48 protein-coding genes and 1 pseudogene (1 of these 49 running past the window's edge) are annotated in these 57671 nt (G+C 71.2%); 32 read left to right on the top strand and 17 right to left on the bottom strand.

The features are described from left to right. The 3 genes from ACFWV8_RS25035 to ACFWV8_RS25025 form a co-directional block, all read right to left on the bottom strand. On the bottom strand, positions 1-1715 hold the 5' portion of the coding sequence (locus ACFWV8_RS25035; protein WP_384207317.1) for an NHLP family bacteriocin export ABC transporter peptidase/permease/ATPase subunit. 610 nt of this gene lie to the left of the window's left edge; the window shows 1715 of its 2325 coding nt (coding positions 1-1715); it begins with the start codon at positions 1713-1715; its stop codon lies beyond the left edge, outside the window. Continuing rightward, complete coding sequence (locus tag ACFWV8_RS25030) at positions 1712-2518, bottom strand: hypothetical protein (protein ID WP_384207314.1); 807 nt, start codon at positions 2516-2518, stop codon at positions 1712-1714. The genes ACFWV8_RS25035 and ACFWV8_RS25030 overlap by 4 nt, the downstream gene beginning before the upstream one ends. A 144-nt stretch (positions 2519-2662) precedes the next feature. Continuing rightward, entirely contained in the window at positions 2663-2890 is a 228-nt protein-coding gene (locus ACFWV8_RS25025; protein WP_329379137.1) for a type A2 lantipeptide, read from the bottom strand. 1150 nt (positions 2891-4040) lie between these two features. On the opposite strand from ACFWV8_RS25025, the gene ACFWV8_RS25020 reads away from it, so the two are divergent. The 3 genes from ACFWV8_RS25020 to ACFWV8_RS25010 all read left to right on the top strand — a co-directional run bounded on the left by ACFWV8_RS25020 (position 4041) and on the right by ACFWV8_RS25010 (position 8702). Then, a complete protein-coding gene (locus tag ACFWV8_RS25020) occupies positions 4041-5348 on the top strand; it encodes a hypothetical protein (RefSeq protein WP_384207311.1) in 1308 nt (435 codons plus the stop codon). Continuing rightward, positions 5345-5869, top strand: a complete 525-nt coding sequence (locus ACFWV8_RS25015; RefSeq protein WP_384207308.1) for a DUF3592 domain-containing protein — start codon at positions 5345-5347, stop codon at positions 5867-5869. The genes ACFWV8_RS25020 and ACFWV8_RS25015 overlap by 4 nt, the downstream gene beginning before the upstream one ends. 166 nt (positions 5870-6035) lie before the next feature. After that, positions 6036-8702, top strand: a complete 2667-nt coding sequence (locus ACFWV8_RS25010) for an ATP-binding protein (RefSeq protein WP_384207306.1) — start codon at positions 6036-6038, stop codon at positions 8700-8702. On the opposite strand, the gene ACFWV8_RS25005 is transcribed toward ACFWV8_RS25010, so the two are convergent. The 3 genes from ACFWV8_RS25005 to ACFWV8_RS24995 form a co-directional block, all read right to left on the bottom strand. Next, positions 8687-8893, bottom strand: a complete 207-nt coding sequence (locus ACFWV8_RS25005) for a hypothetical protein (RefSeq protein ID WP_329379129.1) — start codon at positions 8891-8893, stop codon at positions 8687-8689. The two genes, ACFWV8_RS25010 and ACFWV8_RS25005, sit on opposite strands and share 16 nt — an antisense overlap. 122 nt (positions 8894-9015) lie before the next feature. Further along, positions 9016-10365, bottom strand: a complete 1350-nt coding sequence (locus tag ACFWV8_RS25000) for a D-alanyl-D-alanine carboxypeptidase family protein (RefSeq protein WP_384207302.1) — start codon at positions 10363-10365, stop codon at positions 9016-9018. A gap of 126 nt (positions 10366-10491) precedes the next feature. Next, on the bottom strand, positions 10492-11415 hold the full coding sequence (locus ACFWV8_RS24995) for a hypothetical protein (RefSeq protein WP_384207300.1): 924 nt from the start codon (positions 11413-11415) through the stop codon (positions 10492-10494). 285 nt (positions 11416-11700) lie between these two features. On the opposite strand from ACFWV8_RS24995, the gene ACFWV8_RS24990 reads away from it, so the two are divergent. The 5 genes from ACFWV8_RS24990 to ACFWV8_RS24970 all read left to right on the top strand — a co-directional run bounded on the left by ACFWV8_RS24990 (position 11701) and on the right by ACFWV8_RS24970 (position 16487). Next, positions 11701-13470: a sensor histidine kinase gene (locus ACFWV8_RS24990; protein ID WP_384207297.1), complete on the top strand. Its 1770-nt coding sequence runs from the start codon at positions 11701-11703 to the stop codon at positions 13468-13470. Further along, positions 13467-13874: a roadblock/LC7 domain-containing protein gene (locus ACFWV8_RS24985; RefSeq protein ID WP_329379120.1), complete on the top strand. Its 408-nt coding sequence runs from the start codon at positions 13467-13469 to the stop codon at positions 13872-13874. Before ACFWV8_RS24990 ends, ACFWV8_RS24985 begins: the two co-directional genes overlap by 4 nt. Continuing rightward, a complete protein-coding gene (locus tag ACFWV8_RS24980) occupies positions 13871-14242 on the top strand; it encodes a DUF742 domain-containing protein (RefSeq protein WP_189109718.1) in 372 nt (123 codons plus the stop codon). Before ACFWV8_RS24985 ends, ACFWV8_RS24980 begins: the two co-directional genes overlap by 4 nt. Next, complete coding sequence (locus ACFWV8_RS24975) at positions 14223-14834, top strand: ATP/GTP-binding protein (RefSeq protein ID WP_384207288.1); 612 nt, start codon at positions 14223-14225, stop codon at positions 14832-14834. The genes ACFWV8_RS24980 and ACFWV8_RS24975 overlap by 20 nt, the downstream gene beginning before the upstream one ends. Positions 14835-14918: 84 nt before the next feature. Next, positions 14919-16487 carry a cytochrome P450 gene (locus ACFWV8_RS24970; RefSeq protein ID WP_384207285.1) on the top strand — a complete coding sequence of 523 codons (1569 nt, stop codon included), beginning with the start codon at positions 14919-14921 and terminating at the stop codon, positions 16485-16487. A 31-nt stretch (positions 16488-16518) separates the two neighbouring features. Here ACFWV8_RS24970 and ACFWV8_RS24965 read toward each other — a convergent pair whose 3' ends face one another. Both ACFWV8_RS24965 and ACFWV8_RS24960 read right to left on the bottom strand, forming a co-directional pair. Then, complete coding sequence (locus ACFWV8_RS24965; RefSeq protein ID WP_384207281.1) at positions 16519-17601, bottom strand: hypothetical protein; 1083 nt, start codon at positions 17599-17601, stop codon at positions 16519-16521. A 223-nt stretch (positions 17602-17824) separates the two neighbouring features. Beyond that, positions 17825-19432 carry a CAP domain-containing protein gene (locus ACFWV8_RS24960; RefSeq protein WP_384207278.1) on the bottom strand — a complete coding sequence of 536 codons (1608 nt, stop codon included), beginning with the start codon at positions 19430-19432 and terminating at the stop codon, positions 17825-17827. 359 nt (positions 19433-19791) lie between these two features. Here ACFWV8_RS24960 and tdh point away from each other — a divergent pair, with 359 nt between their 5' ends. The 3 genes from tdh (at position 19792) to ACFWV8_RS24945 (ending at position 23050) form a co-directional block, all read left to right on the top strand. After that, positions 19792-20817: an L-threonine 3-dehydrogenase gene (tdh, locus tag ACFWV8_RS24955; protein ID WP_329379107.1), complete on the top strand. Its 1026-nt coding sequence runs from the start codon at positions 19792-19794 to the stop codon at positions 20815-20817. Positions 20818-20911: 94 nt separating this feature from the next. Further along, positions 20912-22093: a glycine C-acetyltransferase gene (locus ACFWV8_RS24950; protein ID WP_384207272.1), complete on the top strand. Its 1182-nt coding sequence runs from the start codon at positions 20912-20914 to the stop codon at positions 22091-22093. 42 nt (positions 22094-22135) lie between these two features. Next, complete coding sequence (locus tag ACFWV8_RS24945) at positions 22136-23050, top strand: LysR substrate-binding domain-containing protein (RefSeq protein WP_384207266.1); 915 nt, start codon at positions 22136-22138, stop codon at positions 23048-23050. 18 nt (positions 23051-23068) lie between these two features. On the opposite strand, the gene ACFWV8_RS24940 is transcribed toward ACFWV8_RS24945, so the two are convergent. Beyond that, positions 23069-24184, bottom strand: coding sequence for a hypothetical protein (locus ACFWV8_RS24940; protein WP_384207259.1), 1116 nt, complete (start codon positions 24182-24184; stop codon positions 23069-23071). Positions 24185-24359: 175 nt separating this feature from the next. After that, positions 24360-25835 (bottom strand): xylulokinase, encoded by a 1476-nt coding sequence (xylB, locus tag ACFWV8_RS24935; protein WP_384207254.1) that lies wholly within the window; start codon positions 25833-25835, stop codon positions 24360-24362. A 252-nt stretch (positions 25836-26087) separates the two neighbouring features. Here xylB and xylA point away from each other — a divergent pair, with 252 nt between their 5' ends. Then, positions 26088-27257, top strand: coding sequence for a xylose isomerase (gene xylA / locus ACFWV8_RS24930; RefSeq protein ID WP_384207247.1), 1170 nt, complete (start codon positions 26088-26090; stop codon positions 27255-27257). 329 nt (positions 27258-27586) lie between these two features. Here the strand turns inward: xylA and ACFWV8_RS24925 are convergent, their stop codons facing one another. After that, a complete protein-coding gene (locus ACFWV8_RS24925; protein WP_384207240.1) occupies positions 27587-28825 on the bottom strand; it encodes an ROK family protein in 1239 nt (412 codons plus the stop codon). A gap of 330 nt (positions 28826-29155) precedes the next feature. On the opposite strand from ACFWV8_RS24925, the gene ACFWV8_RS24920 reads away from it, so the two are divergent. From ACFWV8_RS24920 to ACFWV8_RS24870, 11 genes are all read left to right on the top strand, one after another. Further along, entirely contained in the window at positions 29156-31213 is a 2058-nt protein-coding gene (locus tag ACFWV8_RS24920; RefSeq protein WP_384207367.1) for a glycoside hydrolase family 27 protein, read from the top strand. 113 nt (positions 31214-31326) lie between these two features. Then, positions 31327-32613 (top strand): ABC transporter substrate-binding protein, encoded by a 1287-nt coding sequence (locus tag ACFWV8_RS24915; protein WP_384207234.1) that lies wholly within the window; start codon positions 31327-31329, stop codon positions 32611-32613. Position 32614: 1 nt separating this feature from the next. Beyond that, positions 32615-33568: a carbohydrate ABC transporter permease gene (locus tag ACFWV8_RS24910; RefSeq protein WP_384207227.1), complete on the top strand. Its 954-nt coding sequence runs from the start codon at positions 32615-32617 to the stop codon at positions 33566-33568. Continuing rightward, on the top strand, positions 33568-34422 hold the full coding sequence (locus tag ACFWV8_RS24905) for a carbohydrate ABC transporter permease (protein WP_329379089.1): 855 nt from the start codon (positions 33568-33570) through the stop codon (positions 34420-34422). The genes ACFWV8_RS24910 and ACFWV8_RS24905 overlap by 1 nt, the downstream gene beginning before the upstream one ends. Then, a complete protein-coding gene (locus ACFWV8_RS24900) occupies positions 34419-36551 on the top strand; it encodes an alpha-galactosidase (RefSeq protein ID WP_384207215.1) in 2133 nt (710 codons plus the stop codon). Before ACFWV8_RS24905 ends, ACFWV8_RS24900 begins: the two co-directional genes overlap by 4 nt. A gap of 70 nt (positions 36552-36621) precedes the next feature. Then, positions 36622-37383 carry an SDR family oxidoreductase gene (locus tag ACFWV8_RS24895; protein WP_329379087.1) on the top strand — a complete coding sequence of 254 codons (762 nt, stop codon included), beginning with the start codon at positions 36622-36624 and terminating at the stop codon, positions 37381-37383. A 56-nt stretch (positions 37384-37439) separates the two neighbouring features. Then, positions 37440-38213: a FadR/GntR family transcriptional regulator gene (locus ACFWV8_RS24890; RefSeq protein WP_384207206.1), complete on the top strand. Its 774-nt coding sequence runs from the start codon at positions 37440-37442 to the stop codon at positions 38211-38213. After that, a complete protein-coding gene (gene dgoD / locus ACFWV8_RS24885) occupies positions 38210-39355 on the top strand; it encodes a galactonate dehydratase (RefSeq protein ID WP_384207199.1) in 1146 nt (381 codons plus the stop codon). Before ACFWV8_RS24890 ends, dgoD begins: the two co-directional genes overlap by 4 nt. Further along, on the top strand, positions 39349-40209 hold the full coding sequence (locus tag ACFWV8_RS24880; RefSeq protein WP_384207194.1) for a hypothetical protein: 861 nt from the start codon (positions 39349-39351) through the stop codon (positions 40207-40209). The genes dgoD and ACFWV8_RS24880 overlap by 7 nt, the downstream gene beginning before the upstream one ends. A gap of 205 nt (positions 40210-40414) precedes the next feature. Continuing rightward, positions 40415-41062 (top strand): bifunctional 4-hydroxy-2-oxoglutarate aldolase/2-dehydro-3-deoxy-phosphogluconate aldolase, encoded by a 648-nt coding sequence (locus ACFWV8_RS24875; protein ID WP_384207189.1) that lies wholly within the window; start codon positions 40415-40417, stop codon positions 41060-41062. Further along, positions 41059-42042 (top strand): sugar kinase, encoded by a 984-nt coding sequence (locus tag ACFWV8_RS24870; protein WP_384207182.1) that lies wholly within the window; start codon positions 41059-41061, stop codon positions 42040-42042. Before ACFWV8_RS24875 ends, ACFWV8_RS24870 begins: the two co-directional genes overlap by 4 nt. A 52-nt stretch (positions 42043-42094) precedes the next feature. On the opposite strand, the gene ACFWV8_RS24865 is transcribed toward ACFWV8_RS24870, so the two are convergent. Together ACFWV8_RS24865 and ACFWV8_RS24860 are read right to left on the bottom strand one after the other, a co-directional pair. Beyond that, positions 42095-42517: a hypothetical protein gene (locus tag ACFWV8_RS24865; protein WP_384207360.1), complete on the bottom strand. Its 423-nt coding sequence runs from the start codon at positions 42515-42517 to the stop codon at positions 42095-42097. Continuing rightward, positions 42517-42978 carry an ATP-binding protein gene (locus ACFWV8_RS24860; RefSeq protein WP_384207177.1) on the bottom strand — a complete coding sequence of 154 codons (462 nt, stop codon included), beginning with the start codon at positions 42976-42978 and terminating at the stop codon, positions 42517-42519. Before ACFWV8_RS24860 ends, ACFWV8_RS24865 begins: the two co-directional genes overlap by 1 nt. A gap of 200 nt (positions 42979-43178) precedes the next feature. Between ACFWV8_RS24860 and ACFWV8_RS24855 the strand changes: the two are divergent. From ACFWV8_RS24855 to ACFWV8_RS24840, 4 genes and pseudogenes are all read left to right on the top strand, one after another. After that, positions 43179-44039: pseudogene (locus ACFWV8_RS24855) on the top strand (helix-turn-helix domain-containing protein). Further along, a complete protein-coding gene (locus tag ACFWV8_RS24850) occupies positions 44040-44276 on the top strand; it encodes a DUF397 domain-containing protein (protein WP_329379071.1) in 237 nt (78 codons plus the stop codon). 179 nt (positions 44277-44455) lie between these two features. Beyond that, positions 44456-45256 carry an SAM-dependent methyltransferase gene (locus ACFWV8_RS24845; protein WP_384207171.1) on the top strand — a complete coding sequence of 267 codons (801 nt, stop codon included), beginning with the start codon at positions 44456-44458 and terminating at the stop codon, positions 45254-45256. Positions 45257-45479: 223 nt separating this feature from the next. Next, entirely contained in the window at positions 45480-45905 is a 426-nt protein-coding gene (locus tag ACFWV8_RS24840) for a YchJ family protein (RefSeq protein ID WP_384207167.1), read from the top strand. Positions 45906-45928: 23 nt separating this feature from the next. On the opposite strand, the gene ACFWV8_RS24835 is transcribed toward ACFWV8_RS24840, so the two are convergent. Continuing rightward, a complete protein-coding gene (locus ACFWV8_RS24835; protein ID WP_384207165.1) occupies positions 45929-46429 on the bottom strand; it encodes a MarR family winged helix-turn-helix transcriptional regulator in 501 nt (166 codons plus the stop codon). 171 nt (positions 46430-46600) lie between these two features. Here ACFWV8_RS24835 and ACFWV8_RS24830 point away from each other — a divergent pair, with 171 nt between their 5' ends. After that, complete coding sequence (locus tag ACFWV8_RS24830; RefSeq protein ID WP_384207161.1) at positions 46601-47824, top strand: FAD-dependent monooxygenase; 1224 nt, start codon at positions 46601-46603, stop codon at positions 47822-47824. A 40-nt stretch (positions 47825-47864) separates the two neighbouring features. Here the strand turns inward: ACFWV8_RS24830 and ACFWV8_RS24825 are convergent, their stop codons facing one another. Continuing rightward, positions 47865-48929 (bottom strand): ATP-dependent DNA ligase, encoded by a 1065-nt coding sequence (locus ACFWV8_RS24825; RefSeq protein ID WP_384207157.1) that lies wholly within the window; start codon positions 48927-48929, stop codon positions 47865-47867. 75 nt (positions 48930-49004) lie between these two features. Between ACFWV8_RS24825 and ligD the strand changes: the two genes are divergently transcribed. After that, entirely contained in the window at positions 49005-50036 is a 1032-nt protein-coding gene (ligD, locus tag ACFWV8_RS24820; RefSeq protein ID WP_384207152.1) for a non-homologous end-joining DNA ligase, read from the top strand. A gap of 123 nt (positions 50037-50159) precedes the next feature. Here the strand turns inward: ligD and ACFWV8_RS24815 are convergent, their stop codons facing one another. Then, positions 50160-52313, bottom strand: coding sequence for an OmpL47-type beta-barrel domain-containing protein (locus ACFWV8_RS24815; protein ID WP_384207354.1), 2154 nt, complete (start codon positions 52311-52313; stop codon positions 50160-50162). Between the two features lie 44 nt (positions 52314-52357). Next, entirely contained in the window at positions 52358-54793 is a 2436-nt protein-coding gene (locus ACFWV8_RS24810; protein WP_384207146.1) for a ThuA domain-containing protein, read from the bottom strand. Positions 54794-55038: 245 nt separating this feature from the next. Here ACFWV8_RS24810 and ACFWV8_RS24805 point away from each other — a divergent pair, with 245 nt between their 5' ends. The 3 genes from ACFWV8_RS24805 to ACFWV8_RS24795 all read left to right on the top strand — a co-directional run bounded on the left by ACFWV8_RS24805 (position 55039) and on the right by ACFWV8_RS24795 (position 57411). Then, complete coding sequence (locus ACFWV8_RS24805) at positions 55039-56079, top strand: multicopper oxidase domain-containing protein (RefSeq protein ID WP_384207349.1); 1041 nt, start codon at positions 55039-55041, stop codon at positions 56077-56079. A 137-nt stretch (positions 56080-56216) separates the two neighbouring features. Beyond that, positions 56217-57014 carry a VOC family protein gene (locus ACFWV8_RS24800; protein WP_384207142.1) on the top strand — a complete coding sequence of 266 codons (798 nt, stop codon included), beginning with the start codon at positions 56217-56219 and terminating at the stop codon, positions 57012-57014. Between the two features lie 85 nt (positions 57015-57099). Then, positions 57100-57411, top strand: a complete 312-nt coding sequence (locus ACFWV8_RS24795; protein ID WP_384207139.1) for a WhiB family transcriptional regulator — start codon at positions 57100-57102, stop codon at positions 57409-57411. The last annotated feature ends 260 nt before the right edge of the window (positions 57412-57671 follow it).

Below are 57671 nucleotides of genomic sequence, written 5' to 3'. Positions count from 1 at the left end.
ACCAGCGCGACCTGCTGCCCCGGACCCACCGTCAGCGAGAAGCCGTCGAGCAGCGGCGCGTCCAGCGGGCTGTAGCCGAACACCACGCTCTCCAGCTCCACATGGCCCAGCAGCCGTCGCGTACTGGCGTCCGGCTGCTGCCGCGAGTACAGCGGGTCGACGGGGAAGCTCTCCACATCCTTGAGCCGGGCCACGTCCGCGGCGAAGTCCTGGATCCGGCCCGCCACCCCGTTCAGCCGGGTGATCGGCGCGGTGAAGCGCACCACCAGCGCCTGGAACGCGACGAGCAGCCCGATCGAGATGGCACCCTCCACCGCCCTCGTTCCGCCGACCAGCAGGATCAGCGCGCTGTTGAGCGTGGCGAGCGTGGGAGCGACCACCGTCAGCGCCGCGCTGGGCACGCCCAGCTTCTGCTGCTCCTCCAGCGTCGTCGCGTGCTGTCCGGCCCAGCGCCGGAAGTAGCCGTTCTCGCCGCCGGTCGCCTTCATCGTCTCGATCAGCTGAAGGCCGGTGTACGAGGTGTTGGTGAGCCGCGCGCTGTCCGCCCGCAGTTTGCGCGTACCGGTGGAGCGCAGCCGGATCACGATCCGCATCGCGACCACGTTGAGCAGCGCCATCAGTACGCCGAACAGGGTCAGTTGGGGGTCGTACGACCACAGCAGTGCGGCGTACAGGATCACCACGACCCCGTCCACACCCGCAGCGGCCAGGTCCCGTGCCAGTGTCTCGGCCACCGCGTCGTTGGACTGGAGCCGCTGTACGAGATCGGCCGGGCTGCGCTGCGCGAAGAACGTGACCGGGAGCTTCAGCAGATGCCGCAGGAAGCGGGCGCCGCTCAGCGTGGAGGAGATGACGCGCCCGCGCAGCAGGTTCGCCTGTTGCAGCCCGGTGAGGACGGCGGTGAGCACCACCATCGTGGCCATGGATGCGAACAGCGGTCCCAGGAGCGAGGTCTGACCGCCTATCAGGAACGTGTCGATGTACGTACGGCTCAGTGCGGGCACCGCCGCGCCTACCGCCACCAGCAGCAGACTGGCGAGCAGCGCGGCCAGCAGGGTGGCGGCCGTACCACGCATCCGCGCGGGCATGGCGCTCATGATTCCGGGCTTGCGGCCGCCCTTGCGGAAGGCGTCGGCGGGCTCGAAGACAAGGACCACGCCGGTGAAACTGGTGTCGAAGTCCTCCGCCGGGACGAACCGGCGGCCCTTGTCGGGGTCGTTGATGTGCACGCCCCGGCGGCCAGGACCCCGGCGCATCCCGTCGTACACGACGTAGTGGTTGAACTCCCAGAACAGGATCGCGGGCGCCCGCACCTCGGCGAGGGCTTCCGCCTCCATCTGCATGCCCTTGGCCTGGAGGCCGTAACTGCGGGCCGCTTTGAGGACGTTGGAGGCGCGCGAGCCGTCGCGCGAGACACCGCACGCGATGCGCAGCTCCTCCAGGGGGACATGGCGGCCGTAGTGGGCGAGCACCATGGCGAGGGAGGCCGCGCCGCACTCCAGGGCCTCCATCTGGAGGACGGTGGGGGTGCGGACGGCCTTGGGCCTGGGGCTCTCAGGGGCGGGGCGGCCACGCTTGGCCGCCCGGCGCCGGCCGCCGGTGGAGACGGCGGCGGTGCCCTGCGTCTCGTCGGGCCGGTGCTTGCGGCGTCCGGCGGGCGGCAGTTGCTGGTGCTTCCGCGGGGCGGGGGGAAGCTGGTGGCGCCGCGGGCTCACGGGAGCAGCCAATCGATCGGGTGCTGTTCGGCCAGCCGGATGGAGCCGGTGGCCAGGGTCATGGACTCGACGGCGTACGGCGGCCCGTCCGGCGACGACCAGGTGTAACCGGACTTGGTGGCTGACGACTCGTCAAGTCGCACCAGCACGGCGACGGGTGGGCCCTCGCGCGAGAACTGCTCGCCCAACTGCGTACTGCCGAGGAACCCCGTGATGCGCCTGCTGGTCTCGGCGACGCGGCCGACGGCCTCGACCCGGCCGCGCAGTACGCCGTACCGCTGCTTGGGCACCGACTGGACGGTCACGTCCACGGACGCGCCCACGGGTACGGTCCCTCCGCTCTCGGCGGGGGCGTACAGCATCACGCTCAGCGGATCGTCCTCCTTCGCGACCCGCTCCACCGCCGCGACGTCGGCGCCGGTGGTGATCACGGAGCCGACGGCCGCGACCAGGGTCGTCAGCCGGCCGGCGCCGATGGTGCGGACGACGGTGCTGCCATCGGCGGTACGGACCTTGACGAGAGGGGCGTCGGCGGACACCCGCTGGCCCTCGTCGGCGAGCACGTCCGTGACCTGGCCGGCGACGGGGCTCTGGAGGACGTAACTGCCCTGCGCGTGGGTGAGGATGCCGGGGGCGCCGAGGGTGGACGAGACGCTGCCGGTCACCGCCCAGACGGCCGCGGCGATCATCACGACGACCGTGACGCCCAGGAGAAGACAGCCCTGGGGCCGGGCGAAGCGCACCGGCAGGTCGATCTCCTCGGGCGACTGCAGTTTGGAGAGGGCCTGTTGGCGGAACTGCACGGCGCTATTCCCTCGTTGCTCAGTGTTCTCGCTCAGTGTTCTCGCTCGGTGTCCCGACACCGTGGTTCACGACGACCGCCGCGTCGGCCGTGTGTGCCCGGGAACCGGGACACACGGCCGACGCGGCGGTACTGGGGTCTCAACTCAGAGGCTGGAGACCAGGCCCGTGGCGAGGCCCGTCACACCGGCGGTGCTGATGCCGGTGGCACCCTCGACGGTGCCGACGACGCCGCCGACCGTGCTGGAGACCGGGACGATGGAGTCCACGGTGCCCGTGACGGTGCCTACGAGGCCGCCGACGAGACCACCCGACACGTTGTCGAGGTCGCTGTCGGAGATTTCCTGGGTCTCAACCTGGGGAGAGCGGTTCATGATATGAGATTCCCTTCGAATGGCTATTCGCATTGGCCACGACCGGCCTCGCCGTACTGGCGCACCGGCCGTCGCAACGGTCGTCGGAGCGACTCCTTCGGATTTCCGAGTATCAGGATTCGGAAATCCGCCGAATGGCGCCGGGGTGACTCCCGCAGTGCGAAGGATCAAAGCACGGGGGCTGGTCGGGTAGCCACTCGAACGCCCAACGATCAGGCCCTGTCGTGGCGTTGGGGCACCTCGAAGTGCCTGGTCGTCCACGGCTTGGTGGCAGCTTCTTCACGCGATTTCACATCCTGAAGTGGACATTCCCGCCCCAAGGCCGTACGTGTAGACCGCCATAAGTACAGACCAGGCGGCCGACTGTGTCCGCCTGCGTATTCGGTGTGCAGATTCGTCGAAGGAGGCATACGAAGGAGGGGGTGCCGGGAAATGCGCCGCCGGCCGCGTGGATTGCTTGGTCACGGTATTTCCGGGGAAACGGCGCGGCTTCCAGGAGAGGGCAACATAAGGGCATAACGGCGTTGCGCCGGACGCGGGGGAAATGGCCGCCTTCCGGCCGGTCACCACACGGTTCGACGCCATCGGTACCGTTTGTCGCACGGTGCGCTCGGTGCTCGGGATCGCCGCTTATGTCGGCCTGCGGGTGCCGGATCGTCAACTGGTCGGCCGCGGCCCGCTCCTGACCCCAGTCCCACATTGCCTGGAGCGCCGGCGTCCATTTGCCGCCGATCACCTCCGCGGTGACCTCGATCGACGCTGCCGGAGGCGGGGCACATGATTCTCGATTACATTCGCCACCGAATTCCCGAGAACGGCGCGACCGAATTCGAAGCGCCCCACCCCCCGCGCCGCCAGACCCCTGACCCGGTCGTCCGTCTGCCACGACTATGAGCTCTCCGGCCGCGTCGAGGAGCCCGGCCACTACATCCCGCGGGCGGCAGCCATTCCTTCGAGCGTCCTTTCCACCGCTTCTGCGAAAAGGTCGGCAAGGGCGAATTGCTGTCACCGCTCTTCGCCGGCCTGAGCGAGAATCATCCCCACCCATCGGCTCCGGCGTGCCAACTGCCCCGCGATAGCCTGCCGATGAGCCGATCGGGCCCAGGGACACGAGGAGGATTGTGGAGCGGTGCCACGAGAGGGGGCGGCGATGACCGCCCCCGATCTCGCCCTCGAAACCCTCACCGGCGCGCGCCGGACGCTCACCGTCCTCGTCCCGGTCCGGCTGCGCCGCACGCCCGCCGCCGACTCGGGCTGGGCCCCGGGCCCGTACCCGTTCGAACTCGGCAGCCGCCGCACCGACACCGCCACCCGCTCCCGCTACTTCGCCCCGGCCGCCGCCCGTGTCCTCTACGGGACACCGGACCGCCCCTGCCGCTGGCACCGGCCCTTCTCCGTCACCCACGACGGACTGCACCTCGTGGGAATGGAGATCCTGCGCACCGCCACCGCACGCAACTCCCAACACGCCCTCGCCGTACTGCACTTCGCCCTCGACGGGCCACTGCTCCCGGTCCTGCGGGCCATCGGCCACCGCCCCACCGCCGGACCCGAACCGCTCACCGGCCCCCTGGACCCCGCGGTGCTCCTCGACGGGATCGCCGACATACGCGACGGGACAGGCACCTTCGCCATCGCCCGCCCGTACACCGTGGCGTTCATGACCCCCGAGGCCCACCACACACCGGCGCTGCGCCCGGACCCCGAAGCGCTGCTGCCGCCGACGGCGGACCGCTGGCTCTGGCAGCTCGCCTCCCGCTCGAACCCGGGCGACCTTCCGCTCGCCCCCGAGAGCGCCCCGCACCACGATGCCTCCACCGTGCGGATATCCGCCGACTGGAGTGCGCTTGTGCTGCGGCACGGGGCCGCGTTCCTCGGGCATCGGGGCGATACCGGGGACGGTGACTTCTACGACTTCGCCGCCCTGCACGCCCGGACCGTCTATCTCGACGCGCTGCTTCTCGGGTCGCTTCAGCGCGATCACATCGACGAGCTCACCGAGGAGCTGTCCGAGGTCTTCGACTCCGAGCGGCTCACCCGGCGGGTGACCGCGCTGGAGAAGAACATCGCCCGCTTCCGCAGTACTTACTGGCGCCAGCACCTCACCGCGCACGGCCCCGCCAACGGCCTGCTGCTCGCCTTCCAGCATCAGCACCGTCTCCCCGAGCGGTTCGCCGGGATCCTCGCGGAGGCCGCCGACTACAACCGGCTCGTGCAGACCCTGGAGAGTCAGCAGATCAGCGGGGCCCTGGGGGTGCTCACCGTTCTCGGGCTGCCGCTCGGGACCGCGCTCGGGGTGCTTCAGGTGCTCGGCGACGAATCGGTGTCCCATCTCCTCGTCGCCCTGGGGTTGTCGGTCGCCGCGACCGCCGCGGCGCTCACCACCCGCTACGGCCGTCTGGTCCTCTCCTCCCTCCGCGGCGGCGGGAGGACCCGCGACATCGGTGGGAGACGGTGAGCGCGCGGCGGTGGCCGCGCGTCGCCGGGAAGGCCGTGGCCGGGGTGGCCGTGACGGGTCTGGCGGCGTTGCTCACCGTTCTCGGGTACGGGTTCGTCCGTGGCGGACTCGACGGGCTGAACGAGGTCTCCGCGGTCGCCGCGCGTGGCACGTCGGTCGACGGGGTCGTCCTGGCGAAGGACGAGGTGACCGAGCCTCAGGGGAGCCGCAGCAAGAGGATCGAGGTCCGCTTCACCACTCCCGAAGGGACCTCCTACCAGTTCTGGGAGGGCGGTGACGCGGACGTCGGTGACGCGATCCGGGTCCACTACCTGCCGGAGCGTCCCGAGACGGCGAGCACCCACTCCGTGACAGGCAACAGGGTGGGGTACGGGATGCTCGCCCTGGTCGGGCTCGCACTCATGATCCTCATGCCGCTGGTGGTCCTCGGATTCGGCTGGGCAGGTCTCCGTGACCTTCGTCGGGCGCGCCGTGCACGCCCTGAGACGGACCTGCCGCCACCGAGCCCTCCAGGGCGGTGAGGAGGAGCCGCCGCTCGAACAGTCCTGAAGAACACGGACGCGGAGCCGGAAAAGTTCGACACCGAACCAAATCGTCCGGATCCGCGCCCAACCCTGCCCACCGGCGGGACCGGCGGGCTAGGGTCTTCACCTGACCTGCACACCCGTTCACCTGAGGAGGGTGAAGATGCCCCTGCCGGAGGAGTCGGCAGGCCTCCCGCTTCTCGAACGCGAGCCGGAGATCGCCGCTGCCGCGCACGCCGTCGAGGGGCTCTTCGGAGACACACCGTCAGGCGGACTGCTCGTCTACCGGGGCGCCGCGGGACTCGGCAAGACCGCGCTGCTCGCCGAGGTCCGGCGGATGGCGGCCGGGCGCTGCACGGTGTGGTCGGCGCGTGGTGGCGAGACCGTGACCACCGTACCGTTCCATGTCGTACGGCAGTTGCTGCAGCCCGCCCTCACCGAGCGTGGGCCGGACAGCTTACGCGACCTGCTCGGTGCCGGGTACGACATCGTCGGCCCCGCCCTCGGAATCGCGCCGCCCGGTGCTCGGCCCGCCGATCCGCAGGGTGTCAGGGACGGTCTGGAGACCCTCTTCCGCAGGCTCGCCGAGACAGTGCCCCCGCTCGTCCTGGTCGTCGACGACGCGCACTGGTCCGACCTGGAATCCCTCGCCTGGCTGGCGTCCTTCGCCCGGCGTACGGGCGGCCCGCCGATCCTGGTCGTCGTCGCGTACCGCAGCGAGGACGCGATCGGCGAATGCGCACACCTCCTGCGGGCACTCGGCGAGAGCGCCAGACTGCTCGTCACCCTGAAGGCGCTGACCTCCGAGGCCACCGCCAAGCTCGCCCGCGCCACCCTCGGCGAGCACGCGGACGACCAGTTCTGCCGCGAGGTGTGGGAAGTCACCGGCGGCAACGCCTACGAAACCGTCGAACTGCTCGCCAAGGCACGGGACGAGGCCCTCGACCCCGTCGGCAGATCCGCCGACGCCCTCAGCGCGCTCGGCGCCGCGACCCGCGGCACCGGCCTCATCGCCAGGCTGGAGGGGCTCGGCCCCACCACGACCCGCTTCGCCTGGGCAGCGGCGATTCTCGGCACCGACATCTCCCTCGAACTCGTCGTGTCCCTCGCCGGGATGGGGCCGGCGGAGGCCGCCGACTGCGCCGAACGGCTCCGGCTCGCCCGAATCCTCGTCGGCAACGACCAGTTGGAGTTCGTCCACCCCCTCATCGCCACGGGCGTCTACCGGGCCATCCCCTCGGCCGTCCGCACCGCCTTCCACGGCCGCGCCGCCTGGCTCGTCACCCGCAAGGGCCTGGGCGCGGCCCTCGCCGACCGGCACCTCCTCGAAGTCCACCCCGACAACGACGCGGAACTGGTGGGGCAGTTGCGCGAGGCCGCCGCCGAACATCTCGCGGTCGGCGCCCCCGACGCCGCCCGCCGCTGCCTCGAACGCGCCCTCGTCGAACCGCCGTTGCCCCGGGTACGGGCCGAAGTCCTGTACGAGCTGGGCCGCGCGACCCTCCTGGCGTCACCGGCCACCACCGTCACGCACCTCCGCGACGCGATCGACACCGAACTCCTCGACGACACCAAGCGCGTCGACGCCGTCTTCCGGCTCTCCCAGGCCCTCACACACAACGACCAGACCCGGGAAGCGGCCCAGGTCGTCGCCGCCGAGGCCGCCCGCACCCCGTCCGGCCCCGCCCAGATGCGCCTCAGGGCCGCGCACTTCCTCTGGGAGGGCGTCCAGGAGAGCGAGGACGACGGCCCCGCACGTGCCCGCCGTCTCGCCGAGACCGCCGCCGCGCTCTCCGGACGCGACAACACCGAACGCGTCCTGCTCATGCTGCGCGCCTTCGACGCCACCGCACGCGGCGAGAGCGCCGAGGAGATCGTCCAGATCGCCGAACGCGCGCTGGTCAACGGCCGGCTCGCCCCCGGCACCGGCTGGACCGGCATGGCCTGGGGCTTCGAACCACCCGCCCTGCTCGCGCTCTCCCTCGCCTTCGCCGACCGGCTCGACCGCGCGGAGACCCTGTTCGACGAGGGGATGCGCGCCTTCGAGATCTCCGGCTGGAGCGGCGGCCATCTCGCCTTCGCCCATACGCTCGTCGGCTACGCCCACCGAAGACGTGGGCGCCTCGCCGACGCCGAGACGTATCTGCGCGAGAGCCTGCGCCTCGCTGACCGCGTCGGCGACCGCCTGCCGATGCACTGGAACGCCATCTGCATGCTCGTCGACACCCTGCTCGCCCGGGGCCATGTCGACGAGGCACGTGAAGCGGCCGAGCGCTACTCCTTCGGACCGCCGTACGCCTCGTCCATCGCCATCCCCGACGCACGGTCCGTACGAGGCCGGCTGCTGCTGGCCCTCGGCCGCACGGAGGAGGCGATCACCGAACTCGAAAGCACAGGGAGGGCGTTGACGGCCCGGGGCCGCCACAACGGCGTGATGGCCACCTGGGCGATCGACCTCGCGCGGGCACTCGCCGACGTGAACCCGGACCGCGCGGCCGAACTCGCCGCGTACTCCCGTGACCGGGCCGAGCGTTTCGGTACACACACCGCGATAGGAGTGGCCCTCTGCTGCTCCGCGGCAGTGACCGAAGGACCGGCGGCGGTCGACCTGCTCGGCGAGGCGGTGACGCATCTCGAAGCGTCACCGTGCAAGTACGAGCTGGCGGTCGCGCGCGTCGAGTACGGCATCGCCGCGAAATCCGCACCCGACCTGGGACGGGGCCGCGTACTCGCCGAGTGGTGCGGCGCCGACGGCCTGGCGGAACGGGCCGGCCTGGCACTGGAAGGACTGCGTACGGCCGGCGGCGGCGCCGGTCAGCGCCAGGACTGAGGACCGCCACCGCGCCATTCGACCGTGCCGGCGTCGGTCATCCGGGCGGGGTCGATCCCGGCCCTGCGCAGCAGCTCGGCCACGTCGGCGGGCCGCCGTGCGCGGCCGGCGTCGTGGCCGCCCACCCAGACCCGCCGGCCACCGCCGCACGGGGGATGGACAACGACGAAGGCCACCACAGGTCGTTCCATCCATCCACTGTGCGTGCTCTCGCCACCGACCGCATCCGGACCGTGCCGCATCCGGACCGTGCCGCATCCGGACCGTGCCGCATCCGGACCGTGCCGCGCCCGGTGTGCGCGGGCGACGCCCCCTACAGCAGCGGGCCCACCGGATCCCGGTGTCGTCGCGCGGCGCGCCGTACGACGAACAGCGTCAGGGCGGCGAGACACGCGGCGCCGATGAACACGAGGGGCCAGACGTACCCGGACGGTGCGGACTCCCGGGCCGACGGCTCGGCCCGCGTGGCCGCGGCGAGCCGGCCCGCCTCCGCCGGGCGAGTACTTTCAGCCGATTCCGCGCTCGCGCCCGCCCCCGCGCGCGCTTCCGCCTCCGGCCCGGCCCGCCTGGCGCGTGCCACCGGGCCCCGCTTCGCCTCCTCGGCCGCCTGACGCGGCGGGCTCGGCGGCCGGGGCGGCACCAGCGACCCGACGGGGGTGACGGCGGGCGCCGCCGCGAAGCCCCAGTCCAGCAGGGTCCTGGCCTCCTCGTACACCGCCCGCGCTGCCCCGGACTGCGGATTCATCACGACGGCCAGCAGCGTACGGTCCCCGCGCCGGGCCGCGGCGACGAGCGTGTTCCCCGCGTGCGTGGTGTAGCCGTTCTTGACGCCGATCAGCCCGGGGTAGCGCGCCACTCCACCGCTGCCCGTCAGCAGTTTGTTCGTGTTCCGGATGCCGAAGGTCGAAGAGCCGTTGCCGGGGAACTGCGCGTCGACGGTCGAGGCGTACTCGGCGAAGGCCGGCAGCTTCAGCCCGGCGCGGCCGAAAACCGCCAGGTCGTACGCGGAGGAGACCTGGCCCGGTGCGTCGTAGCCGTCCGGCGAGACCACGTGGGTGTCGTTCGCGCCCAACGCCCGTGCCTTGGCCTGCATTTGGGTGACCGTCGAGTCCCAGCCGCCGTTCATCCCGGCCAGGACCCGCACCGCGTCGTTGCCCGAACTGAGGAAGACGCCACGCCACAGATCGGCCACGTCGTACGTCCGGCCGGGGGCGACGCCCACCAGGCTGCTGCCATCGCCGAGCCCCGCCAGGTCGGTCCGGGTGACGCTGTGCCGGGCATCCGCGGGAATCCGGGGCAGCGCCGTGACGGCGAACAGCGTCTTCAGCGTGCTGGCGGGCGGCAGCGCGCGGTGCGCGTTGTGGGCCGCCAGCACGGCGCCCGACGCCGCGTCGGCGACCACCCAGGAGAGGGCGGAGACACCCTTGGGCGGCGCGGGCGCCCCGGAGGCCGCGCGCACATGGGTGCCGGGCCGGTACAGCAGCGAGGGGTCCGCCGGCCGCGAGACCCCGTCGCCGGGGTCGGCCCGTGAGCCCGCCGGGGTGGCGGCGGACGCCGTCGGGGGCGACGCCGACGCCGGGAGGAGAGTCAGCAGTCCGGTCAGTCCGGTGGTCAGAGCCACCGTGCCGGCGAACGCGGGGCGCAGGATCGATCTGATGATCATTCAGCCACCGTAGAAACGGACCACGTGGTCCGCACGGCTGCGTGAGCCGACCGGAGGTATGCCCGTCCGGCCGCCGCGCCTCGCCCGTCCCTGCCCCGTAGGGGGAAGCTGTCACCTCGTGCGTTCTCAGCGTTCGTGTGCCAGCGGGACGCCGTGGGCGCGCAGGATCGTGAGGGCGCGGACCGTGGCGTACCCCCGCCATTCCAGGGCGGCGGCGGGGGAGTGGGCCGTCCAGTCGACGCCCCAGCCGCCGTCCTCGCGCTGGTCGGCGGCGAGCTGGTCGAGCTCGTCGGCGACCACCGCCGGGTCGAGGAGCGCCCGCAGCGGGCGGCCGGGGCGGGGTGAGAAGTCGAGCAGCCGCAACGTTTCGCCTTCGCCGCCGCCCTCGACCGGCAGGGGGCTGCCGTCCCTCGGCAGGAAGCCGGCGAGTCTCTCCAGCTCGGCCGGGGCCCATGGCCGGCCGGGATGGAGGGTGTCGAGGAGGTCCAGGACAAAGCGGAACTCGACGGCGGGTGGCGGGCGGTCGAGGCCGGCGATCCGCTCCTGGCAGAAGCCGGTGGCCCGCGCGAGCCAGGGATGGTCACGTACGGCGGGGTCGTGGAGGCCCACGCGGTGCGCGGCGGCGGCGAGTTCCGACGTCATGTGGAGCGAGGAGACGTCCGGATCGGCCCCGGCCCAGAACGGGGCCGAGCCGGCCGCGTCCGCGCCGGTCATCGGCAGGGCGAACGGCAGGCCGCCGTCGGGAAGGCTGATCGAATCAAGCCAATCGCACAGCTGGGTCGTCCGGGAGAAGACGGCCGGGCCGCACTCCTCGAACACCTCGAAGGCGAACAGCGCGCCGACCGGCTGGCTGAGGGCTGACCGGAGGTCGGGCTCCAGCGCATAGCCGTAGCCGCCGTCGCCGTTGCGGTAGGCGTCCAGCGCGGTGACGACGGCCGCGGGAGTGCCGGTCCCGCGCAGAAGCTCGAAGCGGCGCCTGTCCAGCAGCCGCGCGTGGGTGGTCATGAAAGCGGTGGCGCCCGTGAGGTCGGGGGCGTGGGTGAAGTGCATGGGGCGAGTCTGCGCGGTCGGGCCACCACGGGTGCTGAACGAAACGGACACCCGGACCAATGTCGTCACTATACGCGCAGGTTTCGAGGCGCTCCGTGGGGAATCCGAGATTCTATGCCCGTCGGGGGTGCCCGCGCACGCGGTTGGTGAATATGCCGTTCCGGTGTTTGGGTGGCACTAAGCTCTCGCGGAGCGCGCCGAGTTGAGATGAAATCAGGCGTTTGTTCCCATGTGCCGCAATAGTTTCGAATACCCGACCCCTGAATCGACCGCCAGAGGGCTTAGATGGTTCGTGTTGAAGCACCCATGAAAGATCCAGCATCATCCGCGGTTCGCCCGCTTCTGCTCACCGCGGCCCTGATGGCGTCAGTGACAGCCGTCGTCGTGTACTTCGTCGCGGACGCCGCCCGCTTACCCGTCGCGGCCTACGGGGCCGTCGCCACCGTTCTCGTCAGCTGGGGCGCGGTGGAGATCCGCCGGCGCGGAGAGGCGACGCGCACCCTGCACACGCGGTACGCGGAGCATGTCGCGTCCCTGGAGCGGCGGATCGCCGAGCACGACAGCCAGAGCGTGCGCCTCGGCAAGGAACTGATGCCGCTCGCGATCTACCAGCTCCGCCGGGGGAACTCACCCCAGGAAGTCATGAACGTCATCGTGGACGGTGACGAGCGGTACCGCGAACTCCCCCAATCCCAGCGCGTGTTGCTCCGCGCGATCCTCGACATCGTCGACGACGAGGAGGCCATGCGCGAATCCGCGCAGCGCTCCTTCGTCAACATCGCCCGCCGTGTCCAGTCCCTCGTGCACCAACAGGCCAGTGAGCTGCGCGAGATGGAGGAGCACCACGGCCGGAACCCCGACGTCTTCGACGACCTGCTGCGCATCGACCACGGCACCGCCCTCATCGGCCGGCTCGCCGACAGTGTCGCCGTACTCGGCAAGGCCCGTCCCGGACGCCAATGGCCCAGGCCCGTACCGCTGTTCAGCGTGCTGCGCGGTGCCATGTCCCGGATCCTGGAGTACCAGCGCGTCGATCTGCACTCGATCGCCAAGGTCGCCATCGTCGGTACGGCCGTCGAACCGCTGATCCACGCGTGCGCCGAACTCCTCGACAACGCCACCCGCTACTCGCCCCCGCAGACGCGCGTCCATGTGACCGCCGTCGAGGTGCAGACCGGCATCGCCATCGAGATCGAGGACGGCGGCGTCAGCCTCAGCGAGGAGGCACGCACCCGGGCCGAGCGGATGCTCGCGCAGGCGCAGGCCGGTATCGACCTCAACGACCTCGGCGAGAGCCCGCGCCTCGGCATGGCGGTCGTCGGCCGCCTCTGCCAGATGTACAACCTCCAGGTCTCGCTGCGGCAGTCCGCGTACGGCGGCGTCCGCGCCGTCCTCGTCGTACCGCGCGACGTGGTCACCACCGGCCCCGCGCCCGGCATCGCCCACGGCATCGGCGCGACCGCGCTGGGCGTCGGCGGCACCGAACTGCCCGAGATGCGCCCGTCGCGCAAGGCCGCCGCGAGCGCCGCACCGGATCGGACCGCACCGGCCGTGGACGGCCCGGCCGACCCGGCGCCCGCACCGGCCGCCGTTCCCGCGCCCCGCCCGGCCACCGGCCCGGTACGCCCGGCGCCCGTCAAGGCGGGCCTGGAGGACGACGTACCCGTCGTCACCGAGTGGACGGCCAACGGCCTCCCGCAGCGCCGCAGCCGGGGCAGGGCCCCGCTGGGCTCGCACAACATCGCGCGGACACCGGCGCCGGGCAGCGCGAACGGCACGCCCGCCGGTACGGCGGGCACCGCCAACGGCAGCGCGAACGGCACCGCGGAAGCCCGGAAACCCGGACCCGGCGTCTGGCTCGAAGCCTTCACCAAGGCGGTCAACGGCGAAGCGCAGGCACCGCCGACCGGTTCCACCGGGACAGACATGGGCGCGGGCACCGGCACGAGCGGTACGGGCACGGGCGCCGCGACAGACACAGGGGAAGCGCCGCCGGACCGGCCCGGCGAGCGTGGCGAATCAGACGATGTGTGGGGCAAAGGGGACCTGAAGTGATCCAGCAGCGCGCAAACCTGGACTGGATGCTCAAGGAGCTGGCGGACGGCGTTCCGCAGGTCCAGCAGATCGTGGTCCTCTCCGCCGACGGTCTGCGGATCGCCAGGCACGGCGGTGACCCCGACGTCGCCGACCGGCTCGCCGCCGCCTGCGCGGGACTTCAGAGTCTCGCCGCCGCCGTCGCCGCCGAAATCCCGCAGAGTGACGGCCGGATGAGGCTCGTCGTCATCGAAGTGACCGGCGGATTCTTCTACTTGATGGAAGCGGGCACCGGCGCCTATCTCGCCGTACTCGCCGACGAGACGGTGGACGCCGGACTCGTCGGCGCCCGGATGAGAGACATGGTCGTGCGGATCGGCGCCCACCTGACGAGCCCGCCGCGACACGACGGGCAGGCCGGATGACTCCTCCCCGACGAGAACGCAGGTTACCGGGGGCCGATGTAGGAGACCCGGAACGGCTGTACGTGATCACCGGCGGCCCGGACGGCGCCAAGCGGGCCTCGCTCGACCTCGTCACCATGATCGTGGCGCGCGAGGCCCCCTCCCCGACGGTGCCGCCCGAACAGGCCGCGATCCTGCGGCTGTGCGGCGCGCCGCTGTCCGTGGCCGAGCTCTCGGCCTACCTCAGCCTGCCGTTCAGCGTGGTGACGGCCCTGCTGACCGACCTCCTCACACTGGATCTGGTCGAGTCCCGCGCGCCCGTCGCCCGTGCCTCACTCCCCGACAGGTCCCTTCTCGAAGCGGTGATGCATGGACTCCAGAAGCTCTGACACGATCACGGGCCCCAGGAGCGAGGACGTACTTCCCACCACGGCCACATCCGCGGTAAAGGTCGTGATCGTGGGCGGATTCGGGGTCGGCAAGACAACGATGGTCGGGTCGGTGAGCGAGATCCGCCCGCTCACCACCGAAGAGACCATGACCCAGGCCGGAGTCGGCGTGGACGACAACTCCGGGGTGGAGACCAAGACCGCCACCACCGTCGCCATGGACTTCGGCCGGATCAGCATCAGTGAGGAACTGGTGCTCTATCTCTTCGGCACCCCCGGCCAGGAACGGTTCTGGTTCCTCTGGAACGGCCTCTTCGAGGGCGCCCTCGGCGCCGTCGTCCTCGTCGACACCAGGCGTCTCGAAGTCAGCTTCGACGTCATCGGACGTCTGGAGGAGCGCGGCGTGCCGTTCGTCGTCGCCGTCAACACCTTCCCCGACGCGCCGAGCCACCCCGTCGAGGCGCTGCGTGCGGCGCTCGATCTGCCCGAAGAGGTGCCGATGGTCAACTGCGACGCGCGGCTGAAGGAGTCGAGCCGCGACGTCCTGATGACCCTCATGCGCTATCTGCACTCGCTGGCGCTGCCGGCCTGACCCCCTCTTCTCCCCACCCTGCCCATCTCCGGGCTCACCCCCCCACTTGCCCATCCCTGGACTCCTCCCATCTCTGGAGCGACCGTGACAACGCCCTCTTCGCACCGGCCGGGAACGGACGGACCCGTCGGCCCGCCGCCGGGCTGCCCGGCCCACGGGCTCGTCGGCGACGCCCTCGCCGGTGACCTGGCGCCCACCGGGCTGCGGCGGCTTTACGGCCCCGAGGCCGAGAACGACGCCGCGGGCCTGTACGAGAAGCTGCGCGCCGAGCACGGTTCGGTGGCGCCGGTCCTGCTGCACGGCGACGTACCCGCCTGGCTGGTTCTCGGCCACAGCGAGAACCTGCACATGACGCGTACCCCCTCGCAGTTCTCGCGGGACTCGCGCCGCTGGCGCGCCGTCAACGACGGCAGCGTGGCCCCCGACCACCCCCTCGCGCCCATCTTCAGCTGGCAGCCCATCTGCGTCTTCGCGGACGGCGCCGACCACGAGCGGCTGCGCGGCGCCGTCACCGACTCGATCGGCCGGATCGACCACCGGGGCGTACGGCGCTTCATCAACCGCTACAGCAACCGGCTCGTCAACGAGTTCTGCCAGGCGGGCAAGGCCGATCTCGTCAGCCGCTTCGCCGAGCATCTGCCGATGATGGTGATGGCGCAGATCCTCGGTATGCCCGAGGAGTACAACGAACGGCTGGTCGAGTCCGCCCGCGACATGATCAAGGGCACGGAGACGGCCGTCGAGAGCAACGCGTACATCATGGGCGTCCTGGACCGGCTGGTGGCCCGCCGACGCGCGGCGCCCGAGGAGGACTTCGCGAGCTGGCTCGTCGAGCACCCGGCCGGACTCACCGACACGGAGGTCGCCCAGCATCTGCGGCTGGTGCTCATCGCCGCGTACGAGACCACGGCCAACCTCATCGCCAACGTGCTCCGGATGGTCCTCACCGATCCGCGCTTCCGGGCCCAGCTCAGCGGCGGCCATATGACGCTGCCCGAGGCGGTCGAGCAGACCCTCTGGGACGAGCCGCCGTTCACCACCATCTTCGGCCGCTGGGCCGTCGGCGACACCGAACTCGGCGGGCAGCGGATCAAGGCGGGCGACGCGCTGGTCGTCGGGATCGCCGCGGCCAACGTCGACCCGACGGTACGGCCCGACGTCAACGCGTCCATGCAGGGCAACCGCGCCCATCTCGCCTTCAGCGGGGGCCCGCACGAGTGCCCCGGCCAGGACATCGGGCGCGCGATCGCCGACACCGGCATCGACGCGCTGCTGCTGCGCCTGCCCGACATCCAACTGGCCGTGCCCGAGGAGGACTTGCGCTGGTCGTCGACGCTCATGTCGCGGCATCTCCAGGAGCTGCCGGTGACCTTCGTGGCGCGTCCGCCGCAGGACGTCGTCGGGCCGCCGTCGGCGACGCCCGAGCGCGCGCCGCGCGGCGAGTGGCGGGTGGAGTCGCCCCGCCCGGGGACCGCGCAGGCCGCGCCGGGCGGGCCCGCCGTACCGCCGGCCGCGTCGCCGGCGCCCGTATCGCCCGCCGTACCACCGACGCCCGGGGCGCCGGCGCCGGCCGCGGGGATTCCGGCACAGCGCCGCCCCGGCGCGCCGGCCCGCGCGTTGCGGGCAGTGGCGCGGTGGTGGCGGGGGTACTGACAGTGGTGCCGGGTGGGGGCGGGCCGGACGCTCAGCGCGCGGTGTCCAGCTGCTCCCACCACCACGAGATGGTGGGGAACGGCAGCGGCTCGGTGCCCGAGTCGGAGGGGTACCGCTTCCACCAGCCGCCCGGCTCCGCGTCAGGTCCCGACGGCACCGAGTAGCGGGGGCAGACCGACGCCCAGTCCAGATGGCCCCGGACGAACTGCCCCAACCCCTCGACGTAGCCGCGCAGTTCGTTGCTCGCGTCGAGAAGGACCTGCTCGCTCAGCCGGGCGTGCAGCACCATCACCCGGTCCCGCATGGCCACGGCGTGAATCAGCGCCTCACGCGGCTCGCAGCCGAGTTCCTGGCAGAGCACGTCGATCAGATTGAGGTCGTCGCCCGCGCGCAGCAGTTCCTTGTTCCGGGAGTAGAGGTCGTTGTCCCAGCTGACCAGCGTCCAGACGATCTCGGTGAGCGCCTGGACACGCGGGTCCGCCAACTCCTCGTCCCTCAAGGTGAATCCGCCCACGATCTCGATCATCGCCGTGGACGGTGCCATGCCTATGGCCCGCATCCACAGGGTGATGTAGTCGTTGAGCGACGGCAGATCGGCGTTTCTGCGCCAGGACGCCTCCCATACCAGACCCGAGGTGTACACCCGCATGGCATCGGTCCAGCGGCGCAGTTGCGGCGGGGACGCGTACCGCTCCAGCTCCGTCCGCAGGGCGCGCAGCGCGGCGGTGTGCGGTGAGTCCGCGCGGGAGCCGGTGGCCGGGGCCTCGACCGCGCGCATGATGCGGGAGGACTCCTGGGCCATCAGATCGGCGGTGGCGTCGGTCTCGTCGCAGACGCCGTCGTCGAGGGAGAAGAGCACGGCGTGCAACTTGGCCATCAGGGTGAGCGGTTCGAGCTTCCCGTACGGCATCGTCGATGCGGTGAGCCCGCCGAAGTCGCAGACGGAGAGGCGCTTGCGCTGCTGCTCGTCGGTATCGAGATTCTGGCGCAGCATCCACTCAACCGTGAGGTCGTTGAGGACGTCGGCGCCGGGATGTGCGGCCGGTTCCACCGGGCAGTAGAACGGCACGGCAGGCAGCTGCCGGGCCAGGGCCTGTTCCTCGACGCACGTCATGACCGGCCTCCTGTGAGATGTGTGAGCGCAGGGCTGGTTCAGTGAACTGCGAGCGCGGGGCGGGGCGTTGTGGGGCGGGGACTGTTCGAGTGGAGCGTATATGCCCATGACGGTTCGTCAATAACTGTGCGGCTGACCTATGCCTGGCCGGAAATGACCGTATGTGACGCGTCCGGGATCACACGCTGTAACCGATCCGCCGGGCTCCCGGTGTGCCGCGACCTCAGCCGCGCGCGCCGAACGCCTGGGTCCACCACGGTCCGCCGGACGCGTCGTGGACGCCGACACCGATCTCCTTGAAGGCGCAGTTGAGGATGTTGGCCCGGTGGCCGGGACTGTTCATCCAGCCTTCCATCACCGAGGCGGGCGTCTGCTGGCCCCTCGCGATGTTCTCGCCGTAGGTGGTCCACCGGTAGCCCGCCGCCGTGATGCGGTCGCCCGGGTCCCTGCCGTCCGGGCTGGTGTGGTCGAAGTAGTCCTTGGCCGCCATGTCCTGGGAGTGGCGCAGCGCGGCCGTCTCCAACTGGGAGTTGGCGGTCACCGGACCACAACCGGCCTTGGAGCGCTCGGAGTTGACGAGCGTGGTGACCTGCGCGGCGAAGCCGCCGCCACCGCCGCCGCCCGGCTCGGGTTCGTTCGTCGTGGGCTTCGGATCGGGCTTCGGGGCCGGTTCGGCGGTGGTGGGGCGCGGGTCCGGCGCGGGCTTGCTCGGCTTCGCCGCCTTCTTGGAGGGCGAGCGGGTCGGCGAGGGCGACGGGCTCGCGCTGGTGCGCGAGGGGGAGGGCGAGGGTGAGGCCGACTTCGTCGGGCTCACCGCCGACTTGGGCTCCAGTGTCTCCGGCTCGACGGCGGTGGAGGCGCGCGACTCGTCGTTGTTCCGCTCGCCCGAGACGAACTGGGCCGCGCCCGCGGCGGCGACCAGCGCGGCGACGGCGGCGGTCACGGTGACGACGCGGCGCCGTTTCGCCCGCCGGTCGCGGCGGTGGGCGTCCCTGGCCCGCGTACGGCCCCGGGCTCCGCCGTCGTCGCCGGCGGAGACGCTGCCGTGGCCTGCGCCGACGTGGCCGTGCGCGGACGACGGGGACCCGGACGGGCCCGGACGGGAGTCGACCGGCACCGGCGGGAGGTCGGCCACGAGTATGTCGGCGGGCACCAGACCTGCCGCGTACCCGGAGCAGACGGTGCACTCGTAGATGTGCCCGGCTATTCGCTCACGCCAGAGCGGGGACGGTATGCCGCCCCAGCCGCCGGTCAGTTGCTCCAGCAGCACGCACGGCGGCTCGGCCGACAGCGCGCGGACCACCACGCGGGCGGTCTCCAGCTCGTGCTCCATCCGCTCGACCCGGGCCGCCACCTGCTGGGTGTCGGCGGTGAGGGCGGCGGCGACCTCGGACCGGGTGAGTTCACCGGCGCACTCCAGCCACCAGAGCGCCACCAGCGTGTGGTGCTCCCGGTCGACCCACCGTGTGGCCTCGGCGACCTCCCGGTGCTGACCGGTCAGACCCAGACGGCTGATCATCAGATCCACGAAGTCGAAGTCGGGGCGGTGGAGGGCCGGGTCGTACAGATAGTCCGCGTGCTCCCGGATCCGGGCGACCGTGGTCGTCACCAGATACGGGCGGAAGTCGGCCGGGCGGCGCAGCCCGTCGAGGCCGTCGATGGCATGGCGCACGGTCTCCCGCGCCACGGCCCCCACCTCGGGGTGCCCGTGCAGGGCGTGGCCGACGAGCTGGTGGACGAGCGGCAGCGACTCCTGGCCGAGCCGGTCCCTGGCCGCCCGGTCCCCGGCCCGCGCCGCCTTGACCTCTGAGGCCTTGAACGGACTGCTCACGCTGTCTCACTCCCACTCATGACTCGCGGTGGCCACCGATCGTAAGGGGAGTGGCGGCGTGCCATCTCGCGGTTGCCGTACTTGGGTACGTACAAGTGGTCGATTTCTTACCTGGTTTCCGGTTCGGTCCACCGCCCGGCTTCCGGGTCGCGTGAAGCTTGTCTGTCGGCCCGCTTAAGAAATCCTCGATGGACTGAATGGTCCTGCCGACGGGAGATTGGTGCCGGGATCGACCAGCATTGATCGCGTCCGCACGCGCGGCGCACCCGCGTCCGCGCCCCGGTCCGCGTCTGTCCGCACTCCTCCGCACCCCTCCGCACTCCGTCCGTACCTGGACCGCACCGCCTGGAGCCGCACCGATGAAGGCACTTGTGAAGCTGACGGCCGAGCCGGGGCTCCGGCTCACCGATGTGCCCGAGCCGGAGACCGGGCCCGGCGACGTACTCATCAAGGTGCTCCGTACGGGCATCTGCGGTACCGATCTGCACATCCGCGCCTGGGACGGCTGGGCCCGGCAGGCGGTCGACGTGCCACGTGTTCTTGGTCACGAATTCGTCGGCGAGGTCGCTTCCGTCGGCTCCGACGTCCACGACATCGCCGTCGGCGACCTCGTGAGCGGCGAAGGGCATCTGGTCTGTGGCAAATGCCGTAACTGTCTGGCCGGCCGCAGGCATCTGTGCCGCAGCACCGTCGGACTCGGGGTCGGCCGCGACGGCGCGTTCGCCGAGTACGTCGCGCTGCCCGCGTCGAACGTCTGGGTCCACCGCGCCCCCGTCGACCTCGACATCGCTGCGATCTTCGACCCGTTCGGCAACGCCGTGCACACCGCGCTCACCTTCCCCCTCGTCGGCGAGGACGTGCTGATCACCGGCGCGGGCCCGATCGGCATCATGGCGGCGGCCGTCGCCCGGCACGCGGGCGCCCGCAACATCGTCATCACCGACGTCAGCCCCGAGCGTCTGGAGATCGCCCGCAAGGTCGGCGCCACCCTCGCGCTCGACGTGTCGCACACCGGCATCGCCGAGGCGCAGCGGCGGCTCGGCCTCAAGGAGGGGTTCGACGTCGGTCTGGAGATGTCCGGCCGCCCGGAGGCGATGCGCGACATGGTCGACAACATGACGCACGGCGGCCGGATCGCCATGCTGGGGCTGCCCGCGAAGGAGTTCGCCGTCGACTGGGCGAAGATCGTGACCTCGATGATCACGGTGAAGGGCATCTACGGCCGTGAGATGTTCGAGACGTGGTACGCGATGACCGTGCTGCTCGAAGGGGGACTCGACCTCGGGCCCGTCATCACCGGCACCTACGGCTACGAGGACTTCGACGCGGCCTTCGACGAGGCGGCGAGAGCCACCGGCGGCAAGATCATCCTCAACTGGGCCTGACGGCCGGCCCGCTCCTCCCGCACACCAACCGCACTTCGCCCGCCCGCACTTCGCCCGCCCGCATCTCGCCCGCCCCTCTCCCGGGAGTCCTGTTATGTACGCGTCCGTCCGCGACGACCTCCGCGCCACCCTTGACGAGATCCGGGACGCCGGACTCTTCAAGCCCGAGCGCGTCATCTCCACCCCGCAGAGCGCGTCCGTCTCCGTCGGCGCCGGTGACGTACTCAACTTCTGCGCCAACAACTACCTCGGTCTCGCCGACCACCCGGACGTCGTCGCCGCGGCCAAGGACGCGCTGGACCGCTGGGGCTACGGCATGGCCTCCGTACGCTTCATCTGCGGCACCCAGGAGATCCACAAGGAGCTGGAGGGGCGCCTCTCCTCGTTCCTCGGCCAGGAGGACACGATCCTCTACTCCTCCTGCTTCGACGCCAACGGCGGCGTGTTCGAAACCCTGCTCGGCCCCGAGGACGCGGTCATCTCCGACGCGCTCAACCACGCCAGCATCATCGACGGCATCCGGCTCTCCAAGGCCCGCCGGCTGCGGTACGCCAACCGCGACCTCGCCGAGCTCGAAGCCAGGCTCAAGGAGTCGCAGGACGCGCGCCGCCGCCTCGTCGTGACGGACGGTGTCTTTTCCATGGACGGCTACGTGGCGCCGCTGGCCGAGATCTGCGACCTCGCCGACCGGTACGACGCCATGGTGATGGTCGACGACTCGCACGCCGTGGGCTTCGTCGGCCCCGGCGGCCGGGGCACCCCCGAGCTGCACGGTGTGATGGACCGCGTCGACATCATCACCGGCACGCTCGGCAAGGCGCTCGGCGGCGCGTCCGGCGGCTACGTCGCCGCCCGCGCCGAGATCGTCGAGCTGCTGCGCCAGCGCTCGCGCCCGTATCTCTTCTCCAACTCCCTCGCCCCGGTCATCGCCGCCGCCTCGATCAAGGTCCTCGACCTGCTGGAGAGCGCCGGCGAGCTGCGCGAGCGGCTGAAGGCGAACACGGCGCTCTTCCGTACGGAGATGACGGCGGCCGGATTCGAGATCCTGCCCGGCGACCACCCCATCGCCCCCGTCATGATCGGCGACGCAGCCGAGGCGGGACGGATGGCTGAGCTGCTGCTGGAGCGGGGGGTGTACGTGATCGGGTTCTCGTACCCCGTCGTCCCGATGGGACAGGCGCGGATCCGGGTGCAGCTGTCGGCGGCGCACTCGACGGCGGACGTGAAGCGGGCGGTGGCGGCGTTCACCGACGCGCGCGCGGCGCTCGGCGCCTGAGGGACCCGGCCCGAAGCCGCCGTGGCCTGGCACCATGGCTGAGTGATCGACCCCCGGCGACTGCGCATCCTGCGAGCCGTGGCGGACCACCGTACGGTGACCGCCGCGGCCGCAGCGCTGTATCTGACCCCGTCGGCCGTCTCCCAGCAGCTCGCCGCGCTGGAGCAGGAGACCGGCCACGCGCTGCTGACCCGCAGCGGCAGGGGCGTACGGCTGACGGCGGCCGGGGAGATCCTGCTCACACACGCCCACGCGGTCCTCTCACAGCTGGAGCGGGCCGAGGCCGAACTGGCGGCGTACGCGGGCGGGGCGGCCGGGGAGATCACGGTCGCCGCGTTCGCCACCGGGATCGCCGAGGTGCTGGCCCCCGCCATCGCGCAGCTCGCCGGCTCGCACCCGGGCATCCGCGTACGGGTACGGGACTCCGAGGGCGACGAGAGCCTGCCCCTGCTGCTCGACGGGCAGGCGGACGCGGCGCTGGCCGTCGAATACCGGGGCGCGCCCACGGAGGACGACCCGCGTCTGTCCCGCGTACCGCTCTACGCCGAACCGTTCGACGCCGTCCTGCCCGAGGGGCACCCGCTCTGCCGCGAGATCGAGGTCCCGCTCGCGGAACTGTCGGACAGCGACTGGATCAGCCCGTACCCGGGCAACCCGTGCCATGAAGTGATGCGCCTGGCCTGCGAGTTGGCGGGCTTCGAACCGCGCCTGGTGCACTCGTCGGACGACTTCCGCGCGGTGGTCGCCCTCGCGGGCGCCGGCGCGGGGGTGGCGCTCGTACCGCGCTCGGCGCTGCGCGGGATGGAGCTGAAGGGCACGGTGGTACGCCCGGTGTCCGGCCCGCCCGCCACGCGCCGGGTCTTCGCCGCGGTCCGCAGGGGCGCTGAGCACCACCCGCTGATCCGCCCGGTCCTGGACGCGCTGAGGGATTCGGCGTCGGGCCTGACGACGGGCTGACGGCCCGAGCGGCTCGGCTCAGGCGGCCAGCCACATGATCAGGACCACGATGATCACGATGACCGCCCCGGCCGCGATCAGCCGGCGCTTGAGCTGGTTCGACAGGGTCGGGACGACTTCGAGCCGCCGGGTGCCGGGGAAGACGTAGAAGACCCGGTTCGGATCGTCCATCAGCTCCACCCGGGCCAGCGGGCAGGTTTCGAGGGTCACCCGCCGGGAGAGCTCCACCGTCCCGCGCGCGAGGTGCGCCGACACGGCCGCGCGGTGTTCGTCGTCGACGCCCGCGGGCACCCCGCCGCCCGGCGGGAGGTCGCGCTGCCGCCATCGCGCGGCGCCGGCCAGCCGGTCCCGGACCTTGTCGGGCCAGTCCGGCCTGGGGAGCCACAGGGACGCCTTCTCGTTGGCGTACTCGACCGTTCCCTCCACCCAGTGGGAGAGGCAGCCCCGGCCGCCGCACACCTCGTGCGTGCCGACACCCCGCCCCGAGCAGCGCGCGCATGTCTCGTGCCCCCGGCCGTCGCACAGCGGGCACCGGATCCTGCCCCGGCCCGAGCAGCGCGGGCAGGCGGCATCGGCGGTGCCGCACACCGCGCAGGTGATCCGCTGGGCGCCGGTGGCGCGCGCACCGGTCGCGGCGGGCCGGGCCTTCGTCGTACGGGTACGGCGCCGGCCCGTCGTCTCGCACTGGGTGCAGGGGGCGACGTCCAGGCACACGTCGCACGTGGGCGGTTCGTTGCGGCAGGAGCACGGATGCCGGCCGTCGCCGGAGCAACTGGCGCACCGCTGCGTCCCGTTGTCGCACGGACAGGGCACCAGCCGGTAGGAGCCCGAGCGGATCAGGGTGAGTCTGGCGGGCCCTTCGGGGGCCGGCAGCGGGTGGTCCTTGATGGCGCCCTCGTAAAGAGGCAGCGCCGACAGGTCCTCCGTACCGAAGGCGGTCCGCTGGGTCTCGGTGCGTCGCTCCGTGAAGCGGACGACGTCGCAGCGCACCAGCTGCCGTCGCTCGACGTCCCTGATCCGGAGGGGGCCGGCACCGGCGCCGCCGTCCTTGGCCACGTAGGGCGCGAGCGCCTTGAGTATGTCCGCGTCGGGCAGATCGTCGGAGAGCGCGTCGTCTTTCGTTGCGTCGGACATGGGCGGGTCTCGTCCCTCCTCCGGCGCGCGGCGACGCCGCGCAGACCGGCAGGGTAGGGCTGTTCCCGACCCGCCATCAAGAGGGCCCCGGAGGCGTGCGCCGGCGGGGCGGGGAGAGCGCGCCGACGCGCTCGCGCACGCCGTCGCCCTACCCGCCCCTGGGACCCCAGCAGCCTTACGAGAGCAGGCTCGGAGCCGCCCGGTCCAGCACCGAACCCACGCGCTCCCACGTCTCCATGTCCCGTGCCACGGGCGGGAGTTCGGGGCCGTCGCCGGTCTTCCACGAGGCGGCGATCGCCACCGGGTCCTCGTCCGTCGCGGCCGACGCCGCCAGCGCAGCGGCGCCCAGGGCGACCAGCTCGCCGCTCTCCGGGACGATCACCGGGCGCCCGGAGAGGCGCCGTACGGTCTCCACCCACGTACGGCCCTGGGCACCGCCGCCCACCAGACGCAGCGGCCTGCCCGCCACCGCCGCGTCCGCCGGGTCGAGGCCGCAGGCGCGCAGGACCTCGTCGAGCGCGCGCAGCACCGTCACCGCCGCGCCCTCGTACGCCGCCCCCAGCAACTGCTGGGGTGTGGTGTCGTGCCGCAGGCCCGTCAGCAGGCCCGAGGCGGTCGGCAGGTCGGGGGTGCGTTCGCCGTCGAGGTACGGCAGCAGCACCGCCTCCCCGCCCGGCGCCACGTCCTCGCGGTCGAGGCGCAGCAGCTCGGCGACCTTGTCGACGGCGAGCGTGCAGTTCAGGGTGCAGCCGAGCGGCAGGAACGTGCCGTCGGCCGCCGCGAACCCGGACAGCGCCGCCGACGCCGGCCTGGTGCGCGTGGCGGCGAAGACCGTGCCCGATGTGCCGAGGCTCAGCACGGGGTGGTCCAGCAGCCCAGCGCCGCCGAGCCCGAGGCCGACCGCCGCGCTCATGTTGTCGCCCGTCCCGGCGGCCACCGCGATCCCGGCCGGCAGCCCGAGCTGCTCGGCGGCCGAAGCGGTGAGCGAGCCGACCCGGGTGCCACCGGTCGGTGCGACGGCCGGCAGCATCGACTCGTCGAGACCCACGAGCGCGAGGAGCTGGGGGTCGTACGCCCCGGTACCGGTGGAGTACCAGCAGGTGCCCGACGCGTCGCCGGGGTCGGTGGCCGCCGTGCCCGAGAGGCGTTCGGTGAGGAAGTCGTGGGGCAGCCGGACGGCCGTCGCCGCCTGGGCGGATGCGGGGTCGTTCTCCCGCAGCCACTGCCACTTCGCCGCCGTCATCGAGGCGACGGGCACCGATCCGGTCGTGGCGATCCACGCGTCGGGCCCGCCCAGCGCCTCGGTGAGCGCGGCGGCCTGCGGGGCGGAGCGGGTGTCGTTCCACAGCAGGGCGGGCCGCAGGGGCTGCCCGGCGGCGTCGAGCACCACCAGGCCGTGCTGCTGCCCGGCGACCGCCAGGCCCGTGACGGCGGACGCCGGTACGCCGGACTCCTTGAGGCCCATGGCGACGGCCTCGCGCAGCGCCTGCCACCACACCTCGGGGTCGGTCTCCCGCGCCCCGGCCTCGCCCGTCACCCGGTGCGGGGCGCGCCCGACGGCGAGCAGCCGTCCGGTCGCCGCGTCGGTGAACGCCGCCTTGGTCGACTGGGTGGAGCTGTCGACGCCGATGACCACCTGGCTGTGCGGCACGCTCGTACCTCTTCCTGATTTCCGGGCCTTGCGACGGTATTTTGGCCGCAGGCCAACAAATTACGTGATGCTGTCGTTCATCTGACAGGTGTGGGCGTTACTTCCTTGCCCGAGGGGGCATTCGTCGCTCGGGGCGGGGTTGGGCGGACACGGGGTCTTTTCCGTACCCACCCGGACGTGCATTATTAGTCATGTCAGGAAACAAAAAGGTCTGCACCTGCCGGACCTGAGGTATCGAAGGCGGCCAGAGTAATGACGGATCGTTTCACTCCCACCCCCGCGGACAAGTTCAGCTTCGGTCTGTGGACGGTCGGCTGGCAAGGCAGGGACCCGTTCGGAGACGCGACGCGTCCGGCGCTCGATCCCACCGAGTCCGTACAGCACCTCGCCGAACTGGGCGCGTACGGAGTGACCTTCCACGACGACGACCTGATCCCGTTCGGTTCGACGGACGCCGAGCGCGAGGGGCACATCAAGCGCTTCCGGCAGGCGCTGGACACCACCGGGCTCGTCGTGCCGATGGTGACCACCAACCTCTTCACCCACCCCGTCTTCAAGGACGGCGGCTTCACGGCGAACGACCGCGACGTCCGCCGCTTCGCGCTGCGCAAGACCCTGCGCAACCTCGACCTGGCCGCCGAGCTGGGCGCGAAGAGGTTCGTCGCCTGGGGCGGCCGTGAGGGCGCGGAGTCCGGCGGGGCGAAGGACGTGCGCCTCGCGCTCGACCGGATGAAGGAAGGCTTCGACCTGCTCGGCGAGTACGTCGTCTCGCAGGGGTACGACATCAAGTTCGCCATCGAGCCCAAGCCGAACGAGCCGCGCGGCGACATCCTCCTGCCGACCGTCGGCCACGCGCTCGCCTTCATCGAGCGCCTGGAGCGCCCCGAGCTGTACGGCGTCAACCCCGAGACCGGCCACGAGCAGATGGCCGGGCTCAACTTCCCGCACGCCATCGCGCAGGCCCTGTGGGCGGGCAAGCTCTTCCACATCGACCTCAACGGCCAGCACGGCACCCGGTACGACCAGGACCTGCGCTTCGGCGCCGGCGATCTGCGCGCCGCGTTCTGGCTGGTGGACCTGCTGGAGTCGGCGGGCTGGGACGGCTCGCGGCACTTCGACTTCAAGCCGCCGCGCACCGAGGACTTCGACGGCGTGTGGGCGTCCGCCGCGGGCTGCATGCGCAACTACCTGATCCTCAAGGAGCGCGCCGCCACCTTCCGCGCGGACCCCGAGGTCCAGGAGGCCCTGCGCGCCGCACGCCTGGACGAGCTCGCGCAGCCGACCGCCGCCGACGGCGTGGCCGGTCTGCTGGCCGACCGCAGCGCGTACGAGGACTTCGACGTGGCGGCGGCTGCCAGCCGCGGCATGGCCTTCGAGCACCTCGACCAGCTGGCGATGGACCACCTGCTGGGAGCCCGCTGACCCGGCACCGACGACCGTGTCCTGACATGACGAAGCCCGCGGGCCGAGCCGACCACCGGCCCGCCCCGCGGGCTCCGCGCGCCCTCATGCCCGCCGCGGACGGCGCGGCCCCGGGCCGGGCGTTCCCTCGACGCCTTCCGCCGCCCGGCGAAACCGGACCCGCCCCGGCGGCCCTGGTCGACCACGCGGATTCGGCGTTCGCCGATCTCCGGCCGGAACTCCTCGACGCTTCGGCGCCCGCGCTCCCTGAGCGGGGCCGACGGCCGCCGAGGAGACCCCCGCGCGCCGGGCCGGCGCCCCTTCGATGCCCGCCCCCCGCGCCCCGCGCGCTACGCGCTCGTGCGGTGCGCGTATGCCACCGGGTCCGCCAGTACCGCGCGGACCACCAGTGCCGCCGCGCCCCGGGCCGCGTCGCCCGCCGAGGATGACGCGCGTAGCCTGCCGCTGTCGTGCGGCCACAGTCCGGAGACCACCCGGTCGGTCAACTCCCCGTCGGCGGGCGGCGAAAGCCATGGCATCAGGCTCCGGTAGATCCCGCCGAGCACCACCGCGTCGGGGTCGAAGAGGTTCACCGCGCCCGACAGGACCCGCCCGAGCATCCGGCCGGCCTCGCCGATGGCGGCTATCGCCCGTGTGTCGCCGCTCCTGGCCAGGGCCTCCAGCTCCGCGACGCCCGGCACTCCCGCGTTCTCGTCGAGCCCGGCGCCGCGCAGGAGCGCCGACTGGCCCGCGTACTGCTCAAGGCAGCCACGCGCGCCGCACCGGCACAGCGGCCCCTCGGCGTCGACGACCACATGGCCGATCTCACCGGCGAACCCGTTGGCGCCGCGCAGCAGTTCACCGTCGAGCACCAGCGCGCCGCCGACACCGATCTCGCCCGACAGATAGAGGAAACTGCGGATCCCGCCCAGGCCCCCGAACCAGAGCTCGGCGAGCGCCGCCAGATTGGCCTCGTTCTCCGAACGCACCGGCAGCGGCGGCACGGCGGGCTGCGCCTCCGCCAGCGCCCCCGCGAACAACTCCTCGGCGGGCACCTGGTTCCAGCCCAGGTTGGGCGCCTGGCGGACCGCACCCCCGGCGACGAGACCGGGCAGCGCGAGCTGCACCCCGACCGGCGAAAGACCTTGCTCGGCGGCCGAGTCGAGGGTGCGCGCGGCGATCCGGGCGCCACGGGCGAGGACTTCGGCGGGCGCGGCGCCGCGATTGTCGAGGTGTTCGGTGAGACGTACGCGGTCGGTGCCCGACAGGTCGACCACGCACACCGACACGTAATCGATGTTGATCTCGACGCCGATGCCGGCCGGACCGGCCCGCGTCACCTTGAGCACGGTGCCCGGCCGCCCGGCCTGTCCGCTGAACGTCTTGCCGGACTCGGAGAGGAAGCCGCTGTCCAGCAACTGCTCGACCAGCGACGACACCGCGGCCCGGGTCAGTCCGACCCGCGCCGCCACACCGGCCCTGGTCGCTTCGCCCTCGTCCCGTACGGCGCGCAGCACGAGGCTCAGATTGTGCCGGCGCACCGTCTCTTTGTCGGCCTTGGGACCGAGCGATGTGTGGTTGCTCTGCATAGTGCCGTCGAGCCTATGTGATCGGTATCCGGACCGACGGCCGGTCGCGCGAGATCGTTGGCCCTAGCAGTCACTTGCCCGACCACTTGTAGAAATAAATTAGTAATAATCGTTGACAGGGTCGGGGCGTGCGGCGACAGTCTTCGTCGTGACCCCAACCTTCGGGAGACATCAGTGACTTCGCACCGGGCCACGGTGGCCGCCGTCGTCGCCGCGCTTGTCGCGGTGGCCGTGCCCTCCGCGCAGGCGGCTGACGGCCGGGACGCCGTCCGGGCCGCCGACCAGCAGGACGCAAGGACCGGGACCGGTCACGGGACCGACAGCGGGACCGTGGACCAGGGCGCGCCCGAGTACTACGACAGTGGGCTCGCCCCCACCCCGTACATGGGCTGGAACACCTACTACGGACTCGGCTCCCCCACCGAGGAGGCCGTCAGGTCGGTCGCCGACCACCTCGTCAGCAGCGGGCTCCGGGACTCCGGCTACGACATCGTCTGGCTGGACGGCGGCTGGCAGGCCGACGACCCCCGCGACAGCCAGGGCCGCCTCGCCGCGCACCCCGGCCGCTTCCCCTCCGGCATCCCCGCCCTCGTGACGTATCTGCACAAGCGCGGACTCAAGGCCGGCATCTACACCGACGCCGGCGCCTACGACGGCGGCAAGAGCTGCGGGCTCGGCAGCCGGGGCCACTACACCGAGGACGCACGGCAGTTCGCCGGCTGGAAGATCGACGCCATCAAGGTCGACTTCCTCTGCGGGATCTCCGCGAAGCTCGACCCGGGCCCCGCCTTCAAGGAGTTCAGCGACGCGGTCGCCAAGTCCGGCCGCCCGATGCTGCTCAACCTCTGCAACCCGCTGACGGACGACTGGGGCGTGCCGCACACCCCCGAGCAGGACGCGCACAACACGTACGTCTACGGCCCGAGGACCGGCGACTCCTGGCGTACCGGCACCGACGTCGCCTGGGGCACGCCCTCCGCCGGCCAATGGGCCAACGTCCTGCGGAACATGGACGCCAACGCCTGGCACCCCGAGGCCCAGGGACCGGGGCGCTACAACGACCCCGACTACCTCATCCCGATGCGGAAGCTCGCGGACGGCTCGTACGAACTGACCGAGGAGGAGTCCACCACCCAGCTCGTCATGTGGGCCGTGATGGGCTCGCCGCTGGTCATGGGCTCCGACCCGCGCACCCTGCCGCAGTCGATGATCGACACCCTGCGCAACCCGGAGATCATCGCCGTCGACCAGGACCCCCTCGCCATCCAGGGCGTACGCGTCGCCACCGACTCCACCGGCGACGTCTACAGCAAGACCCTCACGGGCGCCGGCAAGCGCGCGGTCGTCCTCCTCAACCGCTCGGACAAGGCGGCGGAGCGGACCGTGACCTTCGAGGACGCCGGGCTCACGGGCGACGTGGCCGTACGGGACGTACGCGCCCGCGCCGACCGGGGCACGCACAACGGCTCGTACACCGTCACCGTCCCCGCGCACGGCACCGCGTTCCTCACGCTCCGCGGCCACGACGACGCGCCCGGCGCCTCGCTCGGTACGCGTTCCACCGCGAGCCCCGCCCTCGTACGTGACGGCGACCGGCTGACGGCTTTCACCAGGGGCGCGGACGGTTCGCTGCGGCAGCAGAGCGGACGTGACGGCCACTGGTCGTCCCGGACGACCGGCCTTGGCGGCCCGACGAACGGCCGGATCCTCGGCCAGCCCGCGGCCTACGCCTCCGAAGGCGAGCCCGGCCGGATCGACGTATTCGTACGCGGCACCGACGACGCGGCCTACCACCGCGCCTTCGACGGCGGACGGTGGGGACGCTGGGTCAGGCTCGGCGGGAGTCTCGCCGACGCGCCCACGGTCGCGTACGAGAGCGCCGACCGCTGGACGCTCTTCGCCCATGACGAGGACGGGCGGATCCGGGCACGCGGGCCGCGTTCAGGGTGGACCTCGCTGGACGCGCCCGAGAACCGGACCGTGTACGGACGGCCGTCGGCCGTCGTGGACGACGCGGGCCTGACCCATGTCGCCGTACGCACCGCCGAGGACGCGGTGTGGTGGCGGGTGCGGGACACGGCGGGCACCTGGTCGCCGTGGACATCGCTGGGCGGGACCGTCAGCGGCAGCCCGACCCTGGTCGCGGTGGACGGCGGGGTGCGGCTGTACGCACGGGCCGGCGACTACACGCTCTGGCAGCGGGCCTACGGCACCGGATCCGGTTCCGGCGGCGGTGGCTGGGGCGACTGGTCGGCGCGCACGGAGTTCGTGAGCGGCGTCCTCGACGGCGCGCTCGGCGCGACCGCCGGGCCCGGCGACACCGTGCTGACCGCCTTCCGGGGAGTCGACGGCCGCGTCCACCAGACGGGCGTCCCGGCCGGCTCGTGACCCCGGGCCCATGACGGGGGCCGGCCGCGACACGACTCCGGCCGGCCCCCGTACCACCCCACCCCCCACTCGTGGCACCACTCAACCCGCACCGTCCGACAGGGAGTTCACCCATGACCACCCCACCACCCGGCCGCCGTCAGTTCCTCGCCGGCACCGGAGCCGTCGGCGCCGCCGCGCTGCTGAGCGGCTGCGTCACCTCGGGATCCACCGGCAAGAGCGAGTCGGGCGGTGACGTCACCCTCCAGTCCAACCTCTCGGCGCCGCAGGCGAAGACCGCCATGCGGAAGGTCGTCGAGGACTTCGGCAAGCAGGGCGGCGCGAAGGCGAAGCTCAACACCGTCGCCGCCGAGACCTTCCGCACCCAGCTGCCGACCTACCTCACCTCCGCCAACCCGCCGGACCTCTACACCTGGTACCCCGGCTCGGTCGCCGAGTCGTACGCGTCGAAAGACCTGCTCCTCGATGTCAGCGACCTCTGGACCAAGCCCGAACTCACCGGCTACTCCGACGCGTTGAGCAAGCTCTGCACCTCCGCGGCGGGCAAGAAGGTCTTCGTCCCCACCACCTACTACTGGTGGGGTGTCTTCTACCGGAAGTCGAACTTCGCCAAGTGGGGCGTCGATGAGCCCAAGACCTGGGACGAGTTCCTGGACCTCTGCGACACCCTCAAGGGCAAGGGCGTCGCGCCGATCGGTCTCGGCGCGGGCGGCAACACCCCCTGGGTGGCGTCCTCCTGGTTCGACTACCTGAACATCCGGATCAACGGCGCCGCCTACCACCGTGAACTCCTCGCGGGCAAGCACCGGTTCGACGACCCCGAGGTCCGCAAGGTCTTCGACCGCTGGGGCGAGGCACTGCCCTACTTCGACCCGAACAGCACCGCGCTGCCCTTCCAGGACGCCACCACCGCCCTGCTCCAGGGCCGTACCGGAATGATGCTGATAGGCACCTTCTTCGCCGACTCCGTCCCCAAGGAGCAGGTGGAGGACCTCGACTTCTTCCGCTTCCCCGTCATCGACCCGAAGGTCCCGGTCGCCGAAGAGGCCCCCACCGACGGCTACTTCGCCAGCGCCCGCACCAGCCGCGAGGCCGAGGTCAAGGAGCTGATGCGCTATCTGGCCACCGCCGAGTCGCAGGAGATCTACCTCAAGCACTCGTCCGGCACCGCGCTGCCGACCCACCCCGACGCCAAGGACAGCGGAACCGCCCTGGTGAAGAAGGGCCGTGCGCTGATCGAGGGCGCCGCCGAACTCACCCAGTACTTCAACCGCGACTCCAGCGACGCCCTCCAGCCGCCCGCCGACGCCGCGCTCACCCGCTTCCTCGCCAAGCCCAAGGAGATCGGCTCCATCCTCACCACCTGGCAGCGCGAGTCGCAGAAAATCTGGGGCCGCTGAGATGGCGGCGGTCGTCACCGGCAACCCAGTGGCGGGGGAGGAGCGGGAACGGCGGACGGCGAAGGAGGACAACGGACCCCGGCGCGAGAGGTCGACGCGCGTCCCGCCCGTGGTGCTCGCCTTCGTCCTCGTCCCCCTGCTCGCCGAGGCGTTCTGGGTGTTCTGGCCGGCGGTCCAGGGCTTCTACCTCTCCCTGACCGAATGGGACGGTGTCTCCGCGCCGCGCTTCATCGGCCTCGGCAACTTCCGCGAGATGCTCCACGACGACATCTTCCGTACCGCCGTGCTCGACACCGTCCTGTGGCTGCTGCTCTTCGGCGGACTCTCCGCGCTCCTCGGCCTCGGCGCCGCCCTGCTCCTCCAGCAGGAGCGGCGCGGCGTCGGCTTCTACCGGGCCGCGCTCTTCCTGCCCGTCGTGTTCTCCCTCGTCGCCACCGCACTGGTGTGGCAGGCGATGTACCAGCCCGACGGGCTCATCAACCAGACCCTGGAGAGCGTCGGGCTCGGCAGTCTCACCCGCGCCTGGCTCGCCGACCAGGACACCGCCCTGTACGCCGTGATCGTGCCCGCGCTCTGGCGCCAGATCGGCTACGTGATGATCCTCTACATCGCCGGCCTCAAGGGCATCGACCCGGTGCTCTACGAGGCGTCGAAGGTCGACGGCGCGAGCCGCTGGCAGCGGTTCCGGCACATCACCCTGCCGCAGCTGCGCAGCGTCAACGCCGTCGTCCTGTCGGTCATCGTCATCGACTCGCTGCGCTCGTTCGATGTCGTGTGGGCCCTCACCCGCGGCGGCCCGTACCACTCGTCGGAGCTGCTCTCCACGTACATGTACTCCACCGCCTTCCAGTCGCTGCGACTGGGATACGGCTCCGCCCTCGCGGTCGTGATCTTCGTGCTGGCCTTCGGTGTCATCGCCTCGTACCTCGTCCGCGCCTTCCGGGAGGCCGACTGATGTCCGCCACCTCCGGCTCCGCCACGGCCACCCGCCGCAAGCTGGCGACCGCCGGCTTCCATCTCGGCGCCGGCGCCCTGTCCGTGCTGTGGCTGCTGCCCATCGCGCTCGTACTGGTCACCAGCGTCCGCTCGTTCGACGACATCGCCGCCAACGGGCTCGGCGGGCTGCCGCACTCCTTCACCCTCGACGGCTTCCGCCAGGCCTGGGTCGACGGCGGTCAGCAGCGGGCCCTGATCAACAGCATGCTGGTCACCGTGCCGACGGTGCTCGCCACCCTCGCGCTCGCCTCGATGGCCGCCTTCGCCCTGAGCCGGTACGAACTACCCCTGCGCCGCACGCTGTTGCTGGTCATGCTCGGCGGGAATCTGCTGCCGCCGCAGATCCTGCTCATCCCCGTCTCCCGTATCAGCGAGACGCTCGGCCTGTACGACACGCTGTACGCGCTCATCGGCGTACAGATCGGTTTCGGCGTCGGCTTCTACGTCTTCGTCCTCTACGGATTCATGCGGTCCATCCCCGTGGAGATCCAGCAGGCGGCGGTGATCGACGGGGCGAGCCCCTGGCAGATCTACTGGCGCATCGTCCTGCCGCTGACAAAACCCGCGCTCGCGGCGCTGAGCGCCCTGTCCTTCACCTGGATCTTCAACGATCTGCTGTGGGCCATCACGGTGCTGAGGACCGACAGCCAGATGCCGATCACCGCGTCACTGATCGGGCTCCAGGGTCAGTATGTGTCCATGTGGAATGTGATCGCGGCGGGCTCCGTCATCGCGGCGGCCCCGACCGTCGCCGTATTCCTGCGGTTCCAGCGCCACTTCGTGGCCGGGCTCAACCTGGGAGCTGTCAAATGACCCCGTGGGTGCTGCGCACCGCGAACACCGTCTACGCCGTCACCCTAGCCCCCGACGAGGGGTGGGCCGAACTCGCCGCCTGGGGCCCGCACGGCGCCGAGCAGGGGCCCTCCCCGCTCGACTGGTCGCGCCGTACGCACTTCATCACCCCCGCCGACGCGTCCCCCGCCGAGTACATCCCTTACGGGGTAAGGCCGTTCACCGGCGCCGACCTGATCGCCCAGCGCCCAGGCGAGGAGCGCGGCGTGTTCTGGCGCTTCACCGGCGCGACCCTCGACGGCGAGCGCGCGCTGCGCCTCGTCTTCGCCGACGAGAAACTCGGACTGACCACGGCCCTCTGCTACGAGACCGTGCCCGGCACCGACGTGGTCCTCCGGTGGACCGAGCTGACCTGCACGGGAGATACCGAACTGCGCCTGGAACGCTTCGACTCGGCCGCCGTGAACATCCCCGTCACCGACACCGCGCGGCTCACCTACCTGGCCGGCCAGTGGTCCCGCGAGTTCCAGCGCACCCAGCTCGAACTCACCCGAGGGCGCTTCGAGTTGGCCAGCGCCCAGGCCGTTCCCGGCCACGCGTACGCGCCCTGGCTCGCCGTCCAGGACGCCGCCGAACCGGCCGAGGGCGCCACCCCCACCTACGGCATCGCCCTTGAATGGTCCGGCGGTTGGCGCATCAGCGCCGACGCCGAGCCCGGCGGCGCCCTGCGCGTACGGGCCGGGCGGCTGCCCCACGAGAGCGCGGTACGTCTCGTGCCCGGCGCCACGCTCACCACACCGCGACTGGCCTGCGCGTTCAGCCCGGACGGACTCGAAGGGCTCGCCCGCGTCTGGCACCGCTACGAACGCCGTCTCTCCGGTGAGCGGCTGCACCGGCCCCGCCCGGTGCTCTACAACTCCTGGGAGGCCACCGGCTTCGACGTCGACGCGGCCGGCCAACTGGCGCTGGCGCGCGCCGCCGCCGGCATCGGGGCCGAACTGTTCGTTGTCGACGACGGCTGGTTCACCGGCCGGAACGACGACACCGGCGGCCTCGGCGACTGGTACCCCGACCCGGCCAAGTTCCCCGGCGGATTCGACCGGTTCATCTCCCAAGTACGCGAACTGGGGCTGGACTTCGGGCTCTGGGTGGAGCCCGAGGCGGTCAGCCCAGGGTCCGCCCTGCACGCCGAACACCCCGAGTGGGTCTACCGCGTCGACGGCCGCCCGGTCACCCTCGTACGCAACCAGCTCCTGCTCGACCTCGGCCGCACCGACGTCCAGGACTTCGTCATCGCCACCCTCGACCGGCTGCTCGGCACGTACGCGATCAGCTATCTCAAGTGGGACATGAACCGCCCGCCCACCGAACGCGGCAGGCCCGGCGGCGGCCCCGTCGAGAGCCAGGACCTCGACGCCGCGCACGTCGCCGGTTACCTCCGGGTACTCGACCATCTGCGGAGCATCCACCCGCATGTCACCGTCGAGGGCTGCGCGGGCGGCGGCGCCAGGATCGACCACGCCACGCTCGCCCGCACCGACGTGCTCTGGCCCAGCGACAACACCGCCCCGCTCGACCGCCTCACGATCCAGTACGGCTATCTGCACGCGCACGCCCCGCACACCATGAGCGCGTGGGTGACGGACGCGCCCGGCGTCTTCGACCCCCGGCCGCGCTCGCTCGCCTTCCGCTTCGTCAGCTCCATGTCCGGCGTCCTCGGCATCGGGGCCGACATCGTCAAGTGGTCGGAGAAGCAGCGTGCCGAGGCCGCGGGCTGGGTCGCCCGCTACAAGGAGATCCGCGATGTCGTCCACCACGGCGAGATCCGGCTGCTGAACTCACCCGCCGAGCCGACCTGCGGAGTTCAGTACGACGAGGACGCCCGAGGCGCCGGCGCGCGCACCGTCGTCACGGCCTGGAACACCGGTCCCCTCGACGGCGCGCCGCTCGTACCGGGACGCCCGGCCCGGCTGCGGCTGCGGGGACTCGACCAGGCGGCCCACTACCGGGACGGGGCCTCCGGCACGGTGTACGGCGGCGGGTATCTCCTGCATTCCGGGCTGCCGTTCCACTGGACGGCGGACCACGACGCCGAACTGGTCGTGCTCACCCGGGTGGACCCCGACCGGCCGCCGGCCCCGGCCTCATGATCCGCACGCTCACTACAGTCGCCCAGGACGCCGGAAGGCGGCCCCGCACCCTGAGGAGTCGAACCGCCCCATGAACCACGCACCAGCCCGCTTCCACGACCGCGTCGCCGTGGTCACCGGAGCCGCGTCGGGCATCGGGGCCGCCGGGGCCTCCCGGCTCGCAGCCGAGGGCGCCGCCGTGATCCTCGCCGACATCGACACGGCGCACGGCGAGGCCGTCGCCGCCGGCATCCGCGACAAGGGGGGCCGCGCCGATTTCGTACGGGCGGACGTCGCCGAGCAGGCCGACTGGGACCGCGTCGTGGCCGCCGCCCACCGCCACGGACCCGTGGGCGTCCTCGTCAGCAACGCCTACACCGTCGACGTCGCCCCCGCGCACGAGATGACCGTCGCCTCCTGGGAGCGCCAGCTCGCCGTCAACCTCACCGGCGGCTTCCTCGGATTCCGTGCCGTCCTGCCCGATCTGCGCGCCCACCACGGCGCCGTGGTGCTGACATCGTCCGTCCACGCGCACATGGGCATCCCCGGCCACCCCGCCTACGCGGCGAGCAAGGGCGCGCTGCTCTCGCTCTGCGGACAGCTCGCCGTCGAGTACGGGCCGGACGTGCGGGTCAACGCCGTACTGCCGGGCCCGATCCTCACCGCGGCGTGGGACCGGGTGCCGGAAGAGGACCGTGCGCTCAGCGTCGAGGGCACGGCGGCACGCCGCTTCGGCACCCCCGAGGAGGTCGCAGCGGCGATCGCCTTCCTGGCGGCCGACGAGGCGTCCTACATCACCGGAACGAGTCTGCTCGTGGACGGCGGATGGAGTGTTGTGAAGGCCTCGGCCTAGCCACTCCGCACGACCACCGCCGCTCACGAACGACCAGCAGAAAGGCAGAACGACACATGACGCCATACGCGCGCCGCGGAGTGCACGGCCAGACCGTGGAGACTCTCGCGCGCCGGGTGCTCAGCGGCGAGATCCCCGAGGGGGCCACCCTCGATCTCGTGGCACTCCAGCGCGAGTTGGACGTCAGCCTGACCGCCCTGCGCGAGTCGCTGAAGGTGCTCGCCGCGAAGGGAATGGTCGACGCGCGACAGCGCCGGGGGACGTTCGTCAGGGCCCGCGCGGACTGGAACCTCCTCGACGCCGACGTCCTGCGCTGGCAGTTCGCCGAAGGGACCAACGCCGGCGCGGACCTGGCACTGCTGCGCAACCTCGGCGAGGTGCGCGGCATCATCGAACCGGCCGCCGTCCGGCTCGCGGCCGAGCGGCGCACCGACGCCGATCTCGCCGCGCTGGAAGCCGCGTTGACCGAGATGGGGGAGGGGGACGGCGGAGCCGCGCACGCGGTCGACGCCGACCTCGCCTTCCACCGCGCGCTGCTCGCCGCGACCCACAACGAACTGCTCGAACGCATGGAGATGGTCATCGAGTCCGGCCTCGCCCACCGCGACCGGATCGTGCACTCGTCGCCGCACGGCGAGGATCCCGTGCCGAGCCACCGCGCCGTCCTGGACGCCGTACGCGCCCAGGACCCGGACGCCGCCCAGCAGGCCATGCGCGCCCTGCTCGACCAGGCCGTCCGCGACCTGGACAAGGTCCACGGCACCTCCGGACCGGCCGACTTGGCCGGACCGGCCGCCGCTCCCGAGACGAAAGGCTCCGAGGCGAAGTGAAGATAGTTCGCGTGGAGACGTTCCTCGTCCCGCCCCGCTGGCTGTTCTGCCGCATCGAGACGGACGACGGCACCGTCGGCTGGGGCGAACCCGTGGTCGAGGGCCGGGCGGAGGTCGTACGGGCGGCCGTCGACGTACTCGCCGAATACCTCGTCGGCCAGGACCCGCTGCGGATCCAGGACCACTGGCAGGTCATGACCAAGGGCGGCTTCTACCGGGGCGGCCCGGTTCTCTCCAGCGCCGTCGCCGGGGTCGACCAGGCACTGTGGGACATCGCAGGCAAGACGTACGGGGCCCCCGTGCACGCCCTGCTCGGCGGACCTGTCCGCGACAGGGTGCGGGTGTACGCGTGGGTCGGCGGCGACGAACCCGCCCGGCTCACCGACGAGGTCACCGCGCAGGTCGAGGCGGGCTTCACCGCGGTGAAGATGAACGCCGCCGGGCGTACGTCCCCGATCACCAGCCCCGCCGAGACCGCATCCGTGGTCGACCGCGTGGCTGCGGCGCGCGCGGTCCTCGGCCCGCACCGGGACGTCGCCGTCGACTTCCACGGCCGCTTCAGCCCGGCCGGCGCCCGCCGCGTCCTGTCCGAACTCGCCCCGCTGCACCCGCTGTTCGTGGAGGAACCGCTGCTGCCGGAGCACGGACATCTGCTGGCCGGACTGGTCGAATCCAGCCCCGTGCCCATCGCGACCGGCGAACGGCTCTACGGGCGGGCCGAGTTCCTGCCCGCGCTCGCCGCGGGCATCGCGGTCGCCCAGCCCGACCTCTCGCACGCCGGCGGCATATCGGAGGTGCACCGTATCGCCTCGCTCGCCGACACCTACGGCGCGCAGCTCGCACCGCACTGCCCGCTCGGTCCGATCGCGCTGGCCGCCAGCCTCCAAGTCGCCTTCTGCACCCCGAACTTCCTCATCCAGGAGCAGAGCAGGGGCCTGCACTACAACAAGGACGCCGATCTGCTGTCGTACGTCGTGGACACGGAGCCGTTCCGCTTCGTGGACGGCCACGCGCGCCGGACCGATCTCCCGGGGCTCGGCGTCACGGTCGACGAGAACGCCGTACGGGCCGCCGACCGCACCGGGCACGCCTGGCGCAACCCGGTCTGGCGCCACGACGACGGATCGTTCGCCGAATGGTGAGCGGACCGGTGAGCGAGCCGTTGTCCGTCACCACCGACCCGGCGCACGGCGGACGTTGGACGTCGCTGCGCGCGGGCGGCCGGGAGTGGCTGTGGCGGCGCGACGAGCCGAGGCGCCCCCTCGTCGCGCCGGGTGACGCCTTCGCCGACGCGGGGGGACTGGAGGAGTGCGTCCCCACGGTGCGCGGCACCCCCGACCACGGCGACGCGTGGTCCCGGCCCTGGCGCCGCGACGGCGACGAGGAGGACGTCGACTGCCCGGACTTCAGGCTCACGCGCCGCATCCGTACGGACATCCGTACGGAGGGCGACACCCCAGGGAGTGCGCGGACGACGCGACATCCGCAACACGCCCTCGTCGCCGACTACCGGCTGACTGCCGCACCCGGCTACCGCTTCCTCTGGGCCGCCCACGCGCTCCTGGACGTGTCGCCCCGCGCCACCCTGGCCATCCGGCACGGCACGCCCGTCCGGCTCTACCCGGACGACGGCGCCGACTGGCACGCGGGCGCCTGGCCGCAGGCCGGCGGTCTGTCACTCGACCGGCTCGGCCCCGACGACGGCACGGCCGTGGGCGCCGTCGTCGCCACACCGGAGGTCTCGGTGCACGACGGCCGGAACACGCTGCACCTGGCGGTCGAGGCGGCAGGACAGCCCGTCTCCGTCGCGCTCTGGCGCAACCTAGGCGGCTTCCCGGCCGGCGCCCCGTACCGCTCCATCGGTGTCGAACCCATGCTGGGCCGGGTGTTCGACCTGTCGGCTGCGGGCGAAGACGACGCCGCACGGGTCCCCGCGTCGGGCGAGGTCCGCTGGCGCCTCACGATCACGACGACCACCGCCGAGCCGACCCCATGACGGACCCGGCGGGCCAGACGGCCCGTTACCGCTACGACGGCCCGTCAAGACCGGGACCCCCCCCGGGCGGGCCTCCGCCGTGCGACCGCACGCACCAACGAGTCGTCAGCCGCTCCCCGGCAGGGCGCGAGCCCCACCCCGCCCCGCCGGCGCCCATAGCCTCGGCGCTCGACCACCCGCCCCACACACCGGAAGGAACCCACCCGTGGATCTGACGGCCGCCCTGCGTGCCCACCGACTCGTCGCCATCGTGCGCGGCGACGATCCCGACGCGGCGCTCGGGACCGTACTCACGCTGATCGAGGAGGGCGTCGCGCTCGTCGAGGTGTCGCTCAGCGGGCGGGACGCGCTCGACGTCATCGCGCAGGCCCGCGCGGCGCTCGGACCCGACGCGCCCCTCGGCGCGGGCACCGTCCTGACTACCGACGACGCGCACGCCGTGCACCGGGCCGGTGCGGACTTCGTGGTCACCCCCGCTGTCTGCGAAGGCGTCCACGCCGCGCGGGAGCTCCAACTGCCGGTGCTCGCCGGGGTGATGACCCCCACCGAGATCGTGGCGGCGCTGCGCGCCGGAGCCTGCGCGCTGAAGATATTTCCCGCCGCCCAGGCCGGCGGCCCCGTGTATCTGCGCGCGCTCCAAGGCCCCTTCCCCGACGTCCCGTTCGTGCCCGTCGGGGGCATCGACGCCACGGCAGCCGCCGAGTATCTGGCCGCCGGAGCGCTCGCGGTCGGTGTCGGATCGCCGCTCGTGGGCACCGCGGCCGACTCACCGGCCGGATCCGGCCACGAACTGCGCGCCCGCGCCCGCGCCTTCCTCGGCGTCGTACGTGCCGAGGGCCAGGCCCCCGCGTGAGTACAGCCCCGCTGCTACGCCCCGGACCGGTCGTCTGCGTCGGCGAGACGATGGCCGCGCTGGCGCCCGACCCGGCCGCCCCGCTCGACACCGCCGAGCTGCTGCGGCTCGACGTCGCGGGCGCCGAGTCGAACGTGGCGATGTATCTGGCGGACCACGGGGTCCCGGCCCGCTGGGTGTCCGCGCTCGGCGACGACCCCTTCGGACGGCGCGTCAGGGAGCGGATCGCCGCGTCGGGCGTCGACATCTCCGGCGTACGGACCGATCCGGCGCGCCCCACCGGCCTGCTGGTCAAGAACCCGGGCACAGATGCGACGAGCGTCCACTACTACCGCACCGGATCCGCGGCCTCCGCCCTCGGACCGTCCGCCCTGGACGAACCGGCCCTGCGCGACGCCGCGCTCGTCCATCTCACGGGCATCACCCCGGCGCTCTCGCCGTCCTGCCGCGCGCTCGTCGAGCGGGCGCTGCGTCCAGGGCGGCCGTACGCCGTCAGCTTCGACGTGAACCACCGCCGCGCGCTCTGGGGCGACGAGCCGGCCGCCGGCATCCTGCTGGCGCTCGCGGCCCGCGCGGACCTCGTCCTGGTCGGACTCGACGAGGCACAGGCGCTCTGGGGCAACACGCTGGGCGACGGCGCGCGCCCCGGCGCGGTCCGCGCCCTCCTGCCGCAGCCGCGTGTCCTGGTGGTCAAGGACGGGGCGCGGGCGGCCACCGCGTACATCGGCCCCGACACGTACACCGTGCGCGCACCGAAGGTGCGGGTGGTCGAACCGGTGGGCGCGGGCGACGCGTTCGCCGGCGGATTCCTCGCGGGCCTGCTTCGGTACGACGATCCCGTACGGGCCCTGCGGCTCGGCCACTTGACGGCGGCCTCCGCCCTGCGCGTCCTGGCCGACCACGGCCCGCTGCCGCCACCGGACCGGACACGCGAGCTGCTGGCGACCGACGAGGCGACCTGGAACGCGCTCTCCCTATAAAGCCGCGTATGAATCCGGCCCCGGACCGCCCTTCAGTTAAGAAGGGCGGTTCTCAGCCGTGCTGCCGCACCGGGATCTCCGCCTGTGACCGCGCCTCCCACGTAGGCGTCGCCCCCGCGAGCTGGCAGACCATCAGATAGAAGGGGATCGGCGGCGTGTACGGCGTGGGGGCGTCCGGCCAGTGGATCAGCCGGGGCCGCGCGGCCGGGACCCGGGTCCCGGAGACGTAGAGGGCGGGCCGGGGCCAGTCGAGTTCGAGGTCCGAGCCGGCGGGGACGATCCACCACCACCAGTCGGTGTCGGCGAAGACGCAGCCGGTGCTCGGCAGCCTGCCCATCAGCCGGAACCCGTGCCTCGCGGGGACGCCCACCGCGTCACAACCGAGCGAGGCGGGCAGGGTCGGCGGCAGCGGCAGCTGCGCGAAGGCGCTCCCCTCGTCACGCAGCCCACGGGCCAGCCGGCGTACCGCGTCCATCAACATGGCTGCCCCGCCTCATGTGGCAGTTCGGCCCAGACGACACGTCCCGCGCCGTAGCCGGACGTGTCATGTGTTCCCCAGCAGCTGCTCATCGCGTCCACAAGAAGGAGCCCCCGGCCGCCCTCGTCGTCGGACGCGCGGTGCAACTGCGGACCCACGGGGCCGAAGCCCTGGTCCTCGACCGCTATGCGCAGCCGACCGTTCCCTTCGCGCAGTTCACATATGACGTGGTCCCCGGGGGCGTGGACGACGGCGTTCGTGACGAGCTCCGAAATGATCAGGATCGCCGTGTCCAGCGTGTCGTCCGTGGTGCCCCATCGGCCGAGCCGCTCGCGGGTGAGCTGTCTGGCTCGGCAGACCGACTCGGCGTGGGCCGGTAGTGCGAATCCGTAGCGTCGGACAACGTTGCCAGGGCACAAGGTCATCAGCGGGGGGGTGAGCGCGTTACCAGGTGCCACGACCGATTCCTAACGGTGGGGAAGCAGCACCGTGCGAAACCTCCGGGCGGAGCACGACAACTGCAGGAGCTGGTTCACCGAACCACTCTCCACCCGTGCGCGACACTTGGCAAGTAGCACTGTGAATTTTTCAGAGTGCCGTGTTCTTACTGGCGAGGGCATGGCACACTGCTGGCAACCGTGCATGGGGAGGTTCCAAAGTGAGTGAACCGCGGTCTGCCCCGACCGTGGGACAGGTCGTACTCGGCAGACGTCTGCTGGATCTGCGCGAGAGAGCCGGCCTGAAACGCGAGGAAGCCGCGAAGCTTCTCCGGGTGGCGGCGGCCACTGTCCGCAGGATGGAGACCGCCGAGGTCACGCTCAAAGTCCCCTATGTGCAGGTACTTCTGCGTGCCTACGGAGTCGGCGACGACGAAGCCGCGGTCTTCGTCGAGCTGACCGAGGACGCGAACAAGCCCGGCTGGTGGTAGCGTTACCACGACATCCTGCCGGACTGGTTCAGCATGTACGTCAGCCTGGAAGGCGCCGCCTCCCTGATCAGGGCGTACGAGCCGCACTTCGTCCCTGGGCTGCTCCAGACGGAGGGCTACGCCCTGTCGGTCATGCACGCCGGCGCCGTGGGGCAGGTCCAGCCGGAGGCCATCGACCGCCATGTGGCACTGCGTATGCAGCGCCAGTCACTGCTCACCAGGTCGGACGCACCCAAATTGTGGGTGATCATGGATGAGACGGTGCTTCGCCGTCCCGTCGGTACGCCCGAGATCATGCGCGAGCAGATCGACCGGCTGATCGACGCGTCCGAGATGGCCAATGTGACCCTTCAGATCGCGGAGTTCTCCTCCGGACACCACCCCGGGACGTACGGGCCGTTCGTGCTCTTCCGTTTCGCCATGCCCGAACTGCCCGACATGATCTACAGCGAGTACCTGACCGGCGCCGTCTATCTCGACGCGCGTCCAGAGGTGGCGACCCACCTTGAGGTCATGGACCGCATGGCGGCTCAGGCTGCAACTGCACAACGCACGAAGGAGATCCTCAAGGATGTCCGCAAGGAGCTGTGAATGGATCCGATATACAACGGCATGCCCGCCACCGAGCTCGGCGCCGAAGGCTGGCGCAAGCCATGGAGCGGCGGCAACGGCGGCAACTGCGTCGAGGCCATGAAGCTGGCCGACGGCAGAGTCGCCATGCGCCAGTCCAACGACCCTGACGGCCCCGCGCTGATCTACACCAACGGCGAGATCGCCGCGTTCATCGAAGGCGCCAAGTCCGGCCAGGCCGACTTCCTGCTGACCTGACATGGCCGACGTGACCGACGTGCCGTGATTCGACGTGATGTGACGGGAACCGTACGTCCTGATCGGCCGGATCCCGCCTGGTACGAGCCGATCAGGCCTGATCGGATCTGAACTCACCTGTTCCTTGCCGCTAGTTCCGCCGGCATCCGCCGCCGACGCCGAGACTCCATGGAGTGCACATGACCGGGCTTGACGCCATTGACACCAGCAGGCCGCACCCTGCCCGGATGTACGACTGGTTTCTCGGCGGCAAGGACAACTATCCCGTCGACGAGGAGATGGCCCGCCAGCTCCTCGAACTGAACCCGCTCGGCCGGGAGATGGCCAAGTGCAACCGCGCGTTCATGCACCGGGCCACCCGCTGGCTCGGTGCGGAAGCGGGCGTACGCCAGTACCTGGACATCGGTACGGGTATCCCGACCGAGCCCAACCTCCACCAGATCGCGCAGGAGGTCGCCGCCGACTCCCGCGTCGTCTACACCGACAACGACCCCATCGTTCTGCGTCACGCCGAGGCGCTGCTGCGCAGCAGCCCCGAGGGCCTGACCGAGTACATCCAGGCCGACGCGCGTGAACCCGACGAGATCGTCGAACAGGCCGGGCGGATCCTGGACTTCAAGAAGCCGGTCGCCCTGTCGCTCATCGCGCTGCTCCACTTCGTCCCGGACGAGGACGGCGCGCACGAGCTGGTTCACAAGCTGCTTGAACCGCTGGCCTCCGGCAGCTATCTCGTGATCTCCCACACCACGGGCGACTTCGACCCGGAGAACTCGAAGAAGGCACAGGAGCTCTACAAGGCCAAGGGCGTGCCGCTCGCGCTGCGCTCCCGTGCGGAGGTCGGCCAGTTCTTCGAGGGTCTTGAGATGGTCGAGCCCGGTGTCTCCATGGTGACCGAATGGCGGCCGGAGCTGGGCGAGGTCGTCCCCGTCCCGGACGACGGGCTCATCGCCGGGTACGTGGGCGTGGCCCGCAAGCCTTAACAGCGGCGCGGCGGCGCCGAGGCGTTTTCGGCCCCGGCGCCGCGTCCCTGCCTCGCCCCGCCGCTTGCCGCGCAGAAAGCGCTTGTGCGCCGTCTGGCGGCGACCGGAAGGGCCGAAGGCCCACGGAGAGCGGAGAGAGCCCGACGGCCGCCCAGTGGCCCTGTGGGCGCCTTCTCGCCCCTCCCCGGCCCTCGGGCCGTCGGCGGCCGGGCACAATATGCGGATGTCCCGACGCCCCACGCGCCCCACTCGTACCGCATCCCGAGACGAATCCCCGTGTCTCTGCGGGCTGCCCGCCTCCTACGGAGAGTGCTGCGGCCGCTTCCACTCCGGTGCCGCAGCCGCCCCCACAGCCGAGCGTCTGATGCGCTCCCGCTACAGCGCTTTCGCCGTGGGTAACGAGCCCTATCTGCTGAGCAGTTGGCACCCCGCCACCCGCCCATCGCGGGTCGGCCTCGACCCGGCCATGCGCTGGGCGGGTCTGGAGATCCTGGCCACCACCGAAGGCAGCGCTTTCCACACCACGGGCACCGTCACCTTCCGCGCCCGCTACACCCGCCGGGGCGAGGAGGGCGCGCTGCACGAGCGGAGCCGCTTCGAGCGGTACGACAGCGCCTGGGTCTACGTTGAGGGCACCTTCGTGGACTGACCGCGCGGGCGTACGGGGTCGCCCTACTCCTCGAACCGCGCCAGACGCGCCGTCACGTCGTCGGCGAGACGAGTGAGGAGACGGGCGAGGTGGTCGCGGTCCTGTGCCGACCAGTCGGTGAGTGCTTCGGCGAACCAGCCCAGCAGAGAGGTCACGTACCGGTTGGCCGCGTCCGTACCCGCCTCCGTCGGTTCGATGAGGCTGGCGCGGCGGTCGTGCGGGTCGCCGACACGTCGTACGAGACCGCGTTTCTCCAGGGCCTGGACCTGACGGGTCACATGCGGGCCCACGACCTGCAAACGGTCGGCGATCTCGCCGATCCGCAGCGGTCCGTCGGCCGTGCGGACCGTCAGCAGCACACCCATGGCGGGGCGGTCGAGGGTGAGACCGGCCGCCTCGGTGGCGCGTTCGACGAGCCGGCCCCTGTTGAAGGCGCTGCTGAGCTGGGTGATCCGGGGCAGCACGGCGAGCAGGTCGGCGGGCGGATTCTCCGGTACGGGCGAGCCGGGTGACTCGGGGGTCATGGCACCTCCATTTGCATACCTGAGTTAGGTATCTATATCGTGGGGACCGGCCGGTGCCGACAAAGGGTGCCGTATGGCCACCATAAGGATACCTAAGGTACGCATCTTTGCAGCTCGTGCGGCGCGTACCGCCCTCATGCCGGGGCACGCCCCGGCCGAAAGGTGAGAAGCATGAACCACGCATCCCGCCCCGCCCGCCGTGTACTGATCTCCGGAGCGAGCATCGCGGGCCCCGCTCTCGCGCACTGGCTCGACCGCTACGGCTTCGAGGTGACCGTCGTCGAGAAGGCCTCCGCCGTACGCGGCGGCGGATACGCGGTCGACATACGGGGCACGGCCCGCGAGGTCGTCGGCCGGATGGGCCTGCTCCCGCGCCTGCGGGAGGCGCACGTCGACACCCAGCGGATCACCTTCGTGGACGCGGCGGGCGAGCTGGTCGGCTCGCTGGAGCCCGAGCAGATGACCGGGGGCGAGGCGGGCCTCGACCTCGAAGTCCGGCGCGGCGATCTGGCCGACGCGCTCTACACGCCGTTGCGGGACCGGGTCGAGTTCCTCTTCGACGACTCGATAGCGACGCTGGACGACGACGGGGACGCCGTACACGTCGTCTTCGACAGCGGCACGCGCCGCACCTTCGACCTGGTGCTCGGCGCGGACGGACTGCACTCCCACACGCGACGGCTGGTCTTCGGCCCCGAAGAGCCCTTCCACCGCTACCTCGGGCACGTCTTCGCGGGCTTCACCATGCCGAACGAGTCCGGGCTCGCGCACGAAGGCGTCATCTGGAACGAGCCTGGACGCAGCGCGGTCCTCTACGCCCACGAACCGTCCGAGCTCATGCACGGCTTCCTCACCTTCACCCAGGAGACCCTGCCCTTCGCGGCGTTCCGCGACCCGAAGGCCCAGCGCGAGCTGGTCACGGCGCGCTTCCCGGAGCGGGTGTGGCACCTGCCGCGCCTGGTGGAGGCGATGCTGGAGGCGGACGACCTCTTCTTCGACATCGTGAGCCAGATCCACATGCCGACGTGGTCCCGCGGCCGTGTCGCGCTGGCGGGCGACGCCGCGCACGCGACCTCGTTCCTCTCCGGGCAGGGATCGAGCGTCTCCCTGGTCGGCGCGTACGTCCTGGCCGGTGAACTCGCCACGCACGCGGACCACGGGGACGCCTTCGCGGCGTACGAGCGCACGATGCGGCCCTTCGCGGAGCGCAACCAGGCGCTCGCCACCGGCGGCGGCACGGTGGTGACACCGACGACACGGGAGGAACTCGACGCCCGCAACGCGATGCTGCGCGACCCGCGGGCGGCGACGGAAGCGATGGCCACGGCGGGCGCGGCCGAAGGGCGCGCGGCGCACTCGGGGCTGGCGCTGACCGACTACTCGGCGGCCGTCTGAGACGGCGCGCCGGCCGGCCGCGGCCCGCTCGCGGCTGGCCTCAGCCGGACGCGAGCACCTCCGCCAGGTCGTACCGGACCGGCTCCTCCAACTGCGCGTACGTGCACGACCCGGGAGTACGGTCCGGACGCCAGCGCCGGAACTGCGCCGTGTGCCGGAAGCGGTCGCCCTCCATGTGGTCATACGCCACCTCGCAGACCAGCTCCGGCCGTACCGCGACCCACGACAGGTCCTTCTTGCCCGTCCAGCGGCTCGGCGCGCCCGGCAGCCTGGCGCTCTCGTGGGCCGACTCCCGCGCCCACGCCGCCCAGGGATGGCCCTCGGCCGACTCCATCAGCAGCGGCGCCAGCTCGTCCACCAACTCGGCCCTGCGCTTCATCGAGAACGCGGCGCACACCCCCACGTGCTGGAGCGTCCCGCCCGTGTCGTACAGCCCGAGCAACAGGGACCCGACGACGGGACCGCTCTTGTGGAGGCGGTATCCGGCCACGACCACATCCGCCGTCCGCTCGTGCTTGATCTTGTACATGACGCGTACGTCCGACCGGTACGGCAGATCCAGCGGTTTGGCGACCACCCCGTCGAGCCCCGCGCCCTCGTAACGGCGGAACCACTCCTGGGCCAGCTCCAGGTCCGTGGTGGCCGGCGCGACATGGACCGGCGCCGAGACACCGCCGAGTGCGCCGACCAGAGCCGTGCGGCGCTCGGACTGCGCGGTGTCCAGCAGCGAACGGCTCCCCAGCGCCAGCAGGTCGAAGGCGACGAAGCTCGCCGGGGTCCGTTCGGCGAGCGTGCGCACCCGGGAGTCCGCCGGGTGGATGCGCTCGCTGAGCCGGTCGAAGTCCAGCCTGCCCTCGTAGGCGATGACGATCTCGCCGTCGATCACGCAGCGCTCGGGCAGCTCGCGCCGGAAGGCGGTGACCAGCTCGGGGAAGTAGCGGGTCAGCGGCTTACCGTTGCGGCTGCCGATCACCACCTCGTCGCCGTCCCGGTGGATCAGCGCACGGAAGCCGTCCCACTTGGCCTCGTACTGCATGCCGGGCGGGATCCTGGCCACGGACTTGGCCAGCATGGGTTTCATCGGAGGCATCACCGGCAGATCCATGCCCCCGATTGTGCGCGGAACAAGGCGGGTCCGCCCAATATGCGCGGCGGGGGAGCCGGGCCTACGGTGGCGCGTATGGCGAGCAAGGGCGCGGCGGTGGAGCTGGAGGTCGGCGGTCGGGCCGTACGGCTGTCCAGCCCGGACAAGATCTATTTTCCCGACCGGGGCTTCACCAAGCTGGACGTGGCCCAGTACTACATCGCGGTGGGGGAGGGGATCACCCGCGCCCTGCGGAACCGGCCGACCACCCTCCAGCGGTACATCGAGGGCATCACCGGCGAGTCCTTCTACCAGAAGCGGGCGCCCAAGAACCTGCCCGACTGGATCCCCACCGCCCGTATCGCCTTCCCCAGCGGACGCACCGCCGACGAGATCTGCCCCACCGAACCCGCCGCGGTGCTCTGGGCCGCCAATCTCGGCACGCTGACCTTCCACCCCTGGCCCGTACGGCGGGGGAACACCGAGCACCCGGACGAACTGCGCATCGACCTGGACCCGCAGCCGGGCACCGACTTCCAGGACGCCGTCAGGGCAGCCCACGAACTGCACGCCCTCCTCGACGACCAGGGACTCAACGGCAGACCAAAGACCTCCGGCGGACGCGGGCTGCATGTGTTCGTGGCGATCGAACCGCGCTGGACGTTCACCCAGGTGCGGCGCTGCGCCATCGCCGTCGGCAGGGAGCTGGAACGGCGCATGCCGGGCCGGGTCACCACGGCGTGGTGGAAGGAGGAGCGCGGCGAGAAGATCTTCGTGGACTACAACCAGACGGCGCGCGACCGCACCATCGCGTCGGCCTACTCCGTACGCCCCAATCCGTACGCCACGGTCTCCGCGCCGCTGTGCTGGGAGGAGTTGGACGACGTCTCGCCGCGCGACTTCGACGTGGCGACGATGCCGGCCCGCTTCGCCGAACTGGGCGACCTGCACGCGGACATGGACTCCGAGGCGCACAGCCTTGAGGGCCTGCTGGAACTGGCCGCCCGCGACGAACGCGACCACGGCCACGGCGACCTGCCGTACCCGCCGGACTACCCGAAGATGCCGGGCGAACCGAAACGCGTCCAGCCGAGCCGCGCCCGCGAGGACCAGCCGGACGTGCCGTAGGCCGTGTCTTCGAAGACACGCTCTAGCCGCCCCGGGAACGGCGAAGTGCCCCCTCCCGTGCGGGAAGGGGCACTTCTGGCGGGTCAGCCTCCTACGGAGGTGTCCTTCTCATGACGCGTCCGGTCACAGCTCCTTGATCCGGATGTCGCGGTACGAGATGACGTCCGTCGTGCCGTGCACCTGGAGACCGACATAGCCGGAGGAGTAACGCCGGCCGTCGGTACCGAGGTCACCGGCGCGCGGCGGAGTGAACTCCTGGCCGCCGATGTTGTCGAACTCGTTGATCACGACACCGTTGCGCAGGATGGTGTAGTGCTGGTCGACGACCTTGATCTCGTAGTCGTTCCAGCTGCCCTTCGGCGTGACGCCCGCGCCGGCCAGGCCGACACGGTCGAAGCCGTAGATCGATCCCGTCTTGTACATGTCGCCGTCCGGGCGGTCCAGGATCTGGACCTCGTGCCCGTAGTTGATGGCGACCCACTCGGGCCGGGTCTCCAGCGGGTGACCGTTGACGTTCGGGAAGCGCACGAAGACACCGCCGTTGGCGTTGCCCGTGCCCGGCGCGTCGTCACGGAACTGGAGCTTCAGCGAGAAGTCGTCGTACTTGCGCTCGGGGAACCACAGCATGCCCATGCCCTCGACGGTGGTGCTGCTCGTCATCGCACCGTCGTCGGAGAGCGCGAACTTGCCGCCGCCGACCTGGGCCCAGTCGGCGAAGGTGTTCTCGGTGCCGTCGAAGAGCGTGCGGTAGCCGGTCGTCTGGCCCGGCTTGCCGATCTTCGACTGCTTGGCGGCCTTCGTGATCTTCGTGTGCTCGCGCTTGTCGATCACGCCGTCCGACTTGAGCTTGTCGAGCACCGTGGCGACGTGCTTGAGGAACAGCGCCTGCGAGGACCAGTCCTTCTCGTCCTCGATCAGCTCGTTGATCGTGCAGCGACTCGTGGTGAGCCGGTTCGGCACACCCGTGTCCACCGCACCGACGATGACCGTCAGCCGTACGTCGTACTCAGGGCAGTTGGGGGCCGGAACGCCACCGCCCTTGGCGATGGTGAACGTCACCTCCTTGGCCACCGAGGTGTTGCCCGCCTTGTCCGTCGCCCGGTGCGCGAGCTTGTGGTAGCCCACCGCGTCGACGATCACGGGCTTGGTGTATGCGAGGTACGGACCACCGTCGAGCGAGTACTCGATCTTCTCGACACCCGAGAGGTCGTCCGTCGCCTTGAGCGTGGCCGTGGCGCTGGTTATGTACGCGCCGTCGGAGTTCTTGTCACCGCTCACGGCCACCGTCGACACCGGCGCCGTCGTGTCCTTCGCCGGAGGCTCCACGACCTTGAAGTCGACGGCCTTCTCGGCGGCGGCGTTGCCCGCCTTGTCGGTGGCGCGGTAACGCACCTTGTGCGTACCGACCTCGTGGACCATCACCGGCGCCTCGTAGGTCTGCCAGGCCCCGTCGGCACCGATCGCGTACTCGATCTTGTTGACGCCCGAACCGGCGTCGGACGCGGTCACGGTGACCGTCGCCATGCTCAAGTACGCGCCGTCCGGGTCCTGTTCACCCGACACCGTCGCCGAGGTCTCCGGCGCGGTCGTGTCGTCCGAGTCCGGCGCCACGACCTTGAACTCCGCCGTCTTCTCGGCGGCGACGTTCCCGGACTTGTCCGTGGCCCGGTATCTGATGGCGTGGTCGCCGACCGTGTTGACCACGACCGCGGTGGTGTACGGCTGCCATTCGCCGTCGGGCCCGACCGCGTACTCGATCTTGTCGACACCCGACCCGGCGTCGGTGGCGGAGAGCGTCACCGTGGCCTGGCCGATGTAGGCGCCGTCGGCGTTCTGGTCGCCGTCTATCTTGGCGGCCGCCTCGGGCGCCGTGGTGTCGTCACCGCCGCCACCGTCGGTGACCGTGAGGATGCCGGTCATCATGCCGTGACCGGGGATCGTGCAGAAGAAGCGGTAGGTGCCCGGGGTCAGATTGACCTCGGCCGTCTGCTTACCGCCCTGCGCGTCGTCCGGACTGGCCATCAGGTTGAGCGTCACGTCGTTGTTGTAGTCGGGGTTCGACGTGTCGAAGGTGACCGTGTGCGGCATCGACGTGGTGTTGCCGGTGGCCTTGCTGTTCTCGAACACGATCGTCGCGGGACCCGCGACGGCCGTCGTCGGGAACGTCAGGTACTCCGTGGTGGAGTTGCCCGCGGTCCAGTTGAGTACCTGGGCCGCCGCCTGCCGGTCGTCGTCACGTCCGTATGCCTGTGTCGAGGTCAGCCCCAGCACCAGCATCAACGAGCCCAGCAGGGCCGTCCACAGGCGTAGAGGTCGCTGTCTCACTGCGCCGCCTTTCTGGCCAGATCCGCGGCGGCGGGGGTGGCCTCGCCGCCCTTGTACGTCACGCGCCACAGCGCGGACTTCGCGTCGGAGGTGAAGAAACCACGTCCGTAGTCGAGCACGTAGAGCGAGCCGTCGGGGGCGAACTTCCAGTCCATGAGGTTGCGGATGCCGCTCTCACCGACGGGGATGATCTCCTTCAACGACTCCGCGTGCACGGGCAGTCCGCCCTTGCCGGCGGTCTTGGGGTCGAGCTCCACCGCGTGCCGCGGCTGGGTCTGGTCGTAGAAGTCGCCCACGAACCACTTGCCGTCCCAGTACGAGGGCCAGCTCTCGGCCGTCGCGTTCTCGGCGTCGAACCGGTAGAGCGGACCGTTCATGGTCGCCTGGCCACCGCCCTTGAGCCACGGGAGGAGGTAGGTGGCCTCCGCCGCCTTGTAGCTCGGGATGCCGTTCGCGTCCCGCGGGTAGTCCGGCGCGCCGCCCTGGGGCGAGTACCAGATGGTGTTCCCCGTGATCGGCGGGATGTTCACGAGACCGTCGTTGTTCGGGGACTCGTTCTTCGGCGCGTCGCAGTTGTACCAGCCCAGCGGCTTCGACGGGTCGGGCAGATTGCGGTCGCGGTAGGGCTGCTTGTTGCCCATGCAGTACGGCCAGCCCTGGTTGCCCGCCTTGGTGATGGCGGCGAAGGTGTCGTACTTGGCCGGGCCCCAGGTGGTGCTCGGGGCGCCCGCGTCGGGGCCGACCCAGCCCGCGTACAGGGTGTCGGTCTTCTTGTCGACGGAGATGCGCGCCGGGTTGCGTACACCCATCACATAGATCTCGCCGCGGGTCTTGCCGCCGCCCTCGGCGGTCTCCTCACCGGTGAAGAGGTTGCCGTCGGGCAGGGTGTACGTGCCGTTGTCCTCGGGGTGGATCCGCAGGATCTTCCCGTTGAGGTTGTTGGTGTTGCCGGCCGTACGGCGCGCGTCGGCGAAGGAGACGCCCTTGTAGTTCGGCTGCGGGTTGTTGCCCGAGTAACCGTCGCTGAATCCGGAGGAGTTGTTGTCCCCGGTCGCGATGTAGAGGTTGCCCTTGGAGTCCCACGCCATGCCGCCGCCCGCGTGGCAGCAGCTGTTGATCTGCACCGGCCAGCCCAGCAGCTTCTTCTCGCTGGCGAGGTCGAGCTTGTTGGTCGCGAGGTCCAGCGTGAACCGGGAGACACGGCGCTCGGCCATCCGGGTGTCACGGTTGATCTCCGAGTGGGGTGTGTAGTGCAGATACACCCAGCCGTTGGTCATGAAGTCGGGGTCCAGCTCGATACCGAGCAGGCCCTCCTCGTTCTTGACCAGCTCGTCGCCGCCGCCCTTGTTGCCGAAGATGGTCAGGCCGCCGGCCTTGGTGACCTTCTTGGTCTTCGGGTCGTAGACGTGGATCTGGCCCTCGCCCTTGCCGATGTCCGGGTTGGCCCAGTCGGTGACGACGGGCTGGGTGTTGTCGCCGCCGCCGCGGCCGATGTAGAAGACGCGGCCGTCGGGCGCGACGACGGTGCCGTGCGGCTCGCCGATCTGGTCCGACTCGCCGGGCTTGTTGGGCTGGGTGACACGCTCCGCCGTGTAGTTGGAGGTGATGCTCGCCTTGCAGTCGGCCCGCGAGGTGCGCGTGGTCCACGCGAGGGCGCCGCGCAGGTGGTCGCGGAAGTCGGTCTCGGCGTACGAGTCGACGGTGGCGCCCATGCCGGTGTAGAAGGAACGGCCGCCGTCGTAGTCACGGCACCAGGAGATCGGGTGGTCCGCGCCGTTGGCGCCCTCACCCGGCTTGTAGGTGCTCTCCCGGAGGCGGGCGACGGTGTGCACGTCGCCGGTCGGGTTCTGGTCCCAGTTGAACCATTTGTCGGAGCGCTTCCACTCCTTCGGCAGGTTCTTGGTCGCGGGGTGCTGGCGGTCGCCGACCTCGACGGTCGCGCGCTGGACCGTGTCCGGGCTCGCGTCGTCGGGACGGGCACCGATCAGTCCGGTGAACCACTCCGAGTACGGCTCGGTACGCGCCGCGTCCCGGATACCGAGGAAGCCTCCGCCGGCTTCGACGAAGGCTTCGAGTCCGGCTTCCTGCTCGGGATCCAGTACATCGCCGCCGCCCGTCAGGAAGACGACCGCGTTGTACTTGCCCAGCTTGGTGGCGTTGGTGAAGACCGAACCGTCACCGTTGGTCTCGGTCTTGAAGCGCTGGGCGGCCGGGCCGGTCAGGCCGATCTTCTCGATGGCCTCGATCCCGGCGTTGACGATCGGGGACTCTTCCGACGTCGAACCGTAGAAGACGAGTACCTTCACGTTCTTGCCGCCGGGCGGCGAAGGAAGGGACAACGTTGTCGACGGCGGCTCGGGGTACGGACCCGCCATGGCGTTTCCGCCTAGCAGAGTAGCGGCCATGGTGCCGGCCACCACAACCGCGGCCATTGCGCGCCGGGATCTTGACCGGCGATGTGGTACGCGCTGCATGTGTTCACCCACCCATCTTTGGTCACAGCAACAGGCGTGAAGCTAGACCTCTTTGGGCGGTGAGCCAAGAGGTATCACCACAATGGAACTAACTTTGTCCTGAGTGTGGATAAACGAAGATCTCCGAGCTACCGTGTGGCCGTCCCGGGGCTTCACTGTGTCCCGAAAATCTCAGCACCGCATGTGGGGAGTTCGGCATGGCGATGGACAGACGGAGTTTCAACCGGCGCCTCATGGCCGGCGGCGCGGTCGCGGCAACTGGGGTGACATCGTTGTCCGTTGCCTCGGCCTCTTCGGCGGCGCCCGCGCCGAACGCTGTCACGGCGGGCCCGAAACGAGCGCCGGCCGGCGGCAAGGTGCACCACCTCACCATGGTGGCCGAGCGGTTGGGCACGGGGAAGATCGGCTACGGCTTCGAGAAGGGCAAGGCGACCGTCCCGGGCCCGGTGATCGACATCGTCGAGGGCGACACGGTCCACATCGAGTTCACCAATCTGACGGACGTCGACGCGAGCCTGCATGTGCACGGTGTCGACTACGACATCGCCAACGACGGCACCCGTCTGAACAAGAGTCACGTTCCGCCGGGCGGGAAGCGCACCTACACCTGGCGTACGCACAAGCCGGGCAAGCGGGCCGACGGCACGTACCGCGAGGGCAGCGCCGGCTACTGGCACTACCACGACCACGTCGTCGGCACCGACCACGGCACGGGCGGCATCAGGCAGGGCCTTTACGGTGGTCTGGTGGTCCGCCGAGAGGGTGACATCCTCCCCGACAAGCAGTTCACGATCGTCTTCAACGACATGCAGATCAACAATCTGCCGGGTGCTCAGAGCCCCAACTTCGAGGCCACGGTGGGTGAGCGTCTCGAAGTCATCATGATCACGCACGGCGAGTTCTACCACACGTTCCATATCCACGGTCATCGCTGGGCCGACAACAGGACCGGCCTGCTCAGCGGCGCCGGTGACACCAGCCGGATCGTCGACAACAAGATCACTGGACCGGCTGACTCCTTCGGGCTCCAGATCATCGCGGGCGAGGGCGTCGGCGCGGGCGCGTGGATGTACCACTGCCACGTACAGAGCCACTCGGACCAGGGCATGGCGGGTCTGTTCCTGATCGCCAAGCCCGACGGCACGATTCCCGGGTACGAGCCGCATCACCCGGCGGCGAAGAAGAGCGCGAAGGGCGCGAGCGCGCAGGGTGCCGCCGCGCAGGGCGCACACTCGGGTCACTGACGCGCGGGGGCTTCATCGGGCGCCGGACGGGCCGGTACACACCCGTCCGGCGCTGTCGCGTCGTACACATGCGAGGGTCCCGGATCGGTAGCAGACTCGGAGAGGAATCGTACGGGGGGTCTCTCTGAGGAGCCGTGATGCTCACCACCCGTTATGTGCAGGGTTCACCGAACTGGGCAGATCTCGCCACACCCGACATCGAGGGTGCGAAGTCCTTCTACGGAGGTGTTCTCGGCTGGGACCATGTGTCGGCCGGCCCCGAATTCGGCGGCTACGGCATGTTCCAGCTGAACGGGAAGACGGTCGCGGGGGCCATGCAGCTCCCCGTCGAGCAGGCGCCCCCGTCCTGGACCCTCTACCTCCAGACGGCCGACGCCGACGCCACCGCCACGGCCGTGCAGGACAACGGCGGCCGGGTCGTCAACGAGCCGATGGACGTCCGGGATCTCGGCCGGATGACGATGTGCTCCGACCCGGCCGGAGCCGACTTCGCCACCTGGCAGCCGGGGACGAACAGCGGCCTGGAGGCCGTCGACGGTCCCGGCAGCCTCTGCTGGGCCGAGCTCACCACGCCGGACAAGGACGCCGCGACCGGCTTCTACGGCTCCGTCTTCGGCTGGGAGTCGAGCACCATGCCGATGCCGGGAGGCGGCGGCGAGTACACGATGGTCCATCCGGCGGGCAAGGGCCCGGAAGGCATGTTCGCCGGGATCGTCCCGAGCGAGTCCGATCCGACCTCCGACACGACGGGGCCGAACTGGCTCCTGTACTTCGGTACGGCCGACTGCGATGCTGCGGTGGCGAGTTCGGACCGGCTGGGCGGCACCACCGTCCAGGAGCCCACGGACATCGAGGGCGTCGGCCGTTTCGCCGTGGTGCACGACCCGTACGGCGCACGCCTCGCGTTCATGCAGGGCTTCGCGCAGGACGCGTGAGCGAGTCGGGCCGGAAATCGCCCCTCGGAGGGCCCTCATCAGGTCGTTGATCGAATGTTTATGGCCACCAGGCAGCGTGTGTGCCATGCAGATCGATGCAATGAAAACCCTCACCGACATCACCGGGCGCACGGGACAGGAACTGGCCTGGCAGGAGAACGCCCTGTGCGCCCAGACCGGGCCCGAGTTCTTCTTCCCGGCCCCCGGCTCGTCCACCCGCGAGGCCAAGCAGCTCTGCGGTGCCTGTGAGGGGCGGCGCGAGTGTCTGGAATACGCCCTGGACAACGACGAGCGCTTCGGCGTGTGGGGCGGGATGTCGGAGAAGGAGCGCGAGCGGCTGCGCCGCTCCGGTCCGGCCCGTACCGGAGCCGCTTCGGCCACGTCCGAGACCGCCTGAGCCGGGTGGCCGGAAACGCGTCGTCGTCGCCTCCGCCGAACGGGACGGAGACGACGACGATGAGGGTGCGCCGGTGAGGAAGAGACGGGTGCCGGACTTAAGGGTCTGTCGTTCGGATCTTGCCGGGCTCGCGGGCCCTGGCACGCGCGCTCTCCCCCGTAGCCCCCGAGGGGGGCACGGGAGGTGCCCCCTCCGTTGTCGTCGGTCGCCAACTCCCCCGTAGCCCCCAAGGGGGCACGGGAGGTGCCCCCTCCGCGTTG

It is taken from the genome of Streptomyces sp. NPDC058665 (assembly GCF_042714995.1).
In the GTDB taxonomy this organism is placed as follows: Bacteria; Actinomycetota; Actinomycetes; order Streptomycetales; family Streptomycetaceae; genus Streptomyces.
This window is presented reverse-complemented; position numbering and strand designations above follow the sequence as displayed.

What these genes read in the sequence shown, in the direction of transcription:
- ACFWV8_RS25025 (WP_329379137.1), bottom strand. Translation starts at nt 2,890, where the DNA reads ATGAACCGCTCTCCCCAGGTTGAGACCCAGGAAATCTCCGACAGCGAC.
- ACFWV8_RS25020 (WP_384207311.1), top strand. Translation starts at nt 4,041, where the DNA reads ATGACCGCCCCCGATCTCGCCCTCGAAACCCTCACCGGCGCGCGCCGG.
- ACFWV8_RS25010 (WP_384207306.1), top strand. Translation starts at nt 6,036, where the DNA reads ATGCCCCTGCCGGAGGAGTCGGCAGGCCTCCCGCTTCTCGAACGCGAG.
- ACFWV8_RS25005 (WP_329379129.1), bottom strand. Translation starts at nt 8,893, where the DNA reads ATGGAACGACCTGTGGTGGCCTTCGTCGTTGTCCATCCCCCGTGCGGC.
- ACFWV8_RS25000 (WP_384207302.1), bottom strand. Translation starts at nt 10,365, where the DNA reads ATGATCATCAGATCGATCCTGCGCCCCGCGTTCGCCGGCACGGTGGCT.
- ACFWV8_RS24995 (WP_384207300.1), bottom strand. Translation starts at nt 11,415, where the DNA reads ATGCACTTCACCCACGCCCCCGACCTCACGGGCGCCACCGCTTTCATG.
- ACFWV8_RS24990 (WP_384207297.1), top strand. Translation starts at nt 11,701, where the DNA reads ATGGTTCGTGTTGAAGCACCCATGAAAGATCCAGCATCATCCGCGGTT.
- ACFWV8_RS24980 (WP_189109718.1), top strand. Translation starts at nt 13,871, where the DNA reads ATGACTCCTCCCCGACGAGAACGCAGGTTACCGGGGGCCGATGTAGGA.
- ACFWV8_RS24975 (WP_384207288.1), top strand. Translation starts at nt 14,223, where the DNA reads ATGGACTCCAGAAGCTCTGACACGATCACGGGCCCCAGGAGCGAGGAC.
- ACFWV8_RS24965 (WP_384207281.1), bottom strand. Translation starts at nt 17,601, where the DNA reads ATGACGTGCGTCGAGGAACAGGCCCTGGCCCGGCAGCTGCCTGCCGTG.
- tdh (WP_329379107.1), top strand. Translation starts at nt 19,792, where the DNA reads ATGAAGGCACTTGTGAAGCTGACGGCCGAGCCGGGGCTCCGGCTCACC.
- ACFWV8_RS24950 (WP_384207272.1), top strand. Translation starts at nt 20,912, where the DNA reads ATGTACGCGTCCGTCCGCGACGACCTCCGCGCCACCCTTGACGAGATC.
- ACFWV8_RS24940 (WP_384207259.1), bottom strand. Translation starts at nt 24,184, where the DNA reads ATGTCCGACGCAACGAAAGACGACGCGCTCTCCGACGATCTGCCCGAC.
- xylA (WP_384207247.1), top strand. Translation starts at nt 26,088, where the DNA reads ATGACGGATCGTTTCACTCCCACCCCCGCGGACAAGTTCAGCTTCGGT.
- ACFWV8_RS24925 (WP_384207240.1), bottom strand. Translation starts at nt 28,825, where the DNA reads ATGCAGAGCAACCACACATCGCTCGGTCCCAAGGCCGACAAAGAGACG.
- ACFWV8_RS24915 (WP_384207234.1), top strand. Translation starts at nt 31,327, where the DNA reads ATGACCACCCCACCACCCGGCCGCCGTCAGTTCCTCGCCGGCACCGGA.
- ACFWV8_RS24910 (WP_384207227.1), top strand. Translation starts at nt 32,615, where the DNA reads ATGGCGGCGGTCGTCACCGGCAACCCAGTGGCGGGGGAGGAGCGGGAA.
- ACFWV8_RS24905 (WP_329379089.1), top strand. Translation starts at nt 33,568, where the DNA reads ATGTCCGCCACCTCCGGCTCCGCCACGGCCACCCGCCGCAAGCTGGCG.
- ACFWV8_RS24900 (WP_384207215.1), top strand. Translation starts at nt 34,419, where the DNA reads ATGACCCCGTGGGTGCTGCGCACCGCGAACACCGTCTACGCCGTCACC.
- ACFWV8_RS24895 (WP_329379087.1), top strand. Translation starts at nt 36,622, where the DNA reads ATGAACCACGCACCAGCCCGCTTCCACGACCGCGTCGCCGTGGTCACC.
- ACFWV8_RS24890 (WP_384207206.1), top strand. Translation starts at nt 37,440, where the DNA reads ATGACGCCATACGCGCGCCGCGGAGTGCACGGCCAGACCGTGGAGACT.
- ACFWV8_RS24880 (WP_384207194.1), top strand. Translation starts at nt 39,349, where the DNA reads ATGGTGAGCGGACCGGTGAGCGAGCCGTTGTCCGTCACCACCGACCCG.
- ACFWV8_RS24865 (WP_384207360.1), bottom strand. Translation starts at nt 42,517, where the DNA reads ATGGACGCGGTACGCCGGCTGGCCCGTGGGCTGCGTGACGAGGGGAGC.
- ACFWV8_RS24850 (WP_329379071.1), top strand. Translation starts at nt 44,040, where the DNA reads ATGGATCCGATATACAACGGCATGCCCGCCACCGAGCTCGGCGCCGAA.
- ACFWV8_RS24845 (WP_384207171.1), top strand. Translation starts at nt 44,456, where the DNA reads ATGACCGGGCTTGACGCCATTGACACCAGCAGGCCGCACCCTGCCCGG.
- ACFWV8_RS24840 (WP_384207167.1), top strand. Translation starts at nt 45,480, where the DNA reads ATGTCCCGACGCCCCACGCGCCCCACTCGTACCGCATCCCGAGACGAA.
- ACFWV8_RS24835 (WP_384207165.1), bottom strand. Translation starts at nt 46,429, where the DNA reads ATGACCCCCGAGTCACCCGGCTCGCCCGTACCGGAGAATCCGCCCGCC.
- ACFWV8_RS24830 (WP_384207161.1), top strand. Translation starts at nt 46,601, where the DNA reads ATGAACCACGCATCCCGCCCCGCCCGCCGTGTACTGATCTCCGGAGCG.
- ACFWV8_RS24825 (WP_384207157.1), bottom strand. Translation starts at nt 48,929, where the DNA reads ATGGATCTGCCGGTGATGCCTCCGATGAAACCCATGCTGGCCAAGTCC.
- ligD (WP_384207152.1), top strand. Translation starts at nt 49,005, where the DNA reads ATGGCGAGCAAGGGCGCGGCGGTGGAGCTGGAGGTCGGCGGTCGGGCC.
- ACFWV8_RS24815 (WP_384207354.1), bottom strand. Translation starts at nt 52,313, where the DNA reads ATGCTGGTGCTGGGGCTGACCTCGACACAGGCATACGGACGTGACGAC.
- ACFWV8_RS24810 (WP_384207146.1), bottom strand. Translation starts at nt 54,793, where the DNA reads ATGGCCGCGGTTGTGGTGGCCGGCACCATGGCCGCTACTCTGCTAGGC.
- ACFWV8_RS24805 (WP_384207349.1), top strand. Translation starts at nt 55,039, where the DNA reads ATGGACAGACGGAGTTTCAACCGGCGCCTCATGGCCGGCGGCGCGGTC.
- ACFWV8_RS24800 (WP_384207142.1), top strand. Translation starts at nt 56,217, where the DNA reads ATGCTCACCACCCGTTATGTGCAGGGTTCACCGAACTGGGCAGATCTC.
- ACFWV8_RS24795 (WP_384207139.1), top strand. Translation starts at nt 57,100, where the DNA reads ATGCAGATCGATGCAATGAAAACCCTCACCGACATCACCGGGCGCACG.